The following is a 57,671-nucleotide window of genomic DNA, read 5'->3' as shown; positions in this document are numbered from 1 at the left end:
GCGATGTGGGCTACGGCAAGACCGAGGTTGCTCTGCGCGCCGCCTTCAAGGCCGTGCTGGATCAGCGCCAGGTGGCGGTCCTTGTCCCCACCACAGTCCTGGCCCTCCAGCACTACAACACCTTCAAGGAGCGCCTCAAACCCTATCCCGTCCGGGTCGAGCTGCTCAGCCGCTTCCGCTCCGAGAAGGAGCAGAAGCAGATTCTGGAAGACCTCGCCCTGGGGAAGATCGACATCATCATCGGCACCCATCGCTTGCTGCAGAAGGATGTCGTCTTCTTCCAGCTCGGACTGCTCATCATCGACGAGGAGCAGCGCTTTGGGGTCATGCACAAGGAGCGGCTCAAACAGCTGCGCACCGAGGTCGACGTCCTGACGATGACGGCCACGCCGATCCCCCGCACGCTGCACATGGCCCTGGTCAATCTGCGCGACATGAGCGTCATCGAGACACCGCCCCAGGAGCGCCTGCCGATCCGGACAGCCATCCGTGAATATGACGAAGGACTGATCCGCGAGGTGATCTTGCGCGAACTTGACCGCGGAGGACAGGTCTTCTTCGTCCATAACCGTGTCGCTGGCATCCAGATGCTGGCCCAGAAGCTCCAACAGCTGGTACCAGAAGCACGGATTGCCGTGGCTCACGGACAGATGAACGAGGAGCAGCTGGAGCGGATCATGCTGGGCTTCGCCAACGGCGAGTACGACGTGCTGGTCTCTACTACCATCATCGAAAATGGGCTGGATATTCCCAATGCGAACACCATCATTGTGAACAATGCCGCCCATTTCGGGCTGGCACAGCTCTACCAGCTGCGGGGTCGCGTGGGTCGCTCAGCTCAGCAGGCCTATGCCTACTTCCTCTACAACAAGGAGGCCCGCCTGACACCACTGCAGGAGAAGCGGCTACGCGCCATCTTCGAGGCCACAGAGCTGGGGGCCGGCTTCCGCATCGCCATGAAAGATCTGGAGCTGCGCGGCGCGGGCAATCTGCTCGGGGCGGAACAGTCGGGCTTCATGAACTCGGTGGGCTTCGATCTCTATTGCAAACTGCTGGCCGAGGCAGTGCAGGAGCTGCAGGGCAAGAAAGAAGAGACAGGCATGCCCGGGGTCACCATTGACCTGCCATTGGACGCCTACCTGCCGGATGAGTATATCGGGGATCGCACCCTGAAGGTCAACTTCTACCAGCGCCTGGCCAATCTCACCACCCATGAGCAGGTGGAGACCATCGCTGCTGAGTTGACCGACCGCTTTGGAGCGCCACCGCCCCCAGTGCAGAACTTGCTCACGCTCATCCGGCTCAAAATCGAGGCAGCCCATCAGGGCATTGAAGCTATCTCGCTCAAAAATAATGAGCTGGTGGTTACCGTCAGACGTTCGGTGATTCCGAACCGCGTGGCCCTCTACCATCGCTTCCGTAACGAGGCCCGCGTCCAGCAGGGTGTTATCCGCATTCCACGCCGCTTGCTGGGGTCCAATTGGCTGCAGCAGCTGAGCGAGTTGCTGCCAATGATGACTACAGCAGCCTGAATGGATCTGACCGCCTCGCCAACCAGGGAACTGGCGGGCGGCTCCCTCTCAGGCGGGTTGGCTTGCTCGCTCTCCGCTCACTCAGATAGCCACCAGGCCTTGCTCTTGCAGCTCGATCAGGATGCGTTCAATCTCCTGCACGCTCTTCTTGGTACAACGGGCAAGATCAGCCACGGTGCGCCGCCCATCGACCAGCAGATACACCGAGCGCTGCCGCCGACTCAGCAACGACAAGACGCTCAGGTCATTGCTCAGACGCCGCGGTACCAGCCATTCAAGGCCGGGCTTATAGCTGCTCCCATATGTGGATATGCCAATATAGCCAGCAGCATCGTCGTTCACCTTCTCCGGCGTCAGAGGGAGCTGCGGATCACTCTCGCTGCGCGTCACCCCAGGCAGCAAAGGAGTCAGACGGGCCGCAGGTAGAGAGGAGCTATCGGAGCGCATAGGATAAGGAGCATCCGCAAAAAAGGCGAAGCGAATAGGGCTCCAGGTCAACAGGAGATTGAGCGCATCCTGACCAGCAAGTTGACCGGCGGCGGCATAGACGGGACGACCGGCGCGCAAATAGATCTCCCCTTCTTCAAGCTGCCCATTGCGCAGGCGCTCCACGCTGAGCAGCCCCGTCTGCTGCCTCGCCCGGAAGAATTCCAGCACAGGTAAAAGACTATCAGCAGTCTTGTCACGACCTTTAGCCATGAGGCATAACACTCCCTCCAGGGTCCCTCCTAACAAGAGCCACCCGCCTCCATTTCAGGAAGCGTTCGTCCCTCTTGCCAGTGATCAGAGAGCTTACGCTCTCAAAAAGATGTATCTCCAGGCCATAAAAATCCCCGTATTACTATACGTGTTATACCATAGCCTCATGGGAGCGGGAAGGTGTAAAAAACATAAATATTCCTGTAGGGAAGATTTTTAACGAAATTTTTATGGAGGCCCTGTTTTCAGAAGGAGGCACACTTTTCCCCAAAACAAGGAAAAAGAGCATACTCCAGTAGCAATTGAGTCTCAAGCAGAAGGATGCATTGCCCCTGGAGAGGGGGGAGAGATCTCCAGAGGCAATGTAAGGGCAGTAGAGGCATTAAGGGCGCAGCTGACGAGTATGCATGAGAAAGAACATCAATCCCTGCTTATAATCCATCGGGCTGGCCTTGCCATTCTTGAGGACCTGAGCGATCAAATTCAGCAAGCTAGAAATAATCTGCAGGCGCGTCTGCTCAAAGCCATCCTGGCGCCGCAGCAATTCGATCAACTGAGAAGGACTTTGTCCAGAAATATCCAGGCCCAAACGCACCGCCTCCAGGCGCAACCAGAGCACCAGCTGCTGGCGCATCTCCTCAAAGATGGTCATATCCTCATTGGCCGGCAGTGGTGTTCCTTCTGCCGGTGTGGGGGTGGGAGCGCGACCGCCCGCCTGGGGACCTACGGGCGAGCGAGGCTGGACCGGCACCGGAGCAGTTGATGAGGCGGCAGCCTGGGCTGACGAGGCTTCTGCCGGCGGAGGAGTCGACGCAGGCTGAGGGAGCTTCCCGGAAGGGCGACGCACGGGTGCCGCCTGGGGGCCGGTTCCCGTAGGAGCGGGAGAAGAGCCAGGCAGCGCGCGCGTAGGAATCGGGGGGACACGCCGCGTCGGCGATGCAGAGGCAGGAGCGGCGGAGGCCGCGGCAGATGGACGCTCCTCAGCGGACGCCGGCGTCCGGCCAGGAGCGACTGCTCCCGCGGCGGTCGAAGCTGCCGGCAGAGACATGGCTGGTCTTCCCGGACCGGGCGTCGAGGGCAAGCCAGCGCCTATCTGGCGGCCCTCATAGCTGCCCACCTCGCCGCGCAGCTCCTGCAGCTGCTGCTGCAACAAGAGGGTCGATTGACTAATCTGCTCCCAACTCAACTCAGGAAGAGGAGTAGCGCGGGTTGTGGCCCAAGAAGGGACTGGCCGCGGGCTGCCAAAGGTTGACCGTTTCTTCTGAGGGCTGGCCAGGTGGGCGCGGAGTCCTTCGGCCACTGTCTGAGCAGAGGTCGTGATCAACATGCGCACGTCGGCCATGCGCTTGCGCCCCTGATTACCAAAAAACGCCCGATTGCGCTGGACGAAATGGATAAAGAGGCGCTCAATATAGGTCTGCAGCTCCGGCGACATCACATCCACACGGTTCCAGGCAGTGAAGTCGACCGCGCTCAAGTAGAGCCAGACCTCCTTACGCTTCGCACTATCGACCGGGCGCATGCGCAAAGACTCGGTTCGATAATCGTAAAATCGCGGGTAGCAGAAGTTAGCGATCAAGGTCTCCGCCAGCTCGGCTTTCAAGCGTCCCAGCTCTGCTAGCGGGAGTTGACCAAGCAAAACTCCCATGCCACAAACCCTTTCTACGCGCACTCAGCGGCGCCTCTGTAGTTAGCGAACAATCACGCTCGTCAACTGCAACTCCCGTGCATCCGGTAGCGCCCTTACTGCTCCAGATGCACCCTGCAGCTGCACAGGCAATCTGGCCTGCACATCCATCATTGTACTGCCCGAATGGCTCGCAGGTACAAGCGCCATAGAAATATGGGCTAGCCCGGGAGCGACATGGGCAGACCCCAGGCTGAAAGCCAGGGTCCTCAACATGTAGATCTGGCCAGGCTGCCAGGTCGTTGTTGGGCAAAAAGCGAAGCCTGGGAAGTCCTGCGCTAACAGATGCTCCTGACCGGCGCTATCCCTGAGCAAGACCAGGAGATTGAGCGCGGGTAGCGAGGCGCTTCTGGCGCGCAGATAGAATGTATACTGCAGATAGGTTCCGCCATCGATCGTCGCTGGTGTCGGCGTACTGTAGCCTACCACATCGACTAACGGTTGAGCGCTGTCACTCTTCCTAAAAGTTGCTGTGATCGGATGCTCCACCTGTTGGGCTGTAACCCACTGGAAGGAGCAGAAAGCGGAGGGCAGAGCGGGCAAAGCCTCTGGCCCGTTCTGCACTGGTGAGAGGGGCGAGATGCCCGGAGCTGGGAGGCCACGTTTCAGCAGGAGATAGCCATCTTGAGCGGCTACGATACCGTATTGCCCACTGAAGAGAACCTTCTTGACCTCAGCAGTATAGCTGCTCAGGAAGAGCGGATACATATCGCTCGTGACATCAAGAAAGATATAATCGGCCTCTTGATCTTGATAAGGGAAGAGATAGATACGCTGCCGATGACTGATATGGGGGACGAGAGCCGACTGGGCCGAAACAGAGGCCGTGGGCGGGATCATCTCGATAAAGTGCTCCGCGAGCCGGTTATGGGCAGTGATCGCTGGCCATTTGAAACCTGGCGAAAAAGGCACGGTGCCATGAGCTTCAGCGGCCCGCCCCACTGAGACGAGCAAGTAGCACATGAGCAGTGTCAGCAAGATGAGCTGTCCCCAGCTCAGAGCACCCGACGAGCGCCCCAGCAGGTCTGTCGCGCCATGAGTGGCCAGACGCGAGCGCCAGCTCTCCCAGGCTGCCGTTGCTCTCTGCCAGAGGGCACGCCCCCAACGCAGCAGCCACTGCGCTGCCCAGCCAATAACCACTACCGCCTCAATGCTTGCGAAAATCAGCACAGGGACGATCTCGGCATTGTAGTGGTAGAGGCCACTGTACATATCGGGCTTCGAGCTGAGCAAATTGAGGGCCAGGGTCGGCACCGCCAGCAACAGGACCCAGGGAGCCAGCAGCGGCAAATAGCCCGTGGGGCTGAGGACCTGACGCAGATAGAAGAAATGCTGCTGCTCAAAGACATACTGTTTCAGAATCGCGAGCGGATGGAGCAAGATGTTCTTCGCAATATCGAGCGGCCCGTTGCCAAGATGAGCATAGCGCGAGGCCAACAGCGGCCCCCCGGAGAGGCGCGTAATTACTAGCTCCAGACCGACCCAGACAAGAGCCAGCAGCACGAGACCGAGACCGGCGCGCCAGCAGCGCTGGAAGAGGAGCGACCACAGACCGAAGAGGGCCACCAGGACAGGAATTTCCTCCTTACAGGCCATGGCCAGGACCGCAAAGACGACGGTCCACGCCGTCTGCCGCGTATACATAAAATAGAGGACAAAGAGCAAGAGAGCAGAGGTAAAGGTGACGGCGTGGAAGTCGTTGAGCAAGGCCAGGTTCTGGAGAGGATGTAACAGATAAAGAAAGGCAAAACCTACAGCGATCCACTCGTTGCGCAAGCGCAGGCGAGCCAGCCAGAAAGCGGGGAAGGCGCCTGTAGCCACCACCAGTGTCTGAAGCACGAGCAGCGTCTTCGGCGTCGCCCAAAGCAAATAGAGCAAGGCCACAGGGAAGAGGATTGGCTCAAAGTGGATCGCGAAGCGACTAATCCCGTTACTACTATAGCAATTGGTATCGCCAACAATATTGCAGATCGTCTGATGGGGGACCGCGCTATGCAGAATTGACCAGACCGCCTGATCCATAATCCCCAGGTCTTCGGCATTGGTCTGGAAAGCATCCTGGCGTGTCGTCAAATACCAGATAAAGAAGGCCGAAAAGAGAAGAGCCGCCCCAGCCACCACTACCATCGCCGCCCAGAAGGAGCGTCGGCGGGGTAACGGCTCAGGTGGTGGATAGAGATAGAGGCGATTCCAGCAGACAGCCAGCCACTTACGCAGAGCAGAGCTAGTTTTCATACCCCCTCCCTCCTTCGTGGGAAGCAACCGTCTCCTCTGAGACTGTGGTCTCTGGGATCTGGCTTGCTTGCTCTGCCTGCACTTCTTGGGCGATCGAGCTTGCTGCTGGCAGGGATGCCCTTTCTTCATCCTTTAGGGCAGTCAAGTGCGCCTCTGACGACGTTCCAGCACCTTGCTGCTCTCTCTGCTCTGCCGCCTGCTCCGCACGAATCTGGCGTACCTGACGCAGGCCACCGAGATAGGCCGCGCTGACGCAGAGCAGTTCGGCTAGCGTCGAGACCAGGCGCGAGAGCAAGGCCATGACGTAGCCGAGGGCCGCAGGCAAAGCGGGCAGCGAGAAAGCAAAGAGGAGAGCGATGGCCCCCTCGCGGAAACCCAAACCACTCGGCGTGATAAACGAGATAAAGCCGATATCCCAACCGAGCGCGTAAATGCCGATGCAGATCGGCAGGGCCAGCAGAGGGGTCTCTGGCCACAAAGCCAATACCAGTACATAGAAAGCCAGGCCAGCGATCAACCAGCTCAGGCACCAGAAGAAGGAAACCAGCAAAATATCGCGATAGCGCAGAGCCAGCCTCACCGGCTCCCGACGGAGAAGACGCAGAGCCAGGTTGAGCAGGCCCCCCAGGATGCGCGGATGCAGCCCGATCAGCACCGCCAGCACAGCGACAGCGCTGAAGGCCAGAAAGAAGATGCCCTGGGTCGAGCCGAGCGCATGAACGTCGCGCCAGAACAAGAGGCTGAGCGCGAAGACGAAGGCAGCGGTCGCCAGCTTCGTCACCAGCTCGACCACCATGCTGGTGAATGCCAGCGAACGGGGCACGCCATATTTTCCGACCCAGAGGATGCGCGTCAGCACATGCCAGACGTTACCAGGGATATAGCGCACAAACTCCGAGGCCAGATAGATGCGCAGACTGGCACCCAGGGACAACTGGTAGCCGAGACGGGCTAGAACATTTTTCCAGATCAGCCCGAAAGATAGCTCCTGCAGCACAAAACCCAGGAAAGCCAGACCCAGCAGGACCGGATTCCACTCGAAGCGATGGGAGGCCAGGGCGCTCCAGTTATTCTTCACCTGGAGAGCGAAGAAGACCAGCACTACCACTGGCAGACCGAAGCGCACCAGGGCCTTGACCCAGCGTATAAGGACCGCTCTGCTCATTGGACATCGATTTCCTGCTTAATACTATACTCCTCCCCCGGCTGGAAGGCATAATGGCGGATCATCTCGCTTTGCAGGCCCACCAGGACGAATTGAACTCCGAAGATCATCAGTAGAATGCCAACAAAGAGCATTGGCTGCGTATGAATAGGCTGGTTGTCGATCAGGCGGCTGCGAATCACCACCCAGGCATCGATCAGCAACCCGAGCAGGAACGTCCAGAAGCCGAAGGGGCCGAAGAGGCGCAAAGGCGTACGCAGAAAGGTTGTCAGGAAGAGCACATTGAGCAGATCGATCAACCCGCGAGCGAAGCGCCGGGCCCCAAACTTGGAGACCCCGAAGCGACGAGGGTGATGGCGAACCTTGATCTCGGTCACTCGGTAGCCACGCCACTGGGCCATAACCGGGACAAAGCGATGGAACTCGCCATAGAGCTTGAGGTGGGCATCATCGATGACCTCGCGCCGATAGGCCTTAAAGCCATTATTGATATCGTGCAGCGGGACACCGGTCAGCGTCCTGACCAGCGCATTGAAGACACGCGAGGGGAAAGTTTTGGTAATAGGGTCGAGACGCGGATACTTCCAGCCGGAGACCAGATCATAGCCCTCCTCAAGCTTCTCCAGGAAGCGCGGGATCTCGGCGGGATCATCCTGGAGATCGCCATCCATCGTAAAGACAATCTTTCCCCGACAGCGGCTAAAGCCCGCCACCAGGGCTGGCGTCTTGCCAAAATTTTTGCGGAAGCGAATGACACGCACGATACCGGGATGCTCATCGTGCAGGGCCTTCACTTCAGCAAAAGTATTATCGGTGCTGCCATCATCGACAAAGATCACCTCATAGGACTGACCGAGCTGCTCTAGCTGGGCGATCAGTCGCTCAAAGAGAAGTCGAATATTCTCCTGCTCGTTCATGACCGGGATCACGACCGAGATCCCCACGCCCTGCCTCTCTTCCTTGTCAGCAACGGCAGTGACGGCGGTATCCGCTCGCTGGGGAATAGCTAGCGATGACATTTCCATCTGCTGCATACTCTTGGGACTCCACAAAACCCTGAGTTTAGGCTGAAGGCTGATGCCTGCTCTCCGTGCGCCGGCCTATTATAGCATACTGTCCTTCCTTGACAGTAGCTGATGGTACCTTTACGTGTCTGAGAACCATCTCTTTGGATCTAGAACGAATGGCTGTGAAGAAAGGACACGCCTCGTCCAGGGAGGGCTTGAGGGCAGCCCGCCAGGCTCTGTGCGACAGCCCGGGGCCTGCCTGGGTCTACAATAAAGCGGTGAAGAGCGTGGGCTGATCGCTGGTCAACGCATCAACATCGCTCGCTGCTAACTCACGCAGGCGTTCGGCAGTGTTCACAGTCCAGACGCCCAGCTTGAGCCCATAACTATGGACGAGGGCAGGCAGGTGCGGCAGGAAAAGAGCCTCTTCCACATCCAGCCAGCCGCAGCCCAGTTCACGAACCTGCTCTACCAGGGTATCCAGGGCCTGCCCAGCCTGGGGGTCCCAGATGTCCTCAGAGAGGATTGCACCCGTCTCTAGCTGCGGGGCCCGTCGCTTCACTTCTGGTAAAAGATACCAGTCAAAGGAGATGACGACGGCCTGGTCGAGCATGTCTGCACGCTGCAGCTCGTCGACAACCGCTTCAACAATGCCCGGGTAGCGCCCGTAGACACTGCCGCGTCGACTCGGTTTGATCTCAATCCAGACACGCCGTTGCCCTCCAATGAGGTCGAGAACTTCTCGTAGGGTGGGAATACGCTGCGGCTCCGGCCAACCACCGGGGAAATGAGCAGCGGCATTGAGACTGCGCAGATAGGCAAAGTCTAGATCAAGCATGTTGCCCCGACCATCGGTAAGCCGCTCGACAGTGGCGTCGTGAAAGACGATAAGATGGCCATCACGACTCATTTGCACGTCTAGCTCAACGGCGTCTACCGGCAAGGCCAGGGCCTGACGAAAGGCCGCCAGGGTATTCTCGGGCGCCAGCTGTGCTCCCCCACGGTGAGCAATACGTTGAACTTCACTTACCATACATCACTCCATATAAAATGTTACACTTTACTTAAATAAATTTCTCTAGTGAAGCAGATGGGCCGTATCAGCTCTGAAGCCGATAGCGAGCAAGGGCCGTTTCGGATTCCTCGCCTCATTTATTGCGGCCTCGCTCTCACTGAGTGTATACTAGATGTGTAGCCACTGTACAAGATGTACGTTACCTTCGTGTTTTGTTCGAAGGGCGTTCATCCTTTTTAGCCGTTTGCCAGACAGCGAAGAACCTTGTACTTCCCGGCGGTAGGGCAAGGAACTGCCCTTGTCTCACTCATACGCAAGGAGCCAGAACATGGCAGTGAAGGTCTTCCTGGCCTACACCTTCAAAGACGAAGCCGCGCGTAACGAACTTATTAATCATCTCTATCAACTCCGCTGGCAAGGTCTCATTGCTGATTGGGAGGAGTGTGCTACGGCCCAGGGTCTTTCCTGGCAAGGAAGCGGTGAGATCAGTCCTGCCCTGGAACGTGCGCAGCTCATTCTCCTGTTGGTCAGCCCCGACTTTGTGCACTCTGCTTACTGCTACAGCGCGGAGCTGAAAGTGGCCCTCCTGCGTCACAAAGCCGGCCTGGCGCGTGTGATTCCCATACTTGTGCGTCCGACGGAGCGCGATGATACACCGCTGGCCGATTTAGCGGTTCTGCCGACCAACGGTGTGGCGATTAGCGCCTGGGAGGACCGTGAAGCGGCCTGGCAGCAGGTGGCTGTGGAGCTGGGGACCTGGCTTTCCGCCGCCGCTGCTGCGACAAATGCGATCGTTCCCCCGGCGGCCATCCAGCTACCGCCACTTTCCCCACCACCGGCCTCGCCAGCAGAGAAAGCGGCGGTAGTCTCTTCTTCACCTTTGTCCCCGCTCTGGTTGGTACCATATCGTCGGAATCCGCTCTTCACCGGTCGCGCCTCACTGTTGGCTTATCTGCACGACATGCCTATTAGTAACAAGGCCAGCGCGGTCACTCCGCCGCAAGTGGTGAGTGGACCAGCCGGCAGCGGGAAAACACAGCTGGCGCTTGAGTATGCTTATCGCTACGGCCACGAGTATGAGGCTGTGCTCTGGGTCAATGCCGCCAGTCGTCAGCTACTCATCCACGAGTTGGCACGTATCGCTGAGGCGTTGGGGTTGCCGGAGCATACGCTTCCTCATCAATATCTGGTTGCTCTGGCGGTGCGCCGCTGGCTAGAAAAGAGGTCGGGCTGGTTGCTGATCCTGGATAATGTGGCGGATAGCGAGGTGGTTCGTGATCTGCTGCCTATGGGGGCTCGCGGTCATCTGATTCTGCTGGCTCGTCAGCCATTAACCTTGCCCAAGGCTATGCATGTGAAGCTGCCTGCGCTTGAGGCTGAGGAGGCCGCGCTTCTCTTGCTGCGTGCCGCTGGCTTGCTCCCGGTGGAGGCGACGCTGGAGCAGGCTCCTCCGTCTGAGGCCAGCCGGGCCGACGAGGTGGTTGCTTTGCTGCGGGCTTCTCCTCTGGCGCTCACTCTGGCTGGCGCCTATATCGAGACAGAGCAATGTAGCCTCAGCAGTTATCTGAACCTCTATAAGCAGGCTACTGTTGAGCTTCAGCGGAGGGCCTGGTCGGCCAGCCAGTTGATCAGCGCTCTCTCTGAGCCGTTGGCCATCGTTCTGCATATCAGTCTCTCACGAGCCGAGCGCAGCAGTCCAGTTGCCACTGAGCTATTGCGTCTCTGCTCCTTTCTGCAGCCCGATCGTATTCCCCTTGAGATGCTGGTTAGCGGTGGCGGCGAGCTAGGGGAGAGCCTGGGTCAGTGTTTGCTGGAGCAGTTCGAGCTGCTCAGGCTGATCCACGAGCTACGCCGCTTTGCGCTGGCCGACTACAGTCAAGGGTCGCTGGTCCTCCATCGGGCGGTGAGCGCCTGTGTCCGTCAGCGTCTGAGCCGAGAATCGCGTCTGCTGTGGGCGGAGCAGACTATCCGCCTGGTAGAGAGCGCCTGTTTGAGTGAGGCCGCTGCCCCGACTGCTCTTTATCGGGCCTATCTGCCGCACTTGCTTACCTGTGCTCGTTGGATCGAAGAGTGGCAGCTAGTCAGTCCTGACGCTGCCCGGCTGCTGGAGCAGACGGGGTACTATCTGCAACGTTGTGTGGCCTACCGTGAGGCTGAGCCGCTCTTACGTCGTGCACTGGCCATACGTGAGCAGCAGCTTGGGCCTGAGCATCCTGAATTGAGTGCCAGCCTCTACAATCTTGGGCTTTTCTACGAGGAACAGGGGCGATTGCCCGAGGCCGAGGCGCTCTATCAGAGAGTGGTCGCTATCGAAGAGCGGCAGGCGGGGAGCGATCGCCAGGGATTGGCGCGGGCCTTGTATCGGCTGGCTCTGCTCTATCGTGACCGACGTGATTTCGAGCGGGCCGAAGCGCTCTTCCTGCAGGTGCTGGAGAGTTGGCAGCCAGAGCTGGCGCCTGAGCATCCGCTGCTCGCTACACTGTATCACGAGTTAGCAACGCTCTACCGGGTCCAGGGACGCTATGAGCAGGCGGAGCTGCTCTATCGACGAGCGCTGCTGATACGCGAGCATCTGCTGGGGGGCGAACATCCAGCTGTGGCACAGACGCTGAGCGCGCTGGGCAGCCTCTATCACGCGCAGCGGCACCATGAGCAAGCTGAGCAGTGCTATCTGCAGGCCCTGGCGATTCATGAGAGCCTGCCTCTCGCTGAGCAGTTGGATCTGGCGACGACTTTGAATAATCTGGCCCTGCTCTATCGTGAGACTGGGCGTTATGGGCAGGCCGAGCTGCTCCATCAACGAGCGCTGATGATCTACCAGCAGTTGCTTGGGGATGAGCATCCCTATACTGCAAGCTGTCTGGAAAATCTGGCGATGCTCTATCATGATCGCGGTGAGTATGAGCGGGCGGAGTCGCTTTATCAGAGCGCTCTTCAGATCCGTGAGAGGATGTTAGGAGCTGACCATCCGGCGCTAGCGATCAATCTCAATAATCTGGCAACCCTGTATACCGCTCTGCACAAGCATGGTCCAGCGCGGGCACTCTTCAAGCGGGCCTTAGAGGTTGGTGAGCGGGCTTTCGGTAAGAACCACCCGACGTACGCGCGCTTTCTGGAGAACTATGCTCTGTTACTGCAGCAGACACGTCAGGTCAGTCGAGCGCTTGAGCTGCGTGCCCGCGCTCGGGAGATTCAGGCGCGGCAGGTCCAGGGCCTTTCAATGGGACAGGCCCGGGCGGGAGCGGGTCCAGGGAGCGCGATTGTTTCCCACTAGGGTGAGGGAAGAACCGCGGACGGCCAGATATGTGCTAGGGGCAGCAGACAGGGAGCAATGGGAGGTGTCAGTCAGGTGGGCAGAATGGGAGAGATGTGCTGCTGGCCAGCTACTAGAAGACTACAAGAAAGGGCTGGGAGCGTTATGAGCTTGCAACCAGGGCTAAAGGGAGAGGCAAGCACGACTGTCGTCTATGAGAACACAGCCGCCGCCGTTGGGGCGGGAGGTGTCGAGGTCTTTGCGACCCCGATGATGATCGCTTTGATGGAGAACGCCGCCTGGCGAGCGGTGGCCGATGTTTTAGAGGCGGGGTATGTCTCTGTGGGAACGCGCGTCGATGTGCGGCATCTGGCGGCGACGCCGATCGGCCAGCGGGTGCGTGCTACCGCCGAGCTGGTCGAGGTGGATGGTCGGCGCCTGGTGTTTAGGGTCGAGGCTTATGACGAGGAGAAGAAAATCGGGGAAGGCATCCACGAGCGTTTTATTGTCCACCTCCAACGTTTTTTGGAGCGCCTGAAATAATTCTCCCCTTGCTGGACGTTATATGGTGTGGTAAGATAAGAAGGCCACAAGAGAGTGGCAGCTTATCTGACCCTGCCTTTGATTGCTTGAATTGGCCAGACCTGTCTGGCGATGGTGATCGGGGTTGGTTGCCACTACCCTACGCAATCGACCCTAGCATGGGGATGACGGGTCTCGACAGACAAGCTGTTGAAAGGATTGCAGGTCGAGGTGCCGGTGTGCTCTCTCGTTAAACAACCGGCAAAAAAATAACTGCCAACAAGGCAAATTACTCCTACGCTCTCGCCGCTTAATTAGGCGAGCGTCGTCCCTCTGACTTTTGCCTGTGGGGTCAGATGTGGGCGCCGACGACATGGGCTGCGGTGCCGGTGATCGCCCTCTAATCGGCATCTAAGACCAGAGGGCCAGCGCTGAGGAATCCTGTCGGTGGGAGTCCTCCGCGCATAGCAATACACCGACTAAGCCTGTAGGATATCCTTTAACAGGGTTGCCTGGACGGGGAGTTCGACTCTCCCCCATCTCCACCACTCCGAGGCCGCTTGAGAAGCGGCCTCGCCCTCTTTTCTCTCCCATGTGTCAGTTTAGTCGACAGTTCTCTCCCCTTCTTCACCCCTGCGGTCTCCAGGCAATCTCTCACGCCCAAGACTGCGCGAGCGCCTGGCAGCCCTAGAAAGGTCGAGAGCCTCCGCCCCGACCCGCTTGAGGATACTGAAAGGAGGATAAAGAAGACAGCAAGGACAATAGCCTTCTGTACAGCCGAGTCCAACTGCTCGACTTGCTCAACGATTCTGCGGAGTTCCTCGTTCACAGTATTCCTCCTGTTTCTCAGAAAGCAGCTGCCCCCATTCTTTGCAGAAGGGCAAAAGCCTCTAGCACTGCGATAAGCCTCCGTCGACCTGGAGAAGCAAGCACAACTACCCCACCCTTCTGAGTCCACATACGGCCAGATATTGCCAGAGAGCCAGGCAGTTGAGAAGATGCCCCCACTGAATGTCCAATTCTGGTCGTATCCATCGGGACCATAGATATCCACCAACCACCCCAAGAAAACGGCTGAGAGAGGCAGAATGTCTGGCCGGTTTCTCGTGCCAGGGCTCCCGCCTCTGCTGCGCCAAGCGAATGCCCCCTACCATGAGCAGCGCTTCCTCTCTACAGCAAGCGACCAATGGCTCTAACTCTGGCCCTCAGACACCCACCTCCGTCTAGAGCGTCTCCCGTACCTCTCTCACAAGCAGCGGATACAAACAATTGCCCAGCGCGAGGGCCCCGAAGAGCAGAAAGACAGTCGCAGCTCCGACTCGATCGGTCAAAATCCCACCCAGCACCTGCCCCAGTGGCGCTAAACCCAAGGAGCCGATGGTATCCAGACTGATGACACGCCCCAGCTTGTCCCCAGGTACCTGCTCCTGCAAAATAGTGAAATAGACCGTGTTAAAAAAGGTCAGACCAAAGCCGACCAGGATCGACGCCAGCGGAGCTAACCAGAGGGCCAACGCCGCCGGAATCAAGCCAAAAGCAAGCACACCAGCCGCGCTCAGCATCAGAAAGAGATAGGCCAGCAACCCGCGCCGCCCCAGACGCAAGACCACCCCCAAAAGCAAGATGCTCAGCAGCGAGCCAATAGCCTCAGCTGTTTCAAGAAGACCAAGGAAGCCAGCCCCTTGCCCATAGACAACCTGCACCAGCTTTGGCATAGAAACCGCCAAAGTGGCAATAAAACAGACATTCCCAACAGTCGCACTGAGCAAGGTCACCCAGATCCAGCGCGAGCGATGCACATAGACGAGACCCTCACCCAGGTCCTGCAGCACCTTCTGCAGGCCAGACCTCAGCCCCCACAGCCGCCCTCTCACGAGATTCTCCTCCTCGCCTTCAGCATCCCCACGCAGCGCCAGAGCTGACGATCCGAGTTGCTCTTGTTCAGAGCGCCGGTGGCGCTCAACAATAGGAACAGGGAACAACAGAAGCATCGAGATAAAAAAGCTCACAGCATCCAGGGCAAAGGCTGAAAACGGCCCTGCCAGGGCAATGAGTAAAGCCCCGAGCACCGGCCCCGCCAGTCCCGCCAGATTGAGGCTCAGGGCAGTCAAGGCATTAGCAGATGGCAGCTCCTCCTTCGCTACCAGCTCGGGCGGAAGAGACATCAGCGCAGGATTGAAAAAGCCTTCAACGATCCCAAAGATAAGGCTCTCTACTACAAGCAGCCAGAGCTGAAGGAGACCGGCAACGCCGAGCACTGTCACAGAGAGCAGGACAAGGCCCCGTAAGCCATCCGACCAGAGCACGATCGAGCGCCGCGGCAGCCGGTCAGCAGCAACGCCCCCGATCAGCACAAAGGCAAGGTTGGGAACCAGCCTGGCCATCAGGATCAGACCCATCGCCGTGGCCGAGTGCGTCATCAGCAAGACCTGCCAGGCCAGCGCCAGCGAGAAGACATTGTTGCCCAGGTTTGAAATCGTCTGGCCCAACCAGAGTAAGCGAAAGGAACGACTGGCCAAGGCCCGCGCAAAGGTGAAACGCCGCGTCAGCTGCCGAGCAAACTGACCACTTCGCCATAGCCACCCACCAAAGCGAGAAGCCTTAGCCGCAGACTGCCGAGAGGGCTCAGAAAGATTTGCCATTAAATCTGCCTCTTTGTATTTCATAGATGCAAATATTTTATATAATAGACCTCATTTTCTGTCAATGACAGAACAAAGGTGCTCTAAAATGGGAGGATTATGCAGCTTGGAGAAGAAAATTTAGGAGTGCTCTTTCTGTCGCCAAAACAAGGAGGCTCTTCTAACGGTAGCAGAAGAGCCTCCTCGGTTTCCTTGCAGCGCCCAAGATAGGGCGGGCGCCCACCTGTGTTGTCTATCGCTGAGGTCTGTCGCGGCCTTAGCCCAGCAGGCTAAACGGATTCTGCAGCAAACGCTTAACTTCCTGCAGGAAGCGAGCCACTGTCGCCCCATAGAGGATACGATGGTCCGCAGAGACCGTAACATGCATCATATCGCGCAGCACCGGCTGATCATCGATAGGCACAAAGGTGCGCCTCACCGAAGCCACCGCCATAATGGCTGCCTCGGGCGGATTGATCACAGCGATGAACTCACTGACATCAAGCATGCCCATATTGGAAATTGAGAAGGTACCACCCGAAAGATCAGCTGGCGTCAACTTCCCAGCGTGGGCCTTCTCAATCAAAGCACGGGCCTCACGCGCAATGGTGCGCACTCCTTTGAGATTGGCATCGCGGATCACCGGCACCACCAGGCCATGAGGAATATCGACGGCGATCCCGACATTGATCGCCTGGTGACGCACGAACTGGCCATCGCGATAGGAGCTGTTGACCTCGGGGAACTTCTCCAGGGCCAGGGCGCAGGCTTTGATAATGAGATCGTTGATCGAGACTTTGACGCCCCCTTCACCTACACTCTCGTTGAGCTGCCGACGCAGCGCCAGAGCCTCGGTCATGTCAATCTCAGTGCTGACATAGAAATGCGGGATCGTCTGCTTCGACTCAGTCAGGCGCCGAGCAATAGTGGCCTGCATGCGCGAGAGCGGCACCAGCTCCTCAGCAGGAGCCGCACCAACCTCAGCGGTGGCAGCGGGCGCAGCGACTGGAGGTGCTGGAGCGGCCCCTACCCCGGCCTCCGCCGGAGCAGTCACAGCTGCCGCCCGACGGCTTTCAAGGAAAGCCTCGATATCATCGCGCACGATACGCCCACCAGGGCCAGAGCCACGGATCTGACGCAGGTCAATATTATGCTCCTCAGCCAGGCGACGGGCTAACGGCGAGGCTTTGATCACGCGATCCCCATTCTCTTGACCAACCGGTGCAGCCGGGCGGGGCACCTCAACCGGCGCCGTGGCTCGCGGACGCGGCGACGCCTCTTGAGGCGTTCCCAGGCCGGAGCCACCACTTCCGGCAGCCCCGCCACCAGTCACAGAGGAAGCAGTTGTCGTTTGCGGAGCTGGGTGCGCTGCGCTCGCCCCTCCCTGGTCAGCAACACCTGCCCCACTTCCAATCAGCGCAATCACCTGACCGATCGGGGCACTCTCCCCTTCCTGGACCAGGATCTTTTCCAAGACCCCGCTCTCGTAGGCCTGCAGCTCCATCGTCGCCTTATCGGTCTCGATCTCAGCGAGCACATCCCCCCGCTCAACACGATCGCCTGGTTTCTTTAACCAGCGAGCAATCGTCCCTTCCTGCATCGTATCGCTGAGCCGGGGCATAGTCACCTCAGGCATAGACGACCCTCCTCTTGCGAATGGCCAGGCGATCGACCGCCTCCACCAGCTGCCGCGCACTTGGCAAAGCCGCCTGTTCGAGCGGCTTCGAATAAGGGAGCGGCACCTCCGCACCAGCAACGCGCTGAATGGGCGCATCTAGATAATCAAAGGCTTCCTCCTGAAGAGTGGCCGCCAGCTCAGCCCCGACCCCATAAGAGCGCCAATCTTCCTCAAAAATGATAGCCCGGTTAGTCTTCTTGACCGAATTGACCACCGTCTCATGGTCAAGCGGACGCAAGGAGCGCACGTCAACCACCTCGATACTGAGCTGACGCTCCTGCTCCAGCCGACGAGCGACATCGAGAGCCACCACCGCCATACGCGAGTAGCTGATGATGGTCAGATCATGGCCCTCCTTCATGACCTGAGCCTTACCTATGGGGATCGTGTAATCTCCTTCAGGCACCTCGCCACGTGTATTGTAGAGCGCCAGATTCTCCAGGAAGAGTACCGGGTTGTCGTCACGCACAGCGGTCCGCAACAGACCTCGGGCATCTGCCGGCGTGGATGGCGCGACCACCTTGAGGCCAGGGACATGAGCAAACCAGACCTCCAGGTTCTGCGAATGGGTCGCCGAGAGCTGCTGACCACCACCGCCCGGAGTGCGGATCACCAGAGGAACCGGGCATTGACCGCCGAACATATAGTAGATCTTGGCCGCATGGTTAACGATCTCATCCATCGCCAGCGCAATGAAGTTGATCGTCATGATTTCCACAATAGGGCGCAACCCAAGCATAGCGGCCCCGATCGCCAGCCCCACAAAACCGTTCTCACAGATCGGCGTATCAACCACACGCTTTGGACCAAACTCCTGCAGGAGGCCAGCGGTAATCTTATAGGACCCCTCGAAGCGCCCAATCTCCTCGCCGATCAGAAAGACATTCTCATCGCGCTGCAGCTCCTCACGCAGCGTATCGTGCAGCGCCTGGCGATAGGTCATCTCGGCCATACTCAGCGCCCTCCCTCACCGGCATAGACAAAGTCGTAGAGTTCCTCAACCGAGGGAAACTCGCTCTCCTCGGCAAAACGCACCGCCTCCTCGACCTCATGCTGAGCCCGCGCCTCCAACTCCTGGCGGGTGGACTCATCCATCAAGCCTGCCTCCTTGAGCCGGGTCGCGTAGAGCAGGATGGGATCACGCTCGCGCCAGCGCCGTACCTCGTCTTCGGGGCGATAGCGATCAGGATCAACCACCGAGTGGCCACGGAAGCGATAGCTGACCGCCTCAATCAGGCTTGGCTCACGCTCCTCACGCGCAATACGAGCCGCCGTACGCACGGCCTCTAAGACCGCCAGAAGATCGGTCCCGTCAACGCGCTCGCTGCGTATGTCATAGGCACAGGCCTTGCGATAGAGGTCGGGGACCGCCGAGCCTTGGTCGACGCGCGTGCCCATGCCGTACTGATTATTGACAATGAGGAAGACCACCGGCAGCCGATAGAGCTTGGCCAGGTTGAGCGACTCGTGGAAAGGGCCGCCATTAGTGGTACCATCGCCCATCTGGCAGGCCACAATCTCACGCGCGCCCCGATAGGCCAGGGCAAAGGCCGCCCCCACCGCCAGCGGTAACTGCCCCCCGACAATGCCATAGCCCCCCATGAAGCGGCGTTTCAGGTCAAAAAGATGCATCGACCCTCCACGACCACTGGAGCAGCCGGTCTTTTTGCCGAACAGCTCGGCCATGACAACGGCAGGCGAGATGCCGCGGCAGATGGCATAGCCATGCTCACGGTAGTTGGTATACACGTAATCATCGGCTTCCAGGCCGGCACAGAAGCCGACGACAGTGGCCTCTTCGCCAAGATTGAGGTGACAGTAGCCGCCGATGCGTGCACGGGTGTACATTTCACCGGCCTTCTCCTCAAAATAGCGAATAAGGACCATCTGGTAATAGTAATTGAGCAGCGTTTCGCGGTCCGTTCCTTCGAGCAGCGAAGCAGGGGAGCGGGGGTCACCCGGTCCGGCCCCCTGCGCGGCTGCCTTCCGTTGCTGTCTGGTCTCCATAGGTATACTACTTCTTCTTTCTGGCTAATCGACACTGCATCAACAAGATGAGCTTGATCGTTATTGATCCGGTCGTCCTAATGAGCCGGAACAAGGAAGAGCGGGCACAGAGCCAACACCGCGCCGCCAGCCTGGGCGTCGTCTTTACCAGACAAGCAGGCAACTAGAAACCAGGAGGAGCCGGCTCGGCTGACGCCAGCATTTGTGGCGCTGCACAGCGAGGACAGCACTCTGGCGGTTTCTCGCCAGGGGCCACCTCACCACAGACGGGACAGGTCCAGCGTGTCGCCACCTCCCTGACCAGGTCAGCGCGGCTCACAATGCCCACCAGCCGCCCCTCACGAAGCACCGGCAAGCGTCGAATACGCCGATTGACGAGCAGCTGGGCCACATCCTCCAGGTCGGTCTCCTCAGTGACGCTGATCAGACCACGGGTCATAATCTCTCGCACAAAGCGGCCCTGACGCGCCAGGACATCGTGCTCAGTGACAAGGCCTGTGATCATCCCCTCTTCATTGACCACAGGCAACCCACTGACTCGATGGCGTGCCATCAAAGCTGCGGCCTGCTGTCGCGTCTGGTCCTCATGAACCGTCACAACCCGTGTGGTCATCACATCTCTGACTTTTCTCATCGCCTGTCATCTCCTCTGAGCTTCCAGTCTGCAGGAGTACTCTCTCCCCCAGCGGCAGACAAGACTACTCATCCTCTCGCAGGCGATGCACTTCTTCTCTGAACCCTCTGCTGAATGCTCTTCTGTTCCTTCTTAAGGCTTGTTATGGGGCGTCTCCTTCCCCGAAAGGCAGGAGCCAGCACCGCCACAAACCTCTTTCCTGGCAACCTCCCAGCGATCTTGCTTGAGTGGGCGCGCCGCCCCACCAGGCCGGCGCATCTGCCCGAAGCCTCAGTTAGCCAGCTAACGACTCGCTCCCCCTTCTCTGGCACACACTGCCCCTTTCGTGGCCAGAGAGGGGAAGTGGGAACCAATCCAAACGTTCTGTCGCTGCCGCTAGACCAGGCTTCTTGCAGGACACGCTTGCCACGACCAGCTGTTTTGCCAGCGAGATGCCTATCCGGCTGCCTTCCTCATGCACAGATAGAGGCGGCGCTCCTCGCTGTTCTTCTTTATCTTATCACGCCCTTTCCGCTTTGGCGAGGGCTGAACGATCTAGCGAGCTGACGGAGACGAAACCACTCAGGGCCAGGGTGAGGTCCAGATCGGCCAGCATGTTCTGCAACACCTCGCGCACGCCAGCCTCTCCACCCAGAGCCAGCCCCCAGATATAGGGGCGCCCCAGCAAGACGGCTCGCGCCCCCAGCGCCAGCGCCTTGACAACATCGGCTCCCTGCCGAATACCGCTATCGAACAGCACAGGAATCTGCCCAGCGACGGCCTCCACTACCCCCGGCAACGCCTCTAGCGCCGCAATGGCCCCCGCTACCTGGCGCCCACCGTGATTGGAGACGATCAGGCCATCAACCCCACACTCTACTGCCCGACTCGCATCATCAGGATGCAGAATCCCTTTGAGGATGACGGGCAATCGTGTATGTTGACGCAGAAAAGCGAGATCTTCCCACTGGAGCGTCAGGTGACCAAAACTGGAGACATACTTCTGAATAGCGGGGAAGGGATTTTCTTCGGGAGGCTGGGGCAAATCCCGGCGGAAGACAGGATCGCTCAAGTAGTTGGCCAATCCTTGTGCCTGCAGGAATGGCAGATAGGCCCGCTGCAGATCACGCGGACGCCAGCCGATCAAACGTGTATCGAGCGTCACCACGATTGCGCCGTAGCCGGCCCGCTCAGCCCGTTGAACAAGGCTTGCACAGAACTCGGCATCGGCAGGCCAATAGAGCTGGAACCAACGTGCTCCATCGCCTGCAGCCTGAGCCACCTCCTCCAGCGTATAGGAGGAAACCGTGCTCAAGATAAAGGGAACGCCCAGCGAAGCCGCGGCTCGCGCCACTGCCAGCTCGGCTTCAGGGTGGATGATCGACTGCACACCGATCGGGGCAAGCAACAAAGGCGCTGGTAGGCGTAGTCCCAGCAGCTCGACGCTGAGATCACGCTGTGCCACATTGCGCAGCATACGAGGGACGATCGACCAGCGCTGAAAGGCCGCCAGGTTAGCCTGCATCGTATCTTCAGCGCCAGCGCCTCCAGCAACATAGTCATAGGCCTCGGGACTCAGGCGCTCTTTGGCACGCCGTTCCAGCTCCTGCGCATCCAGAGGTAAGGCCGGAAGCTGTCCCTGTAGCCCCGCCATGTAGATTTGAAACTGGCGTTCGCTGCCATAGGGCGGCGAGACATGCCCGCCCTCATGGGGAGTCTCTGACATCGCGACTCTGTCCTTTCCTTCCCTGGGGATTGCTGCAAGGCCGTTTCCTCTCCATTGTACCATGACAGACTCTGCTGTTGAAAGCGGCAAAGAGGACGAACAAGAGAGCACTGAAAGGAGCATCCTGCGGCCTGGCCTCAACCAGCAGCTTGAGACAGCCAAGTGCAGGCCGAGACCTAGCGCTCAGGGGCAAGGTCGATTTCAAAACAGCACTGCGCACGCTCGGTGCAGCGGCAACAGGCTCGCACGGGCAAGGCCGTCAACTCAGCTATCATTGCCTCAATCAGCAAACAGAGACGGGGATGAGAGGGAGTGAGAGCAGCCAACGGACAGCTAGCAGCGCGTAGCCGCGCCTGCCCGCCCGGGTGACCAGGAAGCTCACCCGGTTCCTCCAGCTCAGCCAAAGCTCCCAGCTCGTTGAGCACCGCCACAGCCCAACGCACACGACTCAGCGGCTCGATCGGCCCACCTTGCCCCCCAGACGACCAGCGCTGCGCCAGGCGTTGACCCAGAGCGCGCAACAGCCGCTCTAGCTCCTCAGCCGGGAGCTCCTCGGTCAGTAACTCCAGGAGCGCATCAAAGGCCGGTAGGTAGGCACGCGGGAAGAGGCGATCAGCCGCTGGCGCCAGCTCATAAAGATAAGCTGGCTTCCCTTGAACACCACGCCGCTGCCCCCGTTGAACAACAAAGCCATCTCGCTCCAGCGCCGCCAGATGGGCACGCACCGCATTATCGGTCAGCCCCAGCTCCTGGGCCAACTCCTCAACTGTGGCCCCCTGGCGAGAGAGTAACGCCACAATGCGCCCGCGCGTGCTCCGGAAAAAGCGTCGATGCGCCTGATCTCCAGCCATCGGTGTCGCACTTCCTGATCGAGAGAGAAGACCTAACGTAACGCTTGCTCTGCTCCAGTGTAGCAGAGGGCTTGCTTTATGTCAATAAATTTCTTGACTTTCTTGACTTTCCTCGGCGAGTATGGTATATCAGAAAGAGGGAGAGAGTCCTGAAGGCTGCCCGATGTACCAATGGGCAATCGGGCAGGCTTTTTAGCCAAAGCACAACAGCCTGCTAGCTGCTGATACCTGCTTGCTTCCTGTACTGCAGAAGCGGCTCACCAGAGATGGAGGGGCAATGGCGAGCAACGCCAGCCGGTGGAGGCCAGGGCAGTGCACCGCGCTGACGTGGCCAAGGCCCACGGTGTGGGGTCTGGCCAGCCATTGCCCCTGTCTTTCTGTGCGCAGAGACGAAGCCCGTACGGACTGACAGCGTGCAGCGAGAAGAAGGGAAAGGCCGCTTTCCTGGCAAGAGGTGGAGCGCAGGCAGGTTATCGGCCCATGTGAAGAGACGAAGGAGAGCACCATGAGCGACTCGACGAATGCGCCGGTCCCATCAACGGCCAACGTTTGGCAATCCTTTGCCGATCGCTTCGGCGACCGTCTGCAGGCCCTGGCTCGGGTGCTTACCGGAGGCACCCAGAAGCCACCACGCTTACTGAAGAGCTTACTCAGCGGCACCTTTGGAGGTCACCCACTGCATCCAGCCATTACCGATATCCCCATCGGCGCCTGGACCCTGACCGCTATTCTCGACATTATCTGGCTGGTAGCGCCGACTAGCAACAGTTGGGCCGCGCGCGGGGCACTGGTTGGTAGTATCGTCGGGCTGATCGCTGCCCTGGGCGCGCTCTTTACCGGCCTGGCCGACTGGAGCGATACCTACGGCGCTGAGCGAACGGTGGGCTTCTATCACGGCCTGCTCAACACGGCGGCCTTTCTCCTCTACCTGGTCTCATTTATCCTGCGCCTGCTCTCTCCTCTGAACGAAAGCACCGCCGCCGCCGTGCTCAGCTTCATCGGCTTCGTGGCTATTCTGGTGGCTGGCTATCTGGGCGGAGATATGGTCTTTGTGAAAGGCACTAATGTGAATCACACCGCCTGGGAGCCAGCAGGCGAGGATTTCGAGCCTGTCCTATCTGCCAATAGTGTGGAAGAGGGGCGCCTTTATCGCGTGACGGTGGCCGGCGTGCCCGTGGTGCTGCTCCGTCGCGGCGAGCAGTACTATGCGATTTCAGCAACCTGCTCCCATGCCGGGGGACCACTGGATGAGGGAACGCTCACAGGGGATGTTGTGGAATGTCCCTGGCATGGCTCGCGTTTCTGCCTGCGCGATGGGCGCGTATTGACTGGCCCGGCGACCGTGTCAGCCCCGCGTTATGCGGTCCGCGTCCGCAATGGCCAGGTTGAGCTACGCCGCCTCGATGGGCACTGATCAGGCAACAAGATGGCAAAGGACCCGAGGGAGATTCCCTCGGGTCCCACTTCTTTCTGGCAGTCACCTCACCACCCAGCTGCCACCGCTCAGACAATCCGCTTCACGACGCGGCAGTCGCGGGGGTGTTGAGCAACTCGTCCAGCGTATTCTTCTTGACACGATAGACCTCGCGCTTGCCCTTATGCGGCAAGGTAATGGCCTGCAGCGCACCGGTCTTGATCCAGCGGCGCACTGTCGTGTCATCAACGCGAAGGCGCTTCGCTACCTCGCTGACAGTGAGTAGCTCAGTTGTATGCTCCTCACGAGAATCGCGCTCGTGATCCACAACTGCACTTTCCCGACGAGCCATAGGTTTCCCTCTCCTCTCTACTGAACTCGATTGGATTGCAGTCCCAGGCAGTTTGCCTGGAGCTTTCTATCATTTCCAGCTAATATGAGTAAAACACTCCTCTATTAAGAGGAACTGTGAATTAGCTGAAATTTCGCTGAGAATTTGGAACTCTCGATCTGCCCGTCCCGCCAGGGAAGCGGCTCACTTTGCCCGAAAAGGAAGAGACCGAACCTCAGCAGCTTCCCCGCTTTGGGCCGGGAAATTGAGACTTTTCACTTCTCCGATTTTATAATAGCACATTTCCGATCTATTATCCAATCCACTGATAATAACCACCGGGAAGCCGGAGAATCTTCCCGGCCAGCGAACAGCCGTATCTAGGGAAGAGAGGTGGAGAGCAGAGCGAATGCGAGGAAGTGTAGAAAGACCTGCTGCTCATAGCAGCAGCGGAGAGGCCGTCGAAGAAAGAAGGGGCGAACGCGCCTCTACCGCTGCTTGCCTGCCGGCTTTGACCCATCTCTAGCGGGGCGCCTGCTCTTGGTCGCCAGGCGCATCCAGGTTGACAACCACCGGCTCCTGAGCATTGCGTACGATGACCCAGCACGATTCCTCATCGGAGGGATTGATCTCTTGATGGGGGACAAAAGGAGGGACATAGATAAAGTCGCCGGGTTCGACATCCTGCTCATATTCCAGACGCTCCCCCCAGCGAATGCGCGCCCGTCCTGAGACAACGTAGATGACGGTCTCCAGCTCGCCATGATGATGCTTGCCACTGGCTACATGAGGTGCAACCAGCGTGAGACCTGCCCACAGCCCACGCGCGCCTGCCAGCTCACGCGAGACCGCTGCCAGGCGCCTCATGCCCGGGGTCTGCGCTGTATTGGGATCGAACTGCTGCGGCTTAACGACACGCACGCCATTGAATGGGCTGGGAACCTGCTGCTGCTGCTGCTGCGGCCTCCCTTGATCCTGTTTTTGCTCTCCCATAAGGTCGACCCCCTTGACTTGCTCGTATTGCAAAGCGCTCGATTCTAGCACCAGGGCAGTTCCAGCGTCAAGGGGAGCCTTCCCAGACCATCCTTATTGCAGAGGAGTTACCACAGCTGCATAGCCCCCCCACCAGGCAAGAAACTGCTCCCGACTGAGCACACGGCGATTCCAGGCTGAGGAGTCGGCCAGATAGACAGAGGTGGCGTCACCACCGAGCACGACGAGTAAATGGCCGCCAGCATAGCGATCCGGTGGGAAGCTCACGATCACAGGGGCCCCACTGTTGGCCACAGCCAGAAGCTGCTCCAGCGACCAGTGCTCGCCCCACTCGGTGCGAAAGCCGAAGTGGGCCGCGGTGATAGCAATGCCCTCCGGCGAGACCAGACCGAGCTCGGGTGTGATTTGTCCGAGAGCCGCCTCGACGTGCAGCACATCGCTGATGCGATAGTGCCGGCCATAGGCGTTGAAGACCTCCGTCATGGACGCCGCTGAACATGCGGAATAGGCCCAGGTGTCATATTCTTCAGAAGAAGAATACTGAGCAGGATCTAGCTGCGAGATGCGCACAAGGCTGCGTGAGGCATTGAAACCATGAGGCAGCGTCTGGAGATCAAGCGTCTGGCTATGATTGTTTCGGAAAAAGGTGAGCGCCGCGCTCAGTGTCAGCTGTCCCCCATCAGCCAGAGCGCTGGTCATCGAGAGCGCCAGAAGAACCATCACGAGCAGCACCAGCGAGAGGATGATACGCCAGCGTCGATACCAGGTCGCAGGGAACATCAGAACGAACCAGGGCTTCTCTTCCTGGCCGCTTTCAGCCCGCTGCAGCAGACGGGCCGCGGGAGAGGACAGACTCGTTTGCTCACCCGCAGAGGAGACGAGGAGCGCGCTGGTTAGCCCCTCACGCCGCAACCAGCGCTGAAGCCAGCTGCCGCGACGCACAAGACCCAATCCCAGCACGAGCAACAGCACCGCAGTAGCCAGCAGCACAACAGGGACCACAGAGCAACCTCCCGGTTCTTCATGTCCATAAGCACATCAACATCATTTACCAGAAGTATCCCGGGAGTTGAGGGCTTTCGTCAAATCAATCCCACAATGGTACCATATGGAGCATAGTGGCACAGACTGGCAAGGGTAGCAGCCTGACCAGCCAGGCGGGTCGGCGCCGCCGTTGCCCGAGAAGCCTGGCCGCGCAGAGGTCAAGATGGCTACTGGACGAGCGGCGGCTCTTCACGCGGATACTCAACCTGCGGCTCTTCGTACTGCGGCTGAGGGCGCCCCATCGCCGGCTGAGCTTGCTGGGGCTGTGGTCCAGCAGCCTGCTCAGGACGTGGACCCGTCTGGGCCCGATAGCCCTGGTGATAGCGCTGCTCAGGCATTCCTGATTGCTCGCCTGGGCCAGAGTTCTGGTAGGTCTCCATTGGTCCTGGTGGCGCCTGCGGCGGCTGCTGCCATTGCCACATGCTACCGCCCATCGGCCAGCTGCGCCCCGCCCCCGGCCCCTGCTCTGCAAAGAGCGCCGACAGAGCCCAGGCCAGTAAGGCAATGAAGAAGATGCTTAGCATAATGCCAAACATCGCACTGCCCCACCCCCACCACCAATGAGCCGGCCCCAGAAAAAACAGGGGAATAAACCACCAGAAAAACCATCCCCGGTGGCGCCCAAAATGGTTTCGTCGGTACATTGTCGATCCTCTCTATCTCTCAACAAGCGCACGAAAGGCGGTACTTCTATGCAAGTGCGCCCTTTTCCTGCAGCTTCTGATCATCATTGCGCCATTCTCTCAAAGACAGAGTATAACAGATAGCTATCGCTGTCAAGGAAACGAAGCGCGCCCTTCCTCATAAATAGGAGAACGCTGGCCGGTTGCATAGCTCCAAGGACTCGCTTGTTTGTACCTCTCCCTGCGCAAGAGTTCAGGCCAGCAAAGAAGGTCGGAGCAAGTCCAGCCTGGCGTTGCCTTTCGTTCCCCTGAGCTTCGACAGATCAGAACAAATATTCTATAATCTTCCATAGGAAGAGAGCAGCGCTGGTGAGGATGGAAGGAGGGGAGAGTCGCCAAAGAGAGCAGAGGATGGCCAATATGATTACCATCTTCACCCGCCGAGGCAAACAGATCGCGATCCTTTCAGAGAGTGAGCTACCCCATCCGCGTCTGACAGGTGGCCGGGTGCGGGCCTTCTGCCCGATTCACGGCAGCGATCATCAGCGTTCGCTCTCGATCGATCCAGCCAGCGGCTGGGGCTACTGCTTCAACGCTGCCTGTCAGGCCAGAGTGCTGATTGCGGAATGGAATCCGAGTGCAGCCCACCATCTCCTGGGGACCGATTTCAGCCTGAGTCGGGAGCAGCCAGTCGGTCCAGAGGGGCCAACAGGGAGCCGGGCCGTTTCTCTTTCTGACGTTCACTGGCGAAGTCAGCCAGCAGCACAGCCCAGGGCCAACAGCGTTCTCCGCCACTGGCAAGAAGAAGAGAGGAGCCTCTTGCAGACCCTGGAACCCATCATGCAAGAGGCCTTGCAGTCCAGCAGCCAGGGGCGGGCCTACCTGTGCCAGCGGGCCATTCCCCTAGAGACTGCTCTCGCCAGCGGCGTTGGTCTCCTGACGCCGGCACTTATTACCCGTCTGCCGCGGGCCAGGCAGCGACGCCTCCTGCAGCGCTGGAGTGAGCGGCTGATCTTTCCTCTTCAGTCAGAAAGCACAAGAGGCTACATTGGGCGCACACTTGCAGGGTGGCAGCCCGGCATGGACGAAAACGAGCACAAGCAGCTATTAGAGCATCCCGGTCGTCCACAACGCTGGATCAAGACCAATCCTGCTGGCTGCTTCAGCCTTCCCCGAGAGCAGCTTGCGCCTCAGCTTATCATAGTCGAAGGCCCCTTCGATCGTCTGGCCTTGATGGCGGCTGGCCTGCGAGGGGAGGAAGTTGTCGCCCTGGCGGGGACCGCGCTCCCTCTGAACTGGCTTCCGGCTCATGTCCACCGTGTTCTGCTGGCCCTCGATGGCGATGAGGGAGGACGCGAAGCCACAGTCCGCCTCAGCACCCAACTTCGTGAGCAAGGGCGGGCGGTCAGTCGCTTCCTGATGCCCCTGGATGGGCAAGGCAAGGACTGGAACGAGCGCTGGCGCCTGTCTGGTCGCGCAGGTCTGCAGCCACTCCTGGATAGCGATCGCCATCTATATTGACTTGTCTCTACAGGCGGCATAGACTTACTTACAGCAGCACAAGAATAACCACCAGCGCGGGCCGACCTCTCTCCCTGCCTCGAAGGTCAAGGGCCCCGAAGCCCATCTGTTGGAAAGGAGCACGAGTCGATGAGTACCTCGTTCAACGCCGAACAGCCTCTTTGGGAGCCTTCAGAGGAACTGAAAGAGCAAGCCAATCTCACGCACTATCTGCGCTGGCTTGCCGAGCAGCGAGGCAAACAATTCACCAGCCGTCAGGAACTTTGGGAGTGGTCGGTCACCGACCTCGAAGGCTTCTGGTCCTCGCTCTGGGACTACTTTCAGATCCAGGCCAGTCAGCCCTATACCCAGGTGCTGGCCAGTCGCAGCATGCCTGGCGCCAGGTGGTTTCCAGGCGCCGAGCTCAATTACGCTCAGCATGTTTTCCGCAATGTCAGCGCACAGCACCCAGCCATTATCTTCCGCTCCGAACGCGAGCCGTGGCGCACACTCTCCTGGAGCGATCTAGAGCAGGCAGTGGGAGCCGTGGCCCAGGCCCTGCGCCAGCTCGGCATCAAGCGCGGCGACCGGGTCGTGGCCTATTTGCCCAATATCCCGGAGACCGTCATTGCCTTTCTCGCCTGCGCCAGTCTCGGCGCTATCTGGTCCAGTTGCTCGCCCGACTTTGGCACCAGCAGCGTAGTTGACCGTTTCAAGCAGATTGAGCCACGGGTGCTCTTTGCCGTTGATGGCTACCAATACAATGGGCGTCCCTTCGATCGGCGCGGAGTGCTGGCCGAGCTTCAGGCCGCCTTGCCCACGCTCGAACACACCGTGATCATCCCCTACCTGAACCCGTCCCCCGAGGAAGCCAGCGCCGGCCTCAGCAAGGTCATTCCCTGGAGCAGCATGCTCGCTCAACCAGCTCCCCTCACCTTCGAGCAGGTTCCCTTTGAGCATCCACTCTGGGTGCTCTATTCCTCGGGAACCACCGGACTTCCCAAGGCCATCGTGCAGGGTCAGGGCGGCATCCTGCTGGAGCATCTCAAAGTGCTCTCCCTGGAGAGCAATCTGAAACCCGGCGATCGCTTCTTCTGGTTTACCTCCACAGGCTGGATGATGTGGAATTTTCTGGTGAGTGGCCTGCTGGTTGGGGCCACAATCTTACTCTACGATGGCGCCCCCGGCTATCCCGATATGAATACCCTCTGGCGCTTTGCTCAGGATAGCGGTATGAACCTTTTCGGGACCAGCGCCGCTTACATTTCCAGCTGCATGAAGGCTGGTATCGAGCCAGGAAAGGAATTCGATCTGAGCCAGCTCCGCTGCATTGGCTCCACTGGCTCACCCCTGCCACCAGAAGGCTTCCGCTGGATCTATGAGCACGTCAAGCACGATGTCTGGCTGGCCTCGGTCAGCGGCGGCACCGATGTCTGCTCGGCCTTCGTCGGCGGCTGCGTCCTGCTCCCCGTCTATGCGGGTGAAATCCAGTGCCGGGCACTCGGCGCCCGCGTCGAAGCCTTCGACGAAGAGGGACGCTCTTTGATCGATGAGGTCGGCGAACTGGTAGTCACAGCGCCAATGCCCTCAATGCCGCTCTTCTTCTGGAACGATCCCGATCATCGTCGCTACCGCGAAAGCTACTTCGAAATGTATCCGGGCCTCTGGCGCCACGGAGACTGGATCAAGATCACCCCACGCGGGGGCGCCATCATCTATGGTCGCTCGGACTCGACGATCAATCGTCAGGGGATTCGCATGGGGAGCAGCGAGATCTATCGCGTCGTCGAGAGCTTTCCCGAGGTGCTCGACAGTCTGATCGTCGGGGTGGAGCGCCCCGGCGGCAGCTATTACTTGCCTCTGTTTGTGGTGCTGCGCGAGGGAGTTCACCTTGATGAAGATCTCCAGCGCCGCTTGAAGGAGGCCCTGCGCCGCCAGATCTCGCCCCATCACGTGCCCGATGAGATCATTGCCATTCCCGAGGTGCCCCGCACACTGAGTGGGAAGAAAATGGAGGTGCCAGTCAAGAAATTGCTCCTGGGTATGCCCCTGGAGAAAGCGGCCAGCCCCGATGCGATGAGCAATCCCCAGGCGATCCAGTTCTTCGTCGACTTTGCCCGCCAACTCCAGGCTCGCTCGGGCAGCATGCCCTAGACACCGATAGTCCTCTTGTCGCTCCTTACCCTATTACATAGATAGATATACATTTATTATTTATTGGCGTCGGTTATAATGGAGGTGTAGCTTTGCCCAGCGCACAAGCGAAGCAAGGCCGAAGAGAGTGAGGCACTGGCTGACGAGTTGTCGACCAGTTCGTCAGCAGTTACTATGACGGATGGACTGGCAAGCGGAGAGACGGGGTCAGGAAGGAGCGGGGGGCTACGGCCAAGTATAGCCAGGGGACCTTCCGCAGAGGCGGGCCTGAACGGCGTACTGCGCTGGAACTCTGAGCAGCCTGAAAAGGGAAAGGAGCAACATGCAAGAGAAGTCCCGGTGGGTCAAGCCGTCCTTTGAAGTTATTGCTGTGAGTCTTGAGTGTACTGCCTATGCAGGTGTGCTCCTGTTGTTTGAATCTCCATCTAAACAGTAGTACAGCCTGTTAGTCGGGGAGAGAGCAGGCAGAGGGCGCTAACAGAGGGAGGGTGAGCCACAGAAGGAGGAGGCAGTGACTGAGCAGGTCCTGTCTCCTCCTCGCTCCCCGTCTGGCCTGGTCGATGCCTGGTCTGGTTTGGCATTGTTGGCTTGGGCTGCAAGACAAGAAATTGGAATAGAAGGCAGAGACAGCCGTTTCAGGGATAAAGGCTATGTTGGTGCGTCTGCTTGGCACAGCAGCAGGGGGCGGCTTCCCTCAGTGGAACTGCAATTGTGTGAACTGCCGGGGCCTACGCGCGGGGCAGCTCAAAGCAAGGGCGCGTACTCAGTCCTGTGTGGCAGTGAGCGCCGATGGCGAGCGCTGGTTTCTACTCAATGCCTCCCCTGATCTGCGCACTCAGCTCGAAGGTTTTCCACCCCTCTGGCCCCCCGGCTCTTGCAGGCGTGGCACGCCTATTGAGGCCATTCTGCTGACCGACGCCGAGCTTGACCATACCCTGGGCCTCCTACTCCTTCGGGAGCGCTCGGCTCTGACTATCTATGCACCTGCGGCGGTCCAGCACGCCTTGCGCCAGGGGCTGGCCCTGCCGCAGTTGCTTGCTCATTACTGCAGCGTTGAGTGGCGCGAACCTTCCGAAGAGCTGGCCCCGCTGCCTACTGCCGTGGGCCAGGCGAGCGGCCTGCTCTATCAGGCTATCCCGCTGACCGGCAAGTCCCCGCGTTACCTGGCAGAGGCCAGTGCGCTTGCCACCCCCTCCTCTTTCCGCGTTGGCTATTATCTCACAGATGTGCAGACTGGCGGACGTCTGCTCTTCCTGCCAGGACTGGCCCGGAGAGAGGAGCTACTGCAGTCCTACCTGCAGGCTTGCGATGCCATGCTCGTCGACGGAACCTTCTGGAGCGAAGATGAGCTGCAGACGCAGGGACTCGTCCAGGCTACCGCGAGCAGCATGGGTCATCTTCCAATCGATGGGCCACAGGGCAGCCTGGCCTGGCTCAGCCATCTTCCTATTCCCTATCGCATTTATACCCATATCAATAATACTAACCCCGTCCTGGTTGAAGACTCCCCTCAGCACGCCGCCGTGTGCGCTGCCGGGCTGATTATTGGCTGGGATGGGCTAGAACTGCGGCTTTGATCCGCGCACCCTCGCCTCCTCCTCGCCTGAAGCCGACCAGGGGAAGCAGGGTAGCTTGAGTAAGCAAGAGCGAAGAGAGGAGCTACTATGAGCACAGTAGAGCTTGAGCCCTGGGACCGCGAGACCTTCGTGGCCCAACTCCAGGCTATTGGCATGACTCGCTACCACCATCTCCACCCCTTTCATCAGGCCATGAACCAGGGCACCCTTACCCCTGAGCAGATCCGCGCCTGGATCATGAACCGCTTCTATTATCAACAGCACATTCCTATGAAAGACGCCGCCATTCTTGCCAATTGTCCTCTTCCAGAGGTTCGCCGGCTCTGGCTTCATCGCATCAGCGATCACGATGGGGAGCGCGAGGGCGAGGGCGGCATCGCGGCCTGGCTCAAGCTGGCCGAAGCAAGCGGCCTCTCTCGCGAGGAGGTCCTGAGTGGACGGCAGGTGCTCCCTGGGGTACGCTTCGCCGTCGAAGCTTATGTAACCTTCGCCCGTCAGCAGCCGTGGCCGTTGGCCGTGGCTTCCTCGCTGACCGAGTTGTTTTCTCCCGACCTGATGAGCGAGCGTCTGACAGCCTTTGAGCGCTATTACACCTGGATTCGCCCGGAGGGACTGGCCTATTTCCGGGCGCGTTTGCAGCAGGCACCACGCGACGCCGCTCAAGCACTAGAGCTGACTGTGCGCTACTGTACAACGCGCCAGCTGCAGGAGGGCGCCATCCAGGCACTGGCTTTCAAATGCGACGTACTCTGGAGCATGCTCGACGCCCTGCAGTTCGCCTACGGCCCCCAGCCCAATGAGCTGGCACTGACGGCGACCAGTTCCAGCGCCACTATTCCCGCCCCGCAGGAAGGTCGTCGATGAGCATGTCCAGCGAAGGCAGCCACCTCCCTCCATCTGCGCAGGCGCTGCGTCCCCGCCTGCTTCCCAGAGCACGGCTGGAAATCGATCGCCTGAGCCAGCAGCCTGTTCTGCTTTATCCCGAGGGCGTAATGATGCTCAATGAGACCGCAGCTGCTATCTTGCAGCTCTGCAACGGCGAGCACACGCTGGCCGACATCCTGCGAGAGCTGGCGAGCCGTTACGAGGCCAGTCCTGAGCAGCTGCAGCGCGACGTTTATGAGTATCTCTGTTCGCTGCGAGACCACAATCTCATCGCCTGGCTAGAGTAGACCAGAGCTTGCCCGCTCTCTCCCTCGCCCTGACTCCCTGCTCACTCCAAGGCAGGCCAGGTCATCTGCCAGGCTTTACCGCCAGAGAGGACGACCATTATGAGGCTTGACGAGCAGCAGATGAGACTGCCCCCCTCGTCCAGAACCCACCAGCCGGCGGGCGATGGCTCCCAGACCGCCCCGGGCCATATGCTACGACCGTTCGGTCTACTAGCGGAGTTAACCTATCGCTGTCCGCTGCATTGTCCTTACTGTTCGAATCCAACGCAGCTTTTCCCAGATCAGCGCCAGCCCGAGCTGACAACAGCCGAGTGGCAGCGGGTCATCAGTGAGGCCGCCGCTCTCGGGGTCTTGCATCTGCTCTTTTCAGGCGGTGAGCCGCTGCTGCGGCGCGATTTGCCTGTCCTGGTGGCCAGCGCTCGCGCTGCCGGCCTTTATACCAATCTGATCACCAGCGCTCTCGGCTTGACACGACGTCGCCTCCAGGAACTGCAGGAAGCTGGACTTGATAGCATTCAGATCAGCATCCAGGCTGATGAAGCTGCTCTGGCCGATGGCATTGCCGGCTGCCCAGGCGCTCACGAGCGCAAGCTAGAGGCTGTTCGCCTGGTTAACGCCTGCGGCCTGCCCTTGACGCTCAATATGGTCCTCCATCGCGGCAACATCGAGCGCCTCCCGGCGATGATAGCCCTGGCAGAGCAGCTGGGGGCCCAGCGCCTGGAGCTGGCCAATACACAGTACCTGGGCTGGGCATTCTCCAACAAAGCCGCGCTGCTGCCAACAAAAGCTCAGGTGCAGCAGGCCGAAAGGATTGCCCGCGCAGCCCAGGAGCGCCTGCGCGGACGTATGGAAATCATCTACATCTGGCCCGATTATTACGCCGAACGCCCCAAGCCTTGCTTGTATGGCTGGGGCCGCCGCTATCTGACCGTCACCCCCGACGGCGCAGTCCTGCCCTGCCAGACCGCTCGTGTCATCCCCAACCTGCATTTTGAGAATGTGCGCCAGCACCCCCTGGCCTGGATCTGGCAGCAATCAGCAGCCTTTGAGCGTTTCCGCGGTAGTCAGTGGATGCCCGAGCCTTGCCGCAGCTGCCCGCTGCGCGAACAGGACTTCGGCGGCTGCCGCTGCCAGGCCTTCCTGCTGACAGGGGACGCCGCCAACACCGACCCCGCCTGTCACCTTTCTCCTCACCGCGCCCGCCTGCTCGCTATCCTCGCTGAGGCTGAGCAGCAGTCAGGCTCCTCGCCCAGTTTTCCTAACCCTTTCGCCCCAGATGGCCGGCCCCTGCTACCCATCCGCTTCCGCACGAACCCTAAACCCAGCCAGGGGGAATAAGCAGGGACCTTTCCGAGGTTTATTCTTATGCTGTGGCTGGAGAGAATCGGCCAGGAAGCATGGCAGGTAAGTCCGCTGTGTGATTGTTCAAGAGAGGAGGTAAGCGCTAGCGATGGATGACGTGGAAATTCTGCAGCGTATCGGAGCATTGGTGGATGAGGAACACCAGTTACTCAAGAAGGCTGAAGAAGAAGGCATTACGGACGAGGAGCGGGCGCGCATGAAAGAGCTAGAGGTTCGGCTTGACCAGTGTTGGGACCTGCTGCGCCAGCGGCGAGCCCGCCGCCAGGCTCGCCTTAACCCCGACGAGGCTCAGCCGCGCGATCCTCGTACCGTTGAGCATTACCTGCAATAACCGCACTACCCAGCTCTGCCTATCCCCAGAGAGGCAGCCAGGCTGCCTCTCTCCCCTTTCTTATCATTCCTTCCTCTTGCCCAATTGGTCCACTTCATATAATGCAATTAGAGGCTCTTTCTCTATTCCTTCTGGTAGCAAGGCAGAAGAAGATCGATGCAAGTACATCAACGTCCTATCTTTCGTCAGCGTGCACTGCACCATCATCTCTATGGGCGAGAAAAAGATATTCTTCCGCATTTCATGGCTCTACCCGTACCTGTGCTGCTCTGGTTCCTCTTCGGGCTCCTCTTCGCAGCTGCAGCGCTCGCCTGGACAACGGAGATCCCGACCTACACTGCTGGCCCGGGCCTGGTACTAGACGGGCAAGCATTAAGCGAGCGCTTCCAGTTGCCACAGGAGCGGCAAGGGGCCTTTGCAGTGGTTTTCCTCCCCTGGGAAGCACGGCAGAGACTGCGGCCAGGGGAACCTGTGCAAATTACGCTACCAGCCGCCAATCTTACGCTGAACAGCCAGATAGCGCGTATTTTGCCAGGCGTTATCAGCCCTGCAACCAGCTGCAGCTACTACCGTACGGCTAACACGCAGCAGGCGGCTTCACCGGTCACGCGCCCCTCAGTAGCCGCGCTGGTTCCCCTTGGTCAACAGCTCTCAGTCAACATCTATGCTGGGGCGAGTCTGACGGCGCAGGTACAGACTGGTTTCACACGCCTTTTGAACTTGCTGCCAGGGGTCGGGAAGTTGTTGGGAGGCCAGGGAGCGTTATGATGCACGACTATGGGCAGTATAGACAGTATAGACAGTATGGACAGGAAGTCACCCAGGATCGTGACTATGTAGACATCTTCGATCCACAAGAATATATCACTGCACGTCGACCGCTCAAGAGACGGCGTATTCGTCCGATTGTGCTTCAGCAGGAAGGAGACTATCCAGCTATCCGCCCTCATTTGCGCCTGCCAGCCAAGCAGAAGTCAGCGCCAGCAACCACCCCTGTGCCAATGCCAGCAGCCCCAGTCGCCGCTGTGCATTGCAGGCAGGCAGACGACCAGCAGCTACCTGTCTCAGCGGAGGCCCGGCCCACTGAGCAACAGGGTCAGGTCAGCCCAGGGGTGACAGCAGGCAAGGACGGCAAGCGTCCCAGAAAGCAGTCCTGGTTTGGCCGAGGCAGTCGAGGCTGGCGACGGCGACGTGTCCGTCCCCTGACTCAAATGAACGTCGTCGAGTGTGGCTATGCCTGTCTGGCCATGATCCTCAACTACTACGGACGTCCTACCTCGGTCTCCGAACTGCGCATGCGGCACGGCCTGGGACGCGACGGCCTCTCAGCATTGAGCATAGTGAAAGCCGCGCGTAGCTACGGGCTGCGCACACGAGCTATCTCGCTGCAGCGCACTGAGGATTTCCGCGCCGTTCCACTTCCGGCAGTAGTCCACTGGGAATTCAAGCACTTCATCGTCGTCGAGCGCTGGACCCCTCGCTGGATCGAGGTCATCGACCCCGCCTGGGGACGTAAGCGGCTCACGCCCGAAGAGTTCGACGCCGGCTTCACCGGCATTGTGATCCTCTTCGAGCCAGGGGTACACTTCAGTACCGAAGGCAGCGCTCACCGTGTCACTCTCTGGATGCAGGTCAAGCAGTTTGCCCGTCAAACGCGCGGCACCCTGCTCCAGGTGCTGGGAGCCTCTCTCTTCCTGCAGCTCTTCGGCCTGCTCCTGCCCCTGCTCACCAAGATCGTCATCGACCAGATCCTGCCAGCTCACATGGCCGATATCATGAGCATCCTGGGCCTTGGCCTGCTCCTCCTCCTGGCGGCCCAGGCCACTACAACCATCCTCCGCGAGTGGTTGCTGGTCTACCTGCGAGCCCGCGTCGACATTCAGCTGGTGCTCGGCTTCTTCGAGCATCTGCTCACTCTGCCCTTCAGCTTCTTTCAACAGCGCTCCAGCGGCGACCTGCTGCAACGCCTGGGCAGCAACACGATTATCCGCGACACGCTGAGCAACCAGCTCATCTCAACCCTGCTGGATAGCGGCACAGTCATCGCTTACCTCTTCATTCTGCTCTGGCAATCGCCGATCTTTGCACTCCTGACCCTCGGCCTGGGACTGCTCCAGGTTCTGGTCCTTTTGGGCACCCATCGCATCGTGCTGGACCTGGCTAGCCGCGATCTGGCGGCCCAGGGGAAAGCTCAGGGCTACTTGGCCGAGACCCTGGCTGGCATGGCCACCCTCAAGGCCGCCGGCGCCGAGCAGCGCGCGCTCGAACGCTGGTCGAATCTCTTCTACGAGCGGCTGAATATCACCCTGCGCCTCAGCTACTTGCAGGCCGGCATTAATACGGCCATGACGATTCTCCGGATCTTCTCGCCGATCGCCTTGCTGTGGATTGGTGCCTATCAGGTCCTCAATGGCCATCTCAGCGTCGGTACCATGCTGGCTCTCAATACACTGGCCAGCGCATTTCTGACTCCTGTTGCCTCGCTCGTCAGTAGCGGGCAACAGTTCCAGATCCTCTACGCCCATCTGGAACGCTTGACTGACGTCACGACGGCAGAGCCGGAACAGGACATCGAGAAAGCGCAGTTGCCTCCCCGACTTAGCGGACGCATTCACGTGCAGAATGTGAGTTTCCAATATGGACCAGATGCCCCGCGGGTGCTTAAGGAGATCAATATTCGTATTGAGCCAGGCCAGAAAGTCGCCATTGTCGGGCGCACCGGCTCAGGCAAGAGCACCCTGGGCAAGCTCTTGCTGGCCCTCTACACACCGACCGAAGGGGAGATCTACTACGATGGGCTGCCGCTGAGCCAGCTCAACTACCAGGAGGTGCGGCGTCAATTCGGTGTCGTCCTACAGGACAGCCAGATCTTCAGTGGCTCCATCTTGCAGAATATTACCCTCAACGATCCCAATGTTCCTTACGAGCGGATTGTGAAAGCGGCGACCGCTGCGGCTATCCACGAGGACATCATGCGGATGCCGCTGGGCTACGATACCCCCGTGGCCGAGGGCGGCAGCGCCCTCTCGGGTGGCCAGCGGCAGCGCCTCTGCCTGGCACGGGCCCTGGTCAATGAGCCGGCCATTCTGCTCCTCGACGAGGCCACAAGCCATCTGGATGTGCTTACTGAACAGCGCGTCTCCGAGAATCTGCGCGCCTATCCGTGCACGCAGATTATTATCGCTCATCGCCTGAGCACCATCCGCGACGCCGATCTGATCCTGGTGATGCACGATGGCATGATCATCGAACAGGGAACCCACGAGCAGTTGCTCCAGCAGCATGGCTACTACGCCCAGCTTATGCGACAGCAACTTGAACAGGAGGAACGCCAGGCTCGCGCTGGCGCCTACTAAGGCGCAAACTCGAGCCTGGCTCCAGAAAGAAGGCCCCGGGAACCTCTGACCCCCTCCAGGGGGCACGGCTGTTCCTTCTAGCAGCAATGCAATGGGACTGATCACTCAGCTCCTCCGATGCGGTCTTGCCACTCGTGAGGCCCAAACAAGGCTCTCAGCAGCAATGGCACCACCTCCTCACATCGCCGGGGCCGGGATCATCCCACCGCAGCATGCCTGGCAGCTGTGCGCTGCGTAACAGGAGACTGCCTTCAGCCAGTCAGCTCCGAAGTCTGGGTCAAGAAAGCTACGAGCACCTCCCTGCTGAAGTGGGAGATCGCTCACCAGCAATGTCGCCCTCTTCCCCTCCACTGCTTTCCCCTTTCGGACCTACGTCCTTTCTTTCTTCTTCCCTTAAAAATGATATATTGAAACTTATATATTTGGCTTTATCCGTACAATGTACTTAGGCGTTCGGGTAACAAATACGCTTTGAACGTATTTTGTTCAGGCAGGGTGAGCCGGATGTCGGAGGGCCACCTTGGGGACGTCAGGAAGTCACCTGTCTGGGCAGCGTTATTCCAAAGCGTAGACGGGGTGCCCGAACGCACGACACCACAACAACACCAAAGGTACAAGAAAGGAAACGCACGCACATGAAGTTCGACATCGTTCGCGCATGGAAAGATGAAGCCTATCGCCAGAGCCTCAGCGAGGAGGAGCTCAGCCTGCTGCCTGAGAGCCCCATCGGTGAGGTCGAGCTGACTGATGCAGATCTGGAGGCCGTCCAGGGCGGCCACGGCAACACCGACGAGTGCAATAACACGGTTGCCGTGCTCTGTCTGCAGTCCCTGGCTGTGCTCCTCGGCCTCTGCAATACCAACGCCGCTGGCGGCTGTCTCTAGCAGTCGTCGCCCCACGCCAGGGGTCTCGGTATGGCCTGATCAGGATACACAGAGGGTTGGGATGCCTGACTCCGTCCCGACCCTCTGTTCGCGCCAGTTGAGGCTCAGCCTCCTGGCGCTCGTTCACCTATCCAGGATGGGAGATGAGCAGGCGCCTGTGGCACCATGACATCCGGGAATCCTACCACCAGCCCTTTATCTGTCAGCGCTTGCTCCAAGCCTTCGGGAATGGTAGATGATCGAGTCAACTGTTGCACGACTCGTAGTCTGCAAGACAATTGAGTTCAGCCACCACCGCGCTCCTTACCTTCCAGCGGTTGCAGGTCTTTTCGCACCGCTCACCTCTATTCTTCCATGTTGACAAGCCACATGAGCAGCAGGCCACAAGTGCTGCAGCATCCCATCGGTAACGACCGAGCAATGAAGAAGAAAGAAAGGAGATACGGCGCAGCCTCAGTATCCTTACCGCTGACCACAGCGGCAGGATCGCTTGCCCCTGCGCAGCATCTCAGCACGTGATTCCATGAGCGAGACCACAAGCGAGACTTTCACCGCTTCCGTTTCTTCCTACCTGCAGGGTCGCTGGCAAGAGGCCGGCTGGTACCGCGCTCTGACCTTGAACGAGCGCCTGGCCTTGTTGCACACAGCCCCATTTTCTCCCGGCCTGGACTCGCTTGACGCGGAGGCCCAGGCCCGGGCCCAGCAGCGCCTGCAGCGCTGGAAAGAGCTGCCAGCCTTGAGCGAGGAAGAGGGTCGCTTTGCTGCCCGCCTGGCACTCGATGGATTAGGAGAGGAGGAGCTGCTGCTCCTGTTGGGTGAACCTGCCGAAGCCCTGCGTGCACGCTGCCCTACCCCTCCCGCCTGGCTGCTGACTCTCAGTGAGGCCTTCTCAACTCCCCACGCCAGCCCGACCGGCAAGGAGGAAGAGCGTGGGCCGGCCTGGCCTTCTCCTCTGCCGGGTCTGGAGGAAGGGAGCCATACGCGCTCATTCCTCCATCCTTTCCTGCCTCTGATCAGGCACGCCAGACAAAAGCTGGCTGCAGGCTTGCGGGAGCTGGCCCAGCGCTCTCTCGCCTTCTCGTTCGACCCTGAGAGGGTCCTTGATCTCCTGGCGCGCAATATTCCCGGGCTGTTGCTGCCCTCTATTTCGCGCGCGATCGTCCTGGAGCTTCATGTCGCTCGGGTTCAGGGTCGCTTACAGGGGGCCACTTCAGAGGAGCGCTTTCACTATTTTCTGGAGCAGCTGAGCAAGTATGAGGCGACACTCGATTTTCTACAAGAATACGTGGTACTGGCTCGTCTGGTGACAGAGACGCTGGAGCGCTGGGTTTGCCGCTCGCTGGAGCTGCTTGAGCGCCTCAGCGATGATTGGCCACTGATCTGCTCTACTTTCCGCACCAGCGAAGAGGCCGGCTCGCTATGCGAGGTCCACCAGGGGGCCGGCGACCTGCACCGCAACGGGCAGAGCGTGATCTTGCTGCGTTGGGACTCCGGTTTCCGCCTGGTCTACAAGCCGCGCTCGCTGGCTATCGATCGCCATTTTCAGGAGCTGCTCGCCTGGATGAACGAACGGGGTTTCAGCCCACCGCTGCGTGCGTTGACGGTCCTTGACCGGGGTCACTATGGTTGGGTGGAGTTTGTCCAGGCTCGCCACTGCTCTTCTCGCGAGGAGATCGAGCGCTTCTATCAGCGCCAGGGGGCATACCTGGCCTTGCTCTATGCACTGGAGGCCTCAGACTTCCATGCGGAGAACATTATCGCTGCCGGCGAGTATCCCATGCTGATCGATCTGGAGACGCTCTTCTTACCCCAGATCAATCCCGAGGTGCTGCAGGCCCAGGGCGCACCGGGTCTGGAGGCCATTGGCCATTCGGTGCTGCGCGTGGGCTTGTTGCCACAGCGCCTCTGGTCGAACCAGGAAGGCGAGGGGATCGATATGAGCGGCCTCGGAGGTCAGCCCGGCCAGCTCTCGCCGCGCCCCGTCCCCAGGTGGAAGGGCGCAGGCACCGATGAGATGCGCCTGGCTAACGAGCGGGTCGAACTGCCTGTGAAAGAGAATCGCCCGCGCCTCAATGATCAGGATATCAATGTGCTGGATTATAGCCAGTGCCTCATCGAGGGCTTCACTCGCGCCTACCGTCTTCTCATGGCCCAGCGTTCGGAGCTGCTCGAGAGCTATCTTCCGCGCTTTGCCGAGGCCGAGGTCCGCTGCGTGCTGCGTCCAACCCGGATTTATACGCAGCTGCTGGTCGATAGCCTCCATCCTAATGTGCTGCGCGACGCCCTGGACCGCGATCGCCTCTTTGACCGGCTGTGGGCCACCACGGAGCGCCTCCCCTATTTGGTGCCGCTGATCCCCGCTGAGCGGCGCGACCTGTGGCGCGGGGACATTCCCGTTTTTACCACCACGGCAGCCTCGACCGACCTCTTCACGTCAGAGGGCGAGCGCCTGCCGGCTTTCTTCAGCGAGCCTGGCCTGGAAGTGGTGCGCCGACGTCTGGCCGAGTTGAGCGAGCTGGATCTGGAGAAGCAGCTGTGGATTATTCGCGCTTCTTTCACGAGCATGATCGACGCCACTACTCCCCAGAGCTATACACGCCTGGAGCTGCATCCCGCTCACACTTCCCCTACCCTGGAGCGGCTGCTGGCCGCCGCCTCGGCGATCGGCAACCGCCTGCGCCAGTTTGCTCTCTACCAGGGGGAGTATGTGGGCTGGCTGGGCGTGACACCGGTGAATGATCGCGAGTGGCACTTACTGCCCGCCGATGGCGATCTCTACAATGGCCTGGCCGGCATCGCCCTCTTTCTGGCTTATCTGGGCTATCTGACAGGCGAGCAGCGCCATACGGAGCTGGCACGGATGGCCCTGCGTACGATCCAGCAGCAGATCATGCGCCGCCAGTATTTCCCCCGTGCTTACGGAATAGGGGCCTTCAACGGCCTCGGCTCGTTAATCTATCTCTTCTGCCACCTGGGCGCTCTCTGGCACGAGCCAGCCCTCTATCGCCAGGCGGAGGAGCTGGTCCCTCTGCTCGTGGAGAAGATCGAGCAGGATCAGGTCTACGATGTGATCGGCGGAGCGGCGGGCGCCATTGCGACCTTGCTCTGCCTGCAGCGTGTCTCTCCCTCGCCCGAAACACTGGCGGCTGCCGTCCGCTGCGGCGAGCATCTGCTCGCCCACGCCCAGCCCCAAGCCCGCGGCGGCTGCGGCTGGCCAACGGCACGTCAGCCGGTCGCACTGGCCGGTTTCGCTCACGGGAACGCCGGGATCGCCTTGTATCTGATGCAGTTAGCCCAGGCCAGTGGAGAGCCACGCTTTGTGGAGGCAGCCCGCGCAGCGCTGGCCTACGAACGTACGGTTTTCTCGCCCTCACGCCAGAACTGGCTGGATCTGCGCCAGCGTCCACCTTCTTCCAGCGCCGGGCAGCCGACGGGCGAGAAATATATGGTGGCCTGGTGTCATGGCGCTCCCGGCGTCGCTCTGTCGCGTCTGGCTCTGCTCCCGCTGCTCGATGACCAGGCGATCAGGGAGGAGATCAAGGCCGGCCTGCGCACAACCCTGACCCAGGGTTTTGGCCTGAACCACTCCCTTTGTCACGGCGACCTGGGGAACCTGGATATCTTGATCTCCGCCGCGCGTTTGCTGCCGGGCGAGACTTTCGCCGAGCATATCCCACGCATTGCCGCCGCCTTGCTGGAAAATATGGAGCGCCAGGGCTGGGTCTGCGGCGTGCCGTTCGGTGTGGAGACACCCGGACTGATGACAGGACTGGCCGGAGCCGGCTTTGCGCTCCTGCGCCTGGCCTCTCCCGAGCGCGTCCCTTCAGTGCTGCTGCTGGCACCGCCAACACTATCCCCCACAACAACCTCGTGAGCAGAACAGGTCGAGCCACAGTAGAGGATATCTCGCTCCGCTTGGCTGGCTCAGAACCAGATCAAGGAGAGGGCAGTCTAACTAGCCTGTCTGCTGGTTAGACTGCCCCCCATACTTCACGCAAAGAGCTGAAAAGCCCCTTTGCTTCGTCAGAAATCATGCACCAGGCACAGCACTTTTCTCCTCCCCTAGTATAGAGCAACCTACCAAGAGTGACCCTCGCCTGTCTCTCTTCGCTCGCTCTCTCTACCGGAAAACCAACTTTCCCATCGGGACCTTGACAGCAAGCCTCTTGCTATGGCACACTTTCATTACTAAATTAATCAACAATATCAACATTAGAGGGCCGGAGGGTTAGCCCTCCGAAGGAAGCAGTCACAGACCTGTCAGGAAGGCCCAGTTTATAGGCGCAGACCGCTCTACTCCCAGCATTTAGAGCGTCTTGGGCCGCTCCAGTCTAACGCTGGGTCAAGTACAAGCAAGTAAGAGAGAAGGAGGAAAAAGCGATGGCTACAGAGGAAAACCTGCCATTGTCGAGCAACGAAGTTGATCAGTCCCCAGAGGGGGTACCCGCTGGCGGGATTGGCCAGGGTCCAGTTAGGAGCGCCAGCGGCAGCACCGCTATCCGCCCCTGGTATCGTCTGCTGAACGAAGACTGGTGGGCCCTCATTCTGGGTCTGGCCCTGGTCGTTCTGATCATCGCCCGCATCCTGCATTCCATCCCGTAACTGGTAAGACAGACATCAGTTCATCCGGTTGACCTGGTTCCTGGCTTACTCTGTTGAGCTGGACCACAGGCCCAGGAAAGGAAAGGAAAGGAAAGGAGAGGAGGAGCGAGACGTGAGCACAAGCACATCAGTTATTTCCGCCTCAGACGAGCGCAGGCCAGGAGCCTTCTGGCTTACCCTGCTTGGCTCCCTGGTGATCGTCTTCGCGCTGAGTGTGGCCGTGTGGTGGCTAACCAAGGTCCTGCCCACCTTTTTCAGTGGGAACGTCCGGCGCACACTCAGCAGCATTGAATTTCCCGTTTATGCCATTGCCCTGGGTCTTCTGGCCAATGGCATTCTGACACTGTTGGGCTGGCGCGAGCGGCTGGCAGCGGCCTTTCGCACCGAGTTGTTCCTGAAAACAGGCGTCATTCTCCTGGGGGCTGGCCTGAACCTCTTTGACTTGCTCAAAATTGGCGTTGGGGGCATCATTCAGGCCGTCCTGCTGATCAGCTCGGTCTTCTTGACGGCCTGGTTCCTTGGAGGGGCCTTCAAGTTAGAGCGCCATCTGCGCGCGCTGATCGCCGCCTCCGTTTCGATCTGCGGCGTCAGCGCGGCCATCGCTGCCGCGGCGGCGGTACAGGCCAAGCGCGAGCAGTTGGGCTATGTTGCCAGCCTGGTAATTGTCTTCTCCCTGCCACTCATCTTCCTGCAGCCACTCATCGCCCACTGGCTACACCTTAGTCAGGCAGTAGCTGGGGCCTGGATCGGGGGTAACATCGATACCACCGCTGCCGTCACTGCGAGCGGCGCTATCGCTGGGCAGGTCGCCTTGCAGTACGCCACCGTTGTCAAGCTCTCGCAGAATGCACTCATCGGCCTGATCGCCTTCCTGCTTACCCTCTACTGGATTACGCGCGTCGAACGGGACAGCGGGCGCGAGCGACCGCGCTGGAGCGAGATCTTCACGCGCTTCCCCAAGTTCGTCATCGGCTTCATTCTCGCCTCGCTGGTCATGACGGTCCTGATCAATCTACATCTGCTGCAGTCCAGTCAGGCGATCATCAACGATCTTAACGCGCTGCGGACCTGGTTCTTTACGCTGGCCTTCGTGAGCATCGGTCTGGGCTTCCGGCTAGAGGGCTTCAGAGAGGCTGGACTACGCCCAGTACTGGTCTACGGCCTGGCCACCCTCTTTAATACGCTCTTCGCCCTGTTACTCGCCACTCTCATCTTCGGCGTCTTCGCCTTCCATAGTTAGGGAGCCGGGTCTCAGCCAGACCAGAATCGAAAAGAGGAGAGCGGGATAAGTCTCTACACAAGTCGAGCATCATCCCGCTCTCTTCCTCTCTGCTGTCAACGCCCCCCGGCTCACGCAGGGGCCGGCCCGCCGCCTCGTCAGCCCATGCTGCTTCTGGGCTGGTCGACAGCAGCCCACAACCCCGCAGGACAGGAGAGCACTGCGACATGGGTTGGCCCGTCCCCCCGTGGAGTGAGGCGAAGCCGTTGCTGACCTTCCAGCCAGGGCCTTTGGCTTCACGAGGAACGCGATACCATGGGAGGGACTGCGAGGTCAATCGCCGGGAGGGAGCTCCCTCCCCGGGCTGAATCCAGGGGAGCAAGAGCGGTATGTCTTTAGGGAGGTGCCGGTGGTGAGACTCGAACTCACAACCCTTGCGGGACCTGTTTTTGAGACAGGCGCGTATACCGTTCCGCCACACCGGCTCTGGAGCCAGCAGCAACACCAGCCAGAGGTAGCTGCCCAGACTCAGGAAAGCTGCCAGCCCGCTCGCGAGGATATCCCTTCTGCGGTCTGACAGCTTTCAGTATACAAAAGTCTACCGCTGGCGTCAAGCCCCGCGTGAGCCAGGAGAAAACCGCCTGTTCCAGGCTCCTCTGGTGCTCACGAGGCAAAACCAAATGGCCCGACAGCGCGATACTTCTCGTAGCGCATCTGCACCAGCCGATCGATAGGAATCTGCTTCAGTTCCTGTAAATGACGGACAAGGGTCGTCTTGAGATTCTCCGCCGCCAGACGATGGTTATGGTGAGCGCCGCCCAGGGGCTCAGGGACCAGCTCATCGATCAGCCCCAAAGCGTACAGCTCGCGCGCGCTGATGCGCATGGCCTCTGCCGCCTGGGGGGCATAGACCTTATCGCGCCAGATAATCGAAGCGGCGGCCTCGGGAGCGGCCACTGTATAAATACTATATTCCAGCATCAGCAGGCGGTCAGCCACACTGATGGCTAGAGCGCCGCCGCTTCCTCCCTCACCAATTACTGCCGCAATGATGGGTACGCGCAGGCGAGCCATCGCATAGAGGCTGGCCGCAATAGCGCTGCCCTGGCCCCGCTCTTCATCCTCCAGGCCAGGGAAGGCCCCCTGAGTATCGACCAGGCAGATGACCGGATAGCCGAATTTCTCGGCCTGCTCCATGAGGCGAATGGCCTTATGGTAGCCCTCTGGGTGAGGCATGCCGTTGTTATGATGCATCTTCTCGCGCATGCCGCGCCCCTTCTCGTGGCCGATGATCATCACTGTTTCCCCGTTGAAGAGGGCCGGGCCACCGATGATGGCGTGATCATCACCCACGCGGCGATCGCCATGCAGCTCGAAGAACTCCTCGCACATCAGGTGGATGAAATCAGCGGTATAGGGACGATCCTTGTGACGCGCTACCTGAACCGTCTGCCAGGCCGTCAGACTGCGATAGATCTCCTCTGTGCGGCGGCGCAGCTCGCGCTCGTACTCCTGCAACTGGACATGCTCCTCCGGGCGAAGGCGCTCCCCCTTACGCTGCAGGGAGGCAACGCGCTTCTCTAGCTCCGCCAGGGGCTTCTCAAACTCAAGATCGTAGACCATCCTGACCTCCTCCAATCTCGGCCCGCGACTGCGAGGACTGTCGGGACAACAGGGTCGCCGCCTCGACCTGGGACTGCGCCGCAGCGGAAGCCGGCTGCTGCGCCCGAGCAGCCTCTGGGACCTTATAGAGGCGCAGCAGGCGGGCCAGCGTGGCGCGCAACTCGCGCCGATGGACCACAGCATCGATCATCCCATGCTGGAGTACAAACTCGGAATTGACTGTGCCCTCGGGCAACTTCACATGCATAAATTGCTCGATGACACGCGGCCCGGCAAAGGCGATCAGGGCCCCCGGCTCGGCCAGAATCACATCGCCGAGCATGGCAAAGCTAGCTGTCACGCCGCCTGTGGTCGGATCAGTAATCAGGCTGAAATAAGGAATGCGAGCCTCGCCCAGACGCGCCAGAGCGGCGACCGTCTTGGCCATCTGCAGCAGTGAATAGAAACCCTCCTGCATGCGTGCCCCACCCGAGGTGGAAACAACCAGCACCGGCCAACGGCGCTCCAGGCCCAGTTCGATAGCGCGCGTCACCTTTTCACCTACCACCGAGCCCATGCTTCCGCCGATGAAGCGGAAATCCATCACTGCCAACGAGAGCGGCAGCCCCTCGATCGTCCCGTAGCCGCGGATCGCTCCCTCATTAAGGCCGACCTTGGCCCGCTCTTCTTGCAGCTTCTCGGCATAGGACTGCGAGCGGCTCACGAAGTTTAGAGGATCGACCGACACCATCGCGGCATCTAGCTCCACGAAACTGCCGGGATCAAGCAGGAGGTTGATCCGCTCATGGGCCGTCAAACGGAAGTGATAGTTACAGCGGGAGCAGACCTTTAAATTCTTCTCCCAGTCTCGGCTATAGAGGATCTCCTTACATCTGGGGCATTTGACCATCAAATTATCGGGAGCAACCCCCGGCCCTGAGCGCTGCTCAGGCTGCGGCCCACCGGAAGAGCCCGCCGCTTCCTTCGCCATAACAGTACCCTCGTGTGTGTGACGTTGCGATGCGTCGTTTATATTGCCTTTCTCTGTAGCTGCAGTTTGATTTCCTTATTCATCCTGGGCCAGCAGTGCTTCTACAAAGCTCTCAGGATCAAATGGCGTTAAATCAGTGACCTTCTCACCGGTACCAAGGAACTTGATAGGCACACCCAGGTCGTCGGCCACAGCAAAGGCAAAGCCACCCTTGGCTGTACTATCCATCTTGGTAATGATGACGCCTGTCGGACCAACATCTTCAGCGAACTTGCGCGCCTGCAGCAGCGCATTCTGGCCCGTGGTTGCATCGATCACAATCAGCAGCTCCTGGGGTCCCTCGGGCAGGAACTTCTGCACCACCTTGCCAATTTTCTTCAGCTCCTCCATCAGGTTCAACTTCGTATGCAAGCGCCCCGCGGTATCAACCAGCAAGACATCGTGACCGCGCGAGAGGCCGGCCTGAATGGCATCATAGACTACCGCCCCCGGGTCAGAACCGGGGTTTTGGCTGATCACTGGCACATCGATGCGCTCACCCCAGGCTTTCAGCTGCTCGATCGCTCCAGCGCGGAAGGTATCGGCAGCCGCCAGGATAACCCGATGGCCTTCCTGCTTGAGCCGGTAAGCAAGTTTGGCCACCGTGGTGGTCTTACCCGAGCCATTGACGCCGATGATGAGCATGACGGTCAGGGGTCCCTGAGCGGCAAAGCGCAAGGGTGCCGCCTTGCCGAGCAGAGCCAGCAGCTCTTCGCGCAGGGCCTGTCGCACCTGTGAGGTGGTGCGCAAACGCTCTTGCTCAGCCCGCTCGCGCAGGCGATCAAGCAACCAGGTTGTCGTGCTAGCTCCGACGTCGGCCTCAATGAGGGACTCCTCAAGCTCATCCCAGAAGCTGTCAGTTACCGGCTCATCCTGCCGGAAACTCTCCTGGACCCGCCCGAAGAGCCGGCGCGTACGACTCAAGCTCGCCTTGAGGAAGCTCAGCCGCTGTTCGAACGCCGGGTCCGCCCCTTTCCGCTCCTGCCCTCCAACGCTTTCTTCGCGCTTGGCAGCTTCTTCTTCCTCTTTTGGTTTACGACCAAAAAATCTATTAAGCACCGTGATTTCGACTCCTTCAGGCGATCAGATGCTTCAGCTCCATCGTTCGCAAACAGCGTACTGTGCTCTTCTTTTGTCCGCTGCCTCGCCAGGTTGGCCGAAGGCCCACCTGTGCGATCACCGCGCCCGCGATCACCGCCCCGGCAACCAGGAAGAGCACGGGGATCAGGCGCTTACTGTCGGCGGGCGGCCCAACGCCAGGCAGACGACAAGAAGGGGCCAGACCAGCAGGCTGACAGGCTTCACTCGCCCCATGCCGGTCCCAGCCATCAGCTTTCATTGTAGACGATTCCCGGCTGAGAAGTAAAGGGAGGTCCAGCTCACAGGCACCAGCAGCCGGGGCGGCGAACAGATCAACAAGCAATTGCAGAGAGCAACAGGCAGGAACAGGAACAGCGCGAGCGCACGATGTGCACCGTCTCCCCTAACGGCCCCCGTCAGGGCCAAAAGCCGGGGCTAATCGAGATAGGACGCAGCGGACGAAACGAGTGAATGGAGCGAACTTGTAAGTGAGGGCCTGCTCACCTGGGACGGAGCCGTGCGGCAGGTGAGAACGCCCTCGCTTTACAAGCGCGCGCTGAAAAGGCATCAGGCAGAGCAAGAGCGTCGTGCCAGCACCTTTTCAGCAGCTCAACAGACAAAGAGACCCGTTGCACGCGACAGAACCGGATCGGGGGCAGGGCAGCGGCGGGTATCCCTGTTGCCCACCACCGTGACCATCCAGGTACTGTGTCGATTGCTCTACGAAAGGGATTTTAGCGACTGGAGGCCGGTTCACGAGCGGCTGCCACGGTACTGATGGAGAGAGCCATCACTAATGGGTTCATTAATGATGATATCTCCATTTCTGATCTTGATGTTGTACAGGCAAGAGGGATTGGTACAGACCCAGGCCTTGTACTCGATAGAAGCTCCCTGGCTGCCGAAGTCCGAAAGCGGAACCAGATCACCTTCACTACATTTGCGACACCGAGGAAACGAGAATTCCACGAAATCGCCTCCTTCCTTCTCTCTGGAGGATTGTATTCGCCTGCCTAACCACGAGACCAGGCGAGGCTGGGCGAAGAAGTAAGCCGAGGGGGAGCCTCCGCCTCTGCATCCGCGTCCCCACAGCAGTCATACATAGTCCATGCCGCCGCTATCATACCACAGATTGTCTCTTGTGTGACACCCTCTTTCCCTATGAGGGGTCGGTTTTGCTGGGAACGGCCAATCCCAACCGCTCGCGCGTGTATCTCTTCGATACCACACGATTATAACATATCTATTCGTCACACACAATTGTTTCTGCCGAAATGGCAAGCAAGAAGCAAGCGTGGGGCAAAGACCGTCAGCCTCGTCTGAGGCCAGGAGGAGGGGTTGCCTTGAGCGTTTCACCCGTGCTTGCCCTCACCAGCATCCTTCTCTTGTGCTTGGCCTCCTGCTCCACTCCGCCGCCTGTTTGCTCACTCTACACATTAGCATACCAGGGAGAGGCAAGCCCCGGCCTGACCTGGCCTGGCACCTTGAGCCAGGGGGCTGTAGCCCGCTCTACTGCCGATCTGGCCGTCCGAGTGAGGAAAATTCCCCAGAGGTGGAAATCTCTTCACCCTCTGGCAGACTCCTGGCGGAGGCCTCTGGACCTCTTAACCTGCCGGGCACTCTGCTCTCCGATCTCTCCGCCCGAAGACCAGGCCGGGCAGGCCGCGCGCAGGCAGACGCATAGTCTCCTCACCTTTTTCCACGACCCTTCCTTACCCTTTGGCACGCTTTTTGCGAATCCAGAGAAGTGTGGGAGCGCAAACCCTGCGCCGTCCCTGGTCATGCGCTTCAGGGCGGCCCTTTCAATCCACTGGCATCGGTTGCATGAGCAGCGTGATCAACGCGACCTCATCTGCGCCATAAGGAGCTTGAGTAATGGGAGTGCGAGGAAATAAGGCAGAGACGCATCTTGGTCTGCTTGAGGTGGATGATATGTCTGTCGTGGCTCAGCACCCAAAGAAGAGAGCAGGACAAGCCAGGCGCTCCGGCAAACGGAGCCACCAGGCCGCCGCTCCTTTCGATGAATCTGGCCCTTCTGATCTCGACCTGGAAAGCGAAGAGGCCGTTCTCGCTGAGCTGGGAGAAGAGGAGGAAGAGGACGAAGATGGCGAGGAGCCATCAGAGCGCAGTGCTATCGACGACACGGTCAAGCTCTACTTGAAAGAAATCGGCTCCTATCCGCTGCTGACCGCAGAGCAGGAGTTAATGCTCGCCGAGCGCGTGGCCCAAGGCGATCTTCGCGCCCGCCAACGCCTCATCGAGTCGAATCTTCGCCTGGTTGTCAGCATTGCCAAGCGCTACACGAACCAGGGGCTGCCCCTGCTCGACATGATTCAGGAGGGGAATATCGGCCTCATGCGGGCAGCGCAGAAGTTCGACTATCGCCGCGGGTTTCGCTTCAGCACCTATGCCACCTGGTGGATTCGTCAGGCCATCAGTCGGGCCATCGCTGAGCATTCGCGCACGATTCATATCCCAGTGCACGTTGTAGAACTCATTTACCGCATTAAGCGCGTGGCCAGACGCATCTATCAGGAACAGGGCGTTGAGCCGCTGCCCGAAGAGTTGGCTGCCGAAGTCGGCCTCCCCAAGGAGCGCATTGTCGAGCTTCTCAATATCTCGGAGCAGCCAGTCTCTCTCGATGCTCCGGTGGCCGACGATGAACAGTATCATCTGGCCGATACGCTGGAGGACCCCAGTATGATGGCCCCCGAGGACAGCGAAGCGCGCCAGCGGTTACACGATCATCTGCAACAGGCGATGGAGATTCTTAATCCCCGCGAGCGCACTATTCTTGAGATGCGCTATGGTCTGCAAGATGGCTGTTCGCACTCGTTGGACGAGGTAAGCGCCCGCTTCAAACTGACGCGCGAGCGCATTCGCCAGATCGAGGTGAAAGCGCTACGCAAGCTGCGCTATCCCGAGCGCTACTACGGCCTGCGCGAATTTGCGTCACTTTGAAGAGAGGGAGAGGAGGCTGGCGAGCCGTCCAGCGGCGGCAGAGAAGGCCACCGCTGGCAGGCTCGGCCCATCTCTCCTCCTGCGCCAAGCCTGCAGGTGTCCGCCAAGGCCAGGTTATGGCTGAACCCCTGCCGCCGCCTGATGCGCTTGCATCTGGAGGTACGCGCGAATAAAAGGGTCAAGATCGCCGGCCAGGTACCCCTGTGTATCGCTGGTCTCATAGCCGGTGCGATGGTCCTTGACAATCGTATACGGATGCAGGGTGACCGTACGGATCTGGGTCCCAAAGTCAGCCTGGACATATTCACCCTTTAGGCGCGCCATTTCCTCTTCACGCTTGCGGCGCTCCAGCTCGTAGAGACGCGCCCGCAGGATGCGCATGGCCACCTCACGGTTCTGAATCTGCGAGCGCTCATTTTGACAGGTGACCACAATCCCCGTCGGAATATGGCGGATGCGCACCGCCGAGTCGGTCTTGTTGACGTGCTGGCCACCAGCCCCGGTCGAGCGATAGGTGTCGATATCGAGGTCTTCCGGGCGAATGGTCACCTCGATGGCATCCTCAATATCGGGGATGGCCTCGACTCGGGCAAAAGAGGTATGGCGGCGATGGGCGGCATCAAAGGGCGAGAGACGAATGAGGCGATGCGTACCAATCTCGGAGCGCAGGTGGCCATAGGCGTAGCGCCCCGCGATCTCGACCGTGACGCTTTTGATTCCTGCCTCTTCGCCCTCATTGTATTCATAGATCTGAGTGCGGAAGCGATGCCGCTCGGCCCAGCGCAGGTACATGCGCAGCAGCATCTCAGCCCAATCCTGGGCATCGACGCCACCGCTGCCGGCGTGGATGCTGAGAATGGCATCGCGTTCGTCATGCTCGCCGCTGAAGAGCAGGGCCAGCTCAAGCTGTTCTACCTCTTGCTCCGCGGCGTTCAGCGAGCGCGTGACCTCAGCCTCGAGATCGGCATCTGGCTCCTCTTCTAGCAATTGCGCTAACTCATGCAGATCCCGAAGCTGGTTCTCCAGCCTCTCCCAGGTCTCCACTTCTTCACGCAATGCCGTCAGGCGCTGCATGTGAGCCTGAGCCCGGCGATTGTCGGACCAGAAATCGGCTTGGAGCGTCTCCGCCTCTAAAGCTGCAATGTGCTCTCGTTTGTGCGCCAGGTCAAAGGCGCACCATCGTTTCGTGGACTCGCCATTGTAGGCGTTCGATACGCGAGGTCAGCTCACTCATGGTTGTTATTGTAGCATGTTTGTGGCCCCGACGAAAGAGCTGTTCCGTTCAACGGACCGGCTGGAGCCGCTTTTCCATCGGAGCTGAGGGACAGTGCTTATTCCAGCAGTTTTGCCATGTAGTATTCATCGACATAGCGCCCGTCGACGAACAGAGCCTGACGGCGCAGGCCCTCGATCATAAAGCCTTGCCGCAGATAGAGGGCCAGCGCCCGCTGATTATGGACCATGACGGTCAGTTCGAGACGACGAAAGCCTCGTTGACGGGCCCAGCGCTCCATTTCCTGGAAGAGGCGGCTGCCGATTCCCTGGCCTGTATAGGACTGCAGGACGCCGATGACTAGCGTGGCTCTCTGACGTTCGCGCCGATAGGTTCCTCCTTCGATGGCCAGGTAGCCGACCAGTTCGCCTCTTTCCCCATCTTCCGCCACAAAAATGGTCGAGCGCCCACCGGCCAGCAGGCTTCTTAGCGCTTGTCGCTGCTCGTCCGGAGTGAGGGTGCGCTCGTCAGGCTCCAGTAGCATAAAGTGTGTCTCCTGGTCGAGACGGTGGCAAAGCGTCAGAAACTTCTCTGCATCGCCTAGCGTGATTTCTCGAATATGAACGGTAGCGCTCATCTCGCTTGTTCCCTCTTGTCGCTGAGAAGGCTCTCAGCCCTTGTGACTCCTGGTCCTGCCTCGTCCCCGCTGTCGGCGCTCGGGGTGCTCGGAGCCTTCGGAGCACTCAGACACGCTCTACTGAAAGCGGAGAGCGAGGGCACGCTGTAATTGCTCTAGGGAGACGTTGCCACCCGAGCAGACGAGGGCAACTTTTTTGCCCCGTAGCTCGTCGCGCAGGCGATAGGCTGCAGCCAGGGCCGCCGCACCCGCCCCCTCGGCCAGCGTGTGGGCCAGTTCAGCCATCCAGGCGATTGCGCGCAGGATTTCCTCATCGGAGACCAGGAGGAATTCGCGCAGCTTCTCCTGCAGGATCTGCTGCGGTAAGGCGAAAGAGACCCCGGTTGCCAGCCCTTCGGCCAGAGTGCGATTCGGGGCGGTCACCAGCCGTCGCTGGCGCCAGGATTCGTAGGCCGCCGGCGCTTCCTCGGATTGGACGCCTATGACGCGCAGGCCAGGGCTGATGGTGTGAGCTACCAGACAGGCCCCTGCGGCACCGCTGCCGCCGCCGATGGGAACAATGAGCACCTCCAGGTCAGGACAGTCCTCCAGGATCTCCAGCGTCAGGGTCGCTACTCCTGCAATCAGCAAAGGCTCGTCGCCCGAGTGAATGTAACGGTAGCCCTGCTGCCGGGCCAGCTCTTCGCAGTGGGCCTTGGCTTCATCATAGGTCGGACCATGAAAGATGACGTCTGCTCCCATGCCACGCATGGCCGCTACTTTGCCCGGATTCGCTCCCTCGGGGACGACAATGCGCGCTTTGACCCCGAAGAGACGGGCTGCATAGGCCACCGATTGGCCGTGGTTGCCAGTGGAGGCCGCGATTACCCCACGGTCCCGCTCCTCGGGCGTAAGGCGCGCGATCAGGTTGACACCCCCACGTACTTTGAAGGCGCCCACCGGTTGATAGTTCTCATGTTTGACATAGACCTGGGCCGCGAGCAGCTCGTTGAGCGCCGGGTAGCTGTAGAGGGGTGTGCGCGGCAAATAGGGCGCAATTTGTTGTCTGGCCCGCAACACATCTTGAAACGTTGGAATCTGCATATTTTCCATCACTTCTCTTTCTATTTTAAAATATTATAATGACGATAATAATGCTCTTCTTGCTTGCTGTGCTGGGGTCCGGGCATCGCCCAGCTCCAAAGCAGGCGTCTCCAGGCGCTTCCTGATAGGATAGACGGGAAGGCGCATGCCTGGCCAGGCAGTATAGGATCAGTATATCATCTCGCCGACTGGCTCTCCCGGATCGTCTTTTGGGGGGCAGAGCGCGATTGTCCAGGCGCCCAGAGAACCGGGGAGAGGCCGCAACTCCCCCAGTGGGATCTGGAGGCAGCTCGTCCGTCCCCTTGTCAACTTACGTACCTCGTGCTATCCTCTCTGGTACCGGCGGGGTGTGACAGGTAGGGTAGTGATCCGCCGCGCTGCTCTCAGGGCCGCCTGAAGAGCAGTTGATCACCACAGGCAGCGCCCCATGTCAAAGTCGAGGCCATCGTTGGAATATGCCGAGGAGCCAGAGCCGGTAGCCAGCTCTGGCCACATCTTGCGAGAGATCTATGCCGTGCTCCAGGCGGCAAGCGAGCCGCTGAGTGAGGAGAGGCTCATTCAAGGTCTCCAGGAGAGGGAGGAGCTGGCTTGCGAGATTCCCTCACGCCAGTCGCTCGCTCAGCTGCTGGCAAGCTCCGATCTCTTTGAGCGCGATCCTGCCGGACGCTGGCAGCCCGCCATCTGGAGTCTCTGGCAACGCGAGCTGCAGCAACTTGACTTTGTCGTCCTGGATAGCGAGACCACTGGACTGAGAGCCGGGCGAGACCGCATTATTGAGCTTGGAGCCTGGCGCTTGCAAGGTGAGCAGCTCCGCGGGCAATTCCACAGCCTGGTGAATCCCGGGCGGCCAGTGCCAGCAGCTATTGTACGCTTGACTGGGATCGATGAGCAGGCTCTGGCGGAGGCGCCGCCGATCGAGGTAGTGTTGCCTGAGCTGCTGCGCTTCTGCGCTGGAGCGATTCCCGTCGGGCACAACCTGGACTTCGACCTGCATTTTCTCGCCTACGAGGCGGCCCCGCTCAAGGTACGCCTGCCCCTCGAAGGGATCGATGTCCTGACGCTGGCTCGCCGTCTCTTACCTGACCAGCGCCATTTTAGCTTAGTGGCCCTCGCCCGTCGGCTGCATGTCCCCCTGACGACTCCCCATCGGGCGCTGGCAGACGCCAAGGCGACCGCCCTGATCTTTGTCAAGCTGCTGCAGTTGGCCCGCCAGGAGGGCATAACGACCTACGGAGAGCTACAGCGATCTCTATGGCCTACTCTCAGTTGGCAGGAAGAACGCAGCCCAGAGCAGGCCAGGCAGCTGAGCCGGCCAGAGCGATCTGCCATTGCCCGGAAGTCCCTTTCTGGGGGGCTCTGGCTCAACCCTGCCTGGCGCCGTACTTTTCCTGCCCAGCCTGGCGTCTACCTGATGAAAGATGGCGCGGGCCAGGTGCTCTACGTGGGCAAGGCCCGCTGCTTAAAGACTCGTCTGGCCTCCTACTATCACCATCGACCAGGCGTCAGGCCCAGAATCGATAGCCTGCTCCAGCAGGTGCAGGTCATCGAGACGCGCCCTCTCGGCTCTGAGCTGGAGGCGCTGCTCGTTGAGTCCCAGCTGATCAAAGAGCTGCAGCCCCCCTACAACATTCAGCTGCGCGATTACGAACACTATCCTTTCTTACAGATCGACGTGCAGCATCCTTTCCCACGCCTTGCCATTACCCACGCCCCAGGGGCCGAGGGGGCCCGCTACCTCGGCCCTTTCCGTAGCGAACGCAGCCTGACTCTGACACTTGAGTTGCTTCAGCGCCTTTTTCCGCTGGCAACCTGCAATCGCCCCTTACCGCCCGAAGGAACGCCCAGCGCGCCCTGTCTCCGTTACCATTTGGGGCGCTGCCTGGCTCCCTGCACTGGCCAGCTCGATCCAGCCCGTTACCAGCCACTGATCGAGGAGGTTTGCGCCTTTCTAGCGGGGGAACGCCCCGAGCTGCTGGTCCACGTGCGTCGCCAGATGGAGGAGGCCGCCCAGGCCCTCCACTACGAGCGGGCCGCCCTCCTGCGCGATATGCTCCAGAGCGCAGAGGAGGTGCTGATCAGCCAACGCCTGATCAGCAGCGCCGTTACCAGCAATAACCTGCTCATCGCCTACCCTTCGGCCTGGGAGGGCCACAACGAGATCTTTCTGATCCGTCACGGTCGACTGCTTGAACTCCAACGAGTCCCTCACGAGGAGCAGGCCACACGCCAGGTACTGGACAGGTTGCTGACCAGGGCCGCCACTCTACCAACTCCGCCCGCTACAGTGGGACAGGCAGAGATCGACCAGATTATGATCATCAGTCGCTGGCTCAAGCGCCATAGCCGGGACCGCGCTTTCTTCCCTTTTACTGCTCAGGCCCTGGCGGAGAGGCCAGCCCGAGAGCAGCTGATGGCAGGCATCTGGCAAGCGCTCTGCGCCCAGCAGCGAGGGCCTGCTCCGCTGTCCCAGCCGGATGAGCCGGGACCAGACGGCCAGGCGTGCAGACAAAATGGCTCAGATGTGATACCATAGCAGCCACATCGTCGCTCTCCTTCCTGCCAGCTCCTGACTAGTCCAGTTCAGGAGCCAGCTCATGGCGGTGGTTCGTAGAGCCAGTTCATCCAGCGCGGAGGAAATGATCATCTATGCTGCTATCGGATAAGCGGATCAAAGAGGAGCTTGCACGTGGCAACATCGTTATCGAACCTTTTGATGAGCGCCAGCTCGGAACCAATTCCTATGATTGCCGTCTGGGTGAGTGGTACTTTCAGGGCGATGCAAACGTCGAGATTCTCCATCTAGACAACCCGGAGGAGATTCGGCGCTACTGGGGCGAGCCACGTCGCGCCAAGAACGGCCAGATAGCCATTCGCCCAGGGACAACCATTCTC

Annotated in this window: 45 protein-coding genes, 1 tRNA gene and 1 other RNA gene (1 of these 47 running past the window's edge); 21 read left to right on the top strand and 26 right to left on the bottom strand. The window is 59.8% G+C overall.

Annotation, left to right across the window (positions count from 1 at the left end; genetic code table 11):
• A protein-coding gene (gene mfd / locus BGC09_RS08820; RefSeq protein ID WP_069803515.1) for a transcription-repair coupling factor crosses the window boundary here: on the top strand, nucleotides 1–1,532 show its 3' portion. 1,972 nt of this gene lie to the left of the window's left edge; only the last 1,532 of its 3,504 coding nucleotides appear in the window; its start codon lies beyond the left edge, outside the window; the stop codon is at nucleotides 1,530–1,532.
• An 81-nt stretch (nucleotides 1,533–1,613) separates the two neighbouring features.
• On the opposite strand, the gene BGC09_RS08815 is transcribed toward mfd, so the two are convergent.
• The 6 genes from BGC09_RS08815 to BGC09_RS08790 all read right to left on the bottom strand — a co-directional run bounded on the left by BGC09_RS08815 (nucleotide 1,614) and on the right by BGC09_RS08790 (nucleotide 9,358).
• On the bottom strand, nucleotides 1,614–2,231 hold the full coding sequence (locus BGC09_RS08815) for a DUF4388 domain-containing protein (protein WP_069803514.1): 618 nt from the start codon (nucleotides 2,229–2,231) through the stop codon (nucleotides 1,614–1,616).
• Between the two features lie 382 nt (nucleotides 2,232–2,613).
• Nucleotides 2,614–3,879, bottom strand: a complete 1,266-nt coding sequence (locus tag BGC09_RS08810) for a hypothetical protein (protein ID WP_069803513.1) — start codon at nucleotides 3,877–3,879, stop codon at nucleotides 2,614–2,616.
• 42 nt (nucleotides 3,880–3,921) lie between these two features.
• Nucleotides 3,922–6,153, bottom strand: coding sequence for a DUF2079 domain-containing protein (locus BGC09_RS08805; protein WP_069803512.1), 2,232 nt, complete (start codon nucleotides 6,151–6,153; stop codon nucleotides 3,922–3,924).
• Nucleotides 6,143–7,318 (bottom strand): lysylphosphatidylglycerol synthase transmembrane domain-containing protein, encoded by a 1,176-nt coding sequence (locus BGC09_RS08800; protein WP_069803511.1) that lies wholly within the window; start codon nucleotides 7,316–7,318, stop codon nucleotides 6,143–6,145. The genes BGC09_RS08805 and BGC09_RS08800 overlap by 11 nt, the downstream gene beginning before the upstream one ends.
• Nucleotides 7,315–8,352 (bottom strand): glycosyltransferase family 2 protein, encoded by a 1,038-nt coding sequence (locus BGC09_RS08795; protein WP_084658215.1) that lies wholly within the window; start codon nucleotides 8,350–8,352, stop codon nucleotides 7,315–7,317. The genes BGC09_RS08800 and BGC09_RS08795 overlap by 4 nt, the downstream gene beginning before the upstream one ends.
• A 238-nt stretch (nucleotides 8,353–8,590) precedes the next feature.
• On the bottom strand, nucleotides 8,591–9,358 hold the full coding sequence (locus BGC09_RS08790; protein ID WP_069803510.1) for a glycerophosphodiester phosphodiesterase: 768 nt from the start codon (nucleotides 9,356–9,358) through the stop codon (nucleotides 8,591–8,593).
• A gap of 310 nt (nucleotides 9,359–9,668) precedes the next feature.
• Between BGC09_RS08790 and fxsT the strand changes: the two genes are divergently transcribed.
• The 3 genes from fxsT to ssrA all read left to right on the top strand — a co-directional run bounded on the left by fxsT (nucleotide 9,669) and on the right by ssrA (nucleotide 13,663).
• The gene (gene fxsT / locus BGC09_RS08785) at nucleotides 9,669–12,614 is read left to right on the top strand and encodes an FxSxx-COOH system tetratricopeptide repeat protein (RefSeq protein ID WP_069803509.1); all 2,946 of its coding nucleotides are present in this window, start codon (nucleotides 9,669–9,671) and stop codon (nucleotides 12,612–12,614) included.
• Nucleotides 12,615–12,758: 144 nt separating this feature from the next.
• Entirely contained in the window at nucleotides 12,759–13,136 is a 378-nt protein-coding gene (locus BGC09_RS08780) for a thioesterase family protein (protein WP_069803508.1), read from the top strand.
• Between the two features lie 160 nt (nucleotides 13,137–13,296).
• Nucleotides 13,297–13,663: a transfer-messenger RNA gene (gene ssrA / locus BGC09_RS08775) on the top strand.
• Between the two features lie 675 nt (nucleotides 13,664–14,338).
• On the opposite strand, the gene BGC09_RS08770 is transcribed toward ssrA, so the two are convergent.
• The 7 genes from BGC09_RS08770 to BGC09_RS08740 form a co-directional block, all read right to left on the bottom strand.
• Nucleotides 14,339–15,757 (bottom strand): MFS transporter, encoded by a 1,419-nt coding sequence (locus tag BGC09_RS08770; RefSeq protein WP_069803507.1) that lies wholly within the window; start codon nucleotides 15,755–15,757, stop codon nucleotides 14,339–14,341.
• Between the two features lie 256 nt (nucleotides 15,758–16,013).
• Nucleotides 16,014–17,372 (bottom strand): dihydrolipoamide acetyltransferase family protein, encoded by a 1,359-nt coding sequence (locus tag BGC09_RS08765; protein ID WP_069803506.1) that lies wholly within the window; start codon nucleotides 17,370–17,372, stop codon nucleotides 16,014–16,016.
• Entirely contained in the window at nucleotides 17,365–18,366 is a 1,002-nt protein-coding gene (locus tag BGC09_RS08760; protein ID WP_069803505.1) for an alpha-ketoacid dehydrogenase subunit beta, read from the bottom strand. The genes BGC09_RS08765 and BGC09_RS08760 overlap by 8 nt, the downstream gene beginning before the upstream one ends.
• Before the next feature lie 2 nt (nucleotides 18,367–18,368).
• Entirely contained in the window at nucleotides 18,369–19,421 is a 1,053-nt protein-coding gene (gene pdhA / locus BGC09_RS08755) for a pyruvate dehydrogenase (acetyl-transferring) E1 component subunit alpha (protein ID WP_069803504.1), read from the bottom strand.
• A 163-nt stretch (nucleotides 19,422–19,584) separates the two neighbouring features.
• Complete coding sequence (locus BGC09_RS08750; RefSeq protein WP_069803503.1) at nucleotides 19,585–20,055, bottom strand: CBS domain-containing protein; 471 nt, start codon at nucleotides 20,053–20,055, stop codon at nucleotides 19,585–19,587.
• A gap of 499 nt (nucleotides 20,056–20,554) precedes the next feature.
• Nucleotides 20,555–21,760: an alpha-hydroxy-acid oxidizing protein gene (locus BGC09_RS08745; protein WP_069803502.1), complete on the bottom strand. Its 1,206-nt coding sequence runs from the start codon at nucleotides 21,758–21,760 to the stop codon at nucleotides 20,555–20,557.
• A 176-nt stretch (nucleotides 21,761–21,936) separates the two neighbouring features.
• Entirely contained in the window at nucleotides 21,937–22,611 is a 675-nt protein-coding gene (locus BGC09_RS08740; RefSeq protein ID WP_069803501.1) for a helix-turn-helix transcriptional regulator, read from the bottom strand.
• A gap of 505 nt (nucleotides 22,612–23,116) precedes the next feature.
• Between BGC09_RS08740 and BGC09_RS08735 the strand changes: the two genes are divergently transcribed.
• Nucleotides 23,117–24,025, top strand: coding sequence for a Rieske (2Fe-2S) protein (locus BGC09_RS08735; RefSeq protein ID WP_069803500.1), 909 nt, complete (start codon nucleotides 23,117–23,119; stop codon nucleotides 24,023–24,025).
• A 103-nt stretch (nucleotides 24,026–24,128) separates the two neighbouring features.
• Here the strand turns inward: BGC09_RS08735 and BGC09_RS08730 are convergent, their stop codons facing one another.
• The 4 genes from BGC09_RS08730 to BGC09_RS08715 form a co-directional block, all read right to left on the bottom strand.
• The gene (locus tag BGC09_RS08730) at nucleotides 24,129–24,377 is read right to left on the bottom strand and encodes a helix-turn-helix domain-containing protein (RefSeq protein WP_052888227.1); all 249 of its coding nucleotides are present in this window, start codon (nucleotides 24,375–24,377) and stop codon (nucleotides 24,129–24,131) included.
• A 501-nt stretch (nucleotides 24,378–24,878) separates the two neighbouring features.
• Nucleotides 24,879–25,349 carry a cupin domain-containing protein gene (locus BGC09_RS08725; RefSeq protein ID WP_084658210.1) on the bottom strand — a complete coding sequence of 157 codons (471 nt, stop codon included), beginning with the start codon at nucleotides 25,347–25,349 and terminating at the stop codon, nucleotides 24,879–24,881.
• A 93-nt stretch (nucleotides 25,350–25,442) separates the two neighbouring features.
• Nucleotides 25,443–26,351, bottom strand: coding sequence for a C39 family peptidase (locus BGC09_RS08720; protein WP_069803499.1), 909 nt, complete (start codon nucleotides 26,349–26,351; stop codon nucleotides 25,443–25,445).
• A gap of 209 nt (nucleotides 26,352–26,560) precedes the next feature.
• The gene (locus BGC09_RS08715) at nucleotides 26,561–27,037 is read right to left on the bottom strand and encodes a hypothetical protein (RefSeq protein WP_141727701.1); all 477 of its coding nucleotides are present in this window, start codon (nucleotides 27,035–27,037) and stop codon (nucleotides 26,561–26,563) included.
• Nucleotides 27,038–27,427: 390 nt separating this feature from the next.
• Between BGC09_RS08715 and BGC09_RS08710 the strand changes: the two genes are divergently transcribed.
• The 13 genes from BGC09_RS08710 to BGC09_RS08650 all read left to right on the top strand — a co-directional run bounded on the left by BGC09_RS08710 (nucleotide 27,428) and on the right by BGC09_RS08650 (nucleotide 45,194).
• The gene (locus BGC09_RS08710) at nucleotides 27,428–28,537 is read left to right on the top strand and encodes a toprim domain-containing protein (RefSeq protein WP_069803497.1); all 1,110 of its coding nucleotides are present in this window, start codon (nucleotides 27,428–27,430) and stop codon (nucleotides 28,535–28,537) included.
• Nucleotides 28,538–28,666: 129 nt separating this feature from the next.
• Nucleotides 28,667–30,670, top strand: a complete 2,004-nt coding sequence (locus tag BGC09_RS08705; protein ID WP_069803496.1) for an acetoacetate--CoA ligase — start codon at nucleotides 28,667–28,669, stop codon at nucleotides 30,668–30,670.
• A 650-nt stretch (nucleotides 30,671–31,320) separates the two neighbouring features.
• Nucleotides 31,321–32,247, top strand: coding sequence for a pyrroloquinoline quinone biosynthesis protein PqqB (pqqB, locus tag BGC09_RS08700; protein WP_069803495.1), 927 nt, complete (start codon nucleotides 31,321–31,323; stop codon nucleotides 32,245–32,247).
• Between the two features lie 87 nt (nucleotides 32,248–32,334).
• Nucleotides 32,335–33,111 (top strand): pyrroloquinoline-quinone synthase PqqC, encoded by a 777-nt coding sequence (gene pqqC, locus BGC09_RS08695; RefSeq protein ID WP_084658206.1) that lies wholly within the window; start codon nucleotides 32,335–32,337, stop codon nucleotides 33,109–33,111.
• Nucleotides 33,108–33,419, top strand: coding sequence for a pyrroloquinoline quinone biosynthesis peptide chaperone PqqD (gene pqqD, locus BGC09_RS08690; protein ID WP_084658204.1), 312 nt, complete (start codon nucleotides 33,108–33,110; stop codon nucleotides 33,417–33,419). The genes pqqC and pqqD overlap by 4 nt, the downstream gene beginning before the upstream one ends.
• Before the next feature lie 189 nt (nucleotides 33,420–33,608).
• Nucleotides 33,609–34,757: a pyrroloquinoline quinone biosynthesis protein PqqE gene (gene pqqE / locus BGC09_RS08685; protein ID WP_084658236.1), complete on the top strand. Its 1,149-nt coding sequence runs from the start codon at nucleotides 33,609–33,611 to the stop codon at nucleotides 34,755–34,757.
• Nucleotides 34,758–34,869: 112 nt separating this feature from the next.
• Entirely contained in the window at nucleotides 34,870–35,112 is a 243-nt protein-coding gene (locus BGC09_RS08680) for a DUF2630 family protein (RefSeq protein ID WP_069803492.1), read from the top strand.
• Nucleotides 35,113–35,268: 156 nt separating this feature from the next.
• Nucleotides 35,269–35,880 carry a hypothetical protein gene (locus tag BGC09_RS08675; protein WP_069803491.1) on the top strand — a complete coding sequence of 204 codons (612 nt, stop codon included), beginning with the start codon at nucleotides 35,269–35,271 and terminating at the stop codon, nucleotides 35,878–35,880.
• Nucleotides 35,877–38,468 carry a peptidase domain-containing ABC transporter gene (locus BGC09_RS08670; RefSeq protein WP_218103999.1) on the top strand — a complete coding sequence of 864 codons (2,592 nt, stop codon included), beginning with the start codon at nucleotides 35,877–35,879 and terminating at the stop codon, nucleotides 38,466–38,468. Before BGC09_RS08675 ends, BGC09_RS08670 begins: the two co-directional genes overlap by 4 nt.
• A 635-nt stretch (nucleotides 38,469–39,103) precedes the next feature.
• Nucleotides 39,104–39,352, top strand: coding sequence for a mersacidin/lichenicidin family type 2 lantibiotic (locus BGC09_RS08665; protein ID WP_069803490.1), 249 nt, complete (start codon nucleotides 39,104–39,106; stop codon nucleotides 39,350–39,352).
• 523 nt (nucleotides 39,353–39,875) lie between these two features.
• The gene (locus BGC09_RS08660) at nucleotides 39,876–43,226 is read left to right on the top strand and encodes a type 2 lanthipeptide synthetase LanM family protein (protein ID WP_069803548.1); all 3,351 of its coding nucleotides are present in this window, start codon (nucleotides 39,876–39,878) and stop codon (nucleotides 43,224–43,226) included.
• 506 nt (nucleotides 43,227–43,732) lie between these two features.
• On the top strand, nucleotides 43,733–43,954 hold the full coding sequence (locus tag BGC09_RS08655) for a hypothetical protein (protein ID WP_069803489.1): 222 nt from the start codon (nucleotides 43,733–43,735) through the stop codon (nucleotides 43,952–43,954).
• A 112-nt stretch (nucleotides 43,955–44,066) separates the two neighbouring features.
• The gene (locus BGC09_RS08650) at nucleotides 44,067–45,194 is read left to right on the top strand and encodes a YeiH family protein (protein ID WP_069803488.1); all 1,128 of its coding nucleotides are present in this window, start codon (nucleotides 44,067–44,069) and stop codon (nucleotides 45,192–45,194) included.
• Between the two features lie 383 nt (nucleotides 45,195–45,577).
• On the opposite strand, the gene BGC09_RS08645 is transcribed toward BGC09_RS08650, so the two are convergent.
• The 6 genes from BGC09_RS08645 to BGC09_RS08620 form a co-directional block, all read right to left on the bottom strand.
• Nucleotides 45,578–45,658: transfer RNA gene (locus BGC09_RS08645), tRNA-Leu, on the bottom strand.
• 178 nt (nucleotides 45,659–45,836) lie between these two features.
• The gene (locus tag BGC09_RS08640) at nucleotides 45,837–46,796 is read right to left on the bottom strand and encodes an acetyl-CoA carboxylase carboxyltransferase subunit alpha (protein WP_069803487.1); all 960 of its coding nucleotides are present in this window, start codon (nucleotides 46,794–46,796) and stop codon (nucleotides 45,837–45,839) included.
• Nucleotides 46,780–47,766, bottom strand: a complete 987-nt coding sequence (gene accD, locus BGC09_RS08635; protein ID WP_084658202.1) for an acetyl-CoA carboxylase, carboxyltransferase subunit beta — start codon at nucleotides 47,764–47,766, stop codon at nucleotides 46,780–46,782. The genes BGC09_RS08640 and accD overlap by 17 nt, the downstream gene beginning before the upstream one ends.
• A gap of 75 nt (nucleotides 47,767–47,841) precedes the next feature.
• Nucleotides 47,842–48,864, bottom strand: a complete 1,023-nt coding sequence (gene ftsY / locus BGC09_RS08630; protein WP_069803486.1) for a signal recognition particle-docking protein FtsY — start codon at nucleotides 48,862–48,864, stop codon at nucleotides 47,842–47,844.
• A gap of 16 nt (nucleotides 48,865–48,880) precedes the next feature.
• Complete coding sequence (locus tag BGC09_RS08625; RefSeq protein WP_069803485.1) at nucleotides 48,881–49,144, bottom strand: hypothetical protein; 264 nt, start codon at nucleotides 49,142–49,144, stop codon at nucleotides 48,881–48,883.
• Between the two features lie 494 nt (nucleotides 49,145–49,638).
• Complete coding sequence (locus tag BGC09_RS08620; protein ID WP_052888209.1) at nucleotides 49,639–49,854, bottom strand: hypothetical protein; 216 nt, start codon at nucleotides 49,852–49,854, stop codon at nucleotides 49,639–49,641.
• 906 nt (nucleotides 49,855–50,760) lie between these two features.
• Between BGC09_RS08620 and BGC09_RS08615 the strand changes: the two genes are divergently transcribed.
• Nucleotides 50,761–51,846, top strand: coding sequence for a sigma-70 family RNA polymerase sigma factor (locus tag BGC09_RS08615; protein WP_069803484.1), 1,086 nt, complete (start codon nucleotides 50,761–50,763; stop codon nucleotides 51,844–51,846).
• A gap of 114 nt (nucleotides 51,847–51,960) precedes the next feature.
• On the opposite strand, the gene prfB is transcribed toward BGC09_RS08615, so the two are convergent.
• From prfB to BGC09_RS08600, 3 genes are all read right to left on the bottom strand, one after another.
• Nucleotides 51,961–53,080 (bottom strand): peptide chain release factor 2 gene (prfB, locus tag BGC09_RS08610; protein WP_369695679.1). Its coding sequence is split into 2 segments (ribosomal slippage): nucleotides 51,961–53,013 and nucleotides 53,015–53,080, totalling 1,119 coding nucleotides; the frame shifts between segments, so codons are not numbered across the junction.
• A gap of 97 nt (nucleotides 53,081–53,177) precedes the next feature.
• Nucleotides 53,178–53,696: a GNAT family N-acetyltransferase gene (locus tag BGC09_RS08605; RefSeq protein WP_069803482.1), complete on the bottom strand. Its 519-nt coding sequence runs from the start codon at nucleotides 53,694–53,696 to the stop codon at nucleotides 53,178–53,180.
• 117 nt (nucleotides 53,697–53,813) lie between these two features.
• Nucleotides 53,814–54,788, bottom strand: a complete 975-nt coding sequence (locus tag BGC09_RS08600) for a threonine ammonia-lyase (RefSeq protein WP_218103998.1) — start codon at nucleotides 54,786–54,788, stop codon at nucleotides 53,814–53,816.
• Between the two features lie 418 nt (nucleotides 54,789–55,206).
• Here BGC09_RS08600 and BGC09_RS08595 point away from each other — a divergent pair, with 418 nt between their 5' ends.
• Both BGC09_RS08595 and BGC09_RS08590 read left to right on the top strand, forming a co-directional pair.
• Nucleotides 55,207–57,312 (top strand): exonuclease domain-containing protein, encoded by a 2,106-nt coding sequence (locus BGC09_RS08595; protein ID WP_084658198.1) that lies wholly within the window; start codon nucleotides 55,207–55,209, stop codon nucleotides 57,310–57,312.
• 113 nt (nucleotides 57,313–57,425) lie between these two features.
• Nucleotides 57,426–57,671: dCTP deaminase domain-containing protein (locus tag BGC09_RS08590; protein WP_218103997.1), on the top strand; the 246-nt coding region annotated here is incomplete at its 3' end.

The organism is Thermogemmatispora onikobensis (assembly GCF_001748285.1).
Classification (GTDB): Bacteria; Chloroflexota; Ktedonobacteria; order Ktedonobacterales; family Ktedonobacteraceae; genus Thermogemmatispora; species Thermogemmatispora onikobensis.
This window is presented reverse-complemented; position numbering and strand designations above follow the sequence as displayed.

Coding starts and splice junctions, on each gene's coding strand:
- BGC09_RS08815 (WP_069803514.1), bottom strand. CDS start 2,231: ATGGCTAAAGGTCGTGACAAGACTGCTGATAGTCTTTTACCTGTGCTG.
- BGC09_RS08810 (WP_069803513.1), bottom strand. CDS start 3,879: ATGGGAGTTTTGCTTGGTCAACTCCCGCTAGCAGAGCTGGGACGCTTG.
- BGC09_RS08805 (WP_069803512.1), bottom strand. CDS start 6,153: ATGAAAACTAGCTCTGCTCTGCGTAAGTGGCTGGCTGTCTGCTGGAAT.
- BGC09_RS08800 (WP_069803511.1), bottom strand. CDS start 7,318: ATGAGCAGAGCGGTCCTTATACGCTGGGTCAAGGCCCTGGTGCGCTTC.
- BGC09_RS08795 (WP_084658215.1), bottom strand. CDS start 8,352: ATGCAGCAGATGGAAATGTCATCGCTAGCTATTCCCCAGCGAGCGGAT.
- BGC09_RS08790 (WP_069803510.1), bottom strand. CDS start 9,358: ATGGTAAGTGAAGTTCAACGTATTGCTCACCGTGGGGGAGCACAGCTG.
- fxsT (WP_069803509.1), top strand. CDS start 9,669: ATGGCAGTGAAGGTCTTCCTGGCCTACACCTTCAAAGACGAAGCCGCG.
- BGC09_RS08780 (WP_069803508.1), top strand. CDS start 12,759: ATGAGCTTGCAACCAGGGCTAAAGGGAGAGGCAAGCACGACTGTCGTC.
- BGC09_RS08770 (WP_069803507.1), bottom strand. CDS start 15,757: ATGGCAAATCTTTCTGAGCCCTCTCGGCAGTCTGCGGCTAAGGCTTCT.
- BGC09_RS08765 (WP_069803506.1), bottom strand. CDS start 17,372: ATGCCTGAGGTGACTATGCCCCGGCTCAGCGATACGATGCAGGAAGGG.
- BGC09_RS08760 (WP_069803505.1), bottom strand. CDS start 18,366: ATGGCCGAGATGACCTATCGCCAGGCGCTGCACGATACGCTGCGTGAG.
- pdhA (WP_069803504.1), bottom strand. CDS start 19,421: ATGGAGACCAGACAGCAACGGAAGGCAGCCGCGCAGGGGGCCGGACCG.
- BGC09_RS08750 (WP_069803503.1), bottom strand. CDS start 20,055: ATGAGAAAAGTCAGAGATGTGATGACCACACGGGTTGTGACGGTTCAT.
- BGC09_RS08745 (WP_069803502.1), bottom strand. CDS start 21,760: ATGTCAGAGACTCCCCATGAGGGCGGGCATGTCTCGCCGCCCTATGGC.
- BGC09_RS08740 (WP_069803501.1), bottom strand. CDS start 22,611: ATGGCTGGAGATCAGGCGCATCGACGCTTTTTCCGGAGCACGCGCGGG.
- BGC09_RS08735 (WP_069803500.1), top strand. CDS start 23,117: ATGAGCGACTCGACGAATGCGCCGGTCCCATCAACGGCCAACGTTTGG.
- BGC09_RS08730 (WP_052888227.1), bottom strand. CDS start 24,377: ATGGCTCGTCGGGAAAGTGCAGTTGTGGATCACGAGCGCGATTCTCGT.
- BGC09_RS08725 (WP_084658210.1), bottom strand. CDS start 25,349: ATGGGAGAGCAAAAACAGGATCAAGGGAGGCCGCAGCAGCAGCAGCAG.
- BGC09_RS08715 (WP_141727701.1), bottom strand. CDS start 27,037: ATGTACCGACGAAACCATTTTGGGCGCCACCGGGGATGGTTTTTCTGG.
- BGC09_RS08710 (WP_069803497.1), top strand. CDS start 27,428: ATGGCCAATATGATTACCATCTTCACCCGCCGAGGCAAACAGATCGCG.
- BGC09_RS08705 (WP_069803496.1), top strand. CDS start 28,667: ATGAGTACCTCGTTCAACGCCGAACAGCCTCTTTGGGAGCCTTCAGAG.
- pqqB (WP_069803495.1), top strand. CDS start 31,321: ATGTTGGTGCGTCTGCTTGGCACAGCAGCAGGGGGCGGCTTCCCTCAG.
- pqqC (WP_084658206.1), top strand. CDS start 32,335: ATGAGCACAGTAGAGCTTGAGCCCTGGGACCGCGAGACCTTCGTGGCC.
- pqqD (WP_084658204.1), top strand. CDS start 33,108: ATGAGCATGTCCAGCGAAGGCAGCCACCTCCCTCCATCTGCGCAGGCG.
- pqqE (WP_084658236.1), top strand. CDS start 33,609: ATGCTACGACCGTTCGGTCTACTAGCGGAGTTAACCTATCGCTGTCCG.
- BGC09_RS08680 (WP_069803492.1), top strand. CDS start 34,870: ATGGATGACGTGGAAATTCTGCAGCGTATCGGAGCATTGGTGGATGAG.
- BGC09_RS08675 (WP_069803491.1), top strand. CDS start 35,269: ATGCAAGTACATCAACGTCCTATCTTTCGTCAGCGTGCACTGCACCAT.
- BGC09_RS08670 (WP_218103999.1), top strand. CDS start 35,877: ATGATGCACGACTATGGGCAGTATAGACAGTATAGACAGTATGGACAG.
- BGC09_RS08665 (WP_069803490.1), top strand. CDS start 39,104: ATGAAGTTCGACATCGTTCGCGCATGGAAAGATGAAGCCTATCGCCAG.
- BGC09_RS08660 (WP_069803548.1), top strand. CDS start 39,876: ATGAGCGAGACCACAAGCGAGACTTTCACCGCTTCCGTTTCTTCCTAC.
- BGC09_RS08655 (WP_069803489.1), top strand. CDS start 43,733: ATGGCTACAGAGGAAAACCTGCCATTGTCGAGCAACGAAGTTGATCAG.
- BGC09_RS08640 (WP_069803487.1), bottom strand. CDS start 46,796: ATGGTCTACGATCTTGAGTTTGAGAAGCCCCTGGCGGAGCTAGAGAAG.
- accD (WP_084658202.1), bottom strand. CDS start 47,766: ATGGCGAAGGAAGCGGCGGGCTCTTCCGGTGGGCCGCAGCCTGAGCAG.
- BGC09_RS08625 (WP_069803485.1), bottom strand. CDS start 49,144: ATGAAAGCTGATGGCTGGGACCGGCATGGGGCGAGTGAAGCCTGTCAG.
- BGC09_RS08615 (WP_069803484.1), top strand. CDS start 50,761: ATGGGAGTGCGAGGAAATAAGGCAGAGACGCATCTTGGTCTGCTTGAG.
- BGC09_RS08605 (WP_069803482.1), bottom strand. CDS start 53,696: ATGAGCGCTACCGTTCATATTCGAGAAATCACGCTAGGCGATGCAGAG.
- BGC09_RS08600 (WP_218103998.1), bottom strand. CDS start 54,788: ATGGAAAATATGCAGATTCCAACGTTTCAAGATGTGTTGCGGGCCAGA.
- BGC09_RS08595 (WP_084658198.1), top strand. CDS start 55,207: ATGTCAAAGTCGAGGCCATCGTTGGAATATGCCGAGGAGCCAGAGCCG.